The sequence below is a fragment of the Mesorhizobium sp. genome, from assembly GCF_041661565.1.
Lineage (GTDB): Bacteria > Pseudomonadota > Alphaproteobacteria > Rhizobiales > Rhizobiaceae > Mesorhizobium.
In genome coordinates this window covers 1-46,028 of the sequence record NZ_JBAZUD010000019.1, presented here as the reverse complement: position 1 = coordinate 46,028, position 46,028 = coordinate 1, and the positions used below count along the sequence as shown (strand labels likewise).

Genomic DNA, 46,028 nt, shown 5'->3' with positions numbered 1-46,028 from the left:
CGCGGCGATCGAACAAGCAGCCAGGGCGACCGGCACCACGCTTCACAAGGGCGTCTACATGTGGTTCTCCGGCCCCTGCTTCGAGACGCCGGCCGAAATCCGCATGGCACGCGTCATGGGCGCCAACGCCGTCGGCATGTCGACCGTGCCCGAGGTCATCCTCGCCCGCTTCCTCGGCCTGCGCATCGCCGCCTGCTCGGTGGTCACCAATCTGGCCGCCGGCATGACCGGCGCAGAGCTTTCGCACCAGGAAACCAAGGACATGGCGCCGGTCGGCGGCGCGCGTCTGGCGACGATCCTGCAGCGGCTGTTTTGCGACGGGTTGCTGGAGGGCTGATGCTTCCCCAGGAAATCATCCGCCGCAAGCGCGATGGCCTGAGGCTGTCGGCGCCGGAGATCGCCGCCTTCGTCGGCGGCGTGACATCGGGCGCGGTTTCCGATGGCCAAGTCGGGGCCTTTGCCATGGCCGTGTTCTTCAATGGCATGAACCGCGACGAGGCGGTGGCGCTGACGCTTGCGATGCGCGATTCGGGCGACGTACTCGACTGGTCCGACCTGCCCGGCCCGATCACCGACAAGCATTCGACGGGCGGCGTCGGCGACAATGTTTCGCTGATGCTGGCGCCGATCGTTGCCGCCTGCGGCGCCTATGTGCCGATGATTTCCGGCCGTGGCCTCGGCCACACCGGCGGCACGCTGGACAAGATGGACGCCATCCCCGGCTATGTCAGCCAGCCCGATGTCGCGCTGTTTCGCAAGGCGGTGCTCGAGACCGGCTGCGCCATCATCGGCCAGACCGCCGACCTCGCGCCCGCCGATCGCCGGCTCTATGCGATCCGCGACGTCACCGGAACCGTTGAATCCGTGCCTCTGATCACCGCGTCGATCCTGTCGAAGAAACTGGCGGCCGGGCTGCAATCGCTGGTGCTCGACGTCAAGGTCGGCAACGGCGCCTTCATGGAAAAGTCGCGCGACGCCACCGCGCTTGCCAACAGCCTGGTCGAAATCGCCAATGGCGCCGGGCTCAAGGCCTCGGCGCTGATCACCGGCATGAACGAGCCGCTGGCCTCGGCCGCCGGCAACGCCGTCGAGGTGCGCAACGCCGTCGATTTCCTCACCGGCCGCCGTCGCGACCATCGGCTGGAGGACGTGACGCTAGCACTGGCCGCCGAAATGCTGCAGACGGCGGGACTGGCATCGTCCAACCAGGACGGCATGCGGCGCGCTTCGGCGACGCTCGCCAGCGGCAGTGCCGCCGCCACCTTCGGCCGCATGGTGGCGGCGCTTGGAGGTCCGGCCGACATCGTCGAAAGGCCGGAGAAGTACCTGGCGGTCGCGGCAACGGAGTTTGCGGTCAAGGCGAACGCGAACGGCTTCGTCACTGGCATAGCCACGCGCGACATCGGACTGGCGGTTGTCGGCCTCGGAGGCGGGCGCGCGCGGCCGGAAGACAAGGTCGATCCGGCCGTCGGCATCACCAGGCTGCTGCCGATCGGCGCCGAGGTTCGGGCCGGCGAACCGCTGGCGCTTGTCCACGCCCGCTCGCAATCGGACGCGGAGGCTGCCGCTGCCGCCGTGCTTTCGGCCTATGCCATCGGTGCTTCGAAACCGGCCGCCGACAGGTCGGTCATCCGGCGGATTCTGCCGCGCGGATGATCAATGCCAGGGGATGCCTGGAACAGCTTTCCGTGCACTGAGAGCCCCTGCCCTACTGGACGAGCAAAAGCGTGCCGTTCTGGGCCTCGTATTTGCCGAGCCGGTTGAGGAAGCTCATGCCGATCAGGTTGGTCCGCAGCGCCTTGTCGTCGAGCACGATGGCCTGCACATCGTTGACGGTGATGCCACCGACTTGCAACCGGCTGATCATCACCACGGCCGCCTTGATCGTTCCGTTGGCTGTACTGACCTCATGGCTGAAATCGGACGGATTCAATGACAGGCCCACTCTGCGCGCCGTGGAACTGTTGACGGCGACCAGCGTCGCACCCGTGTCGATCATGGCGTCGACCTGGCGGCCGTTGAGCCTGAAAGTCGAGACAAAATGTCCGCGTTCGTCCGCCGCGACGACGACCTTGCGGCCGAGCGGCGGCGTGGCCAACTTGTCGGGGCTCGACGCCAGGTCGACATCCGGCTTGACCTCGACCACCGCCTTGCTTGCCATCGGCGAATTCAGCAGGGTCTCGAGCAGTTGCGGGTTCGACTGATACACGATCGGTATCGATGCCGACGTGCCGGCGATGGTGCCAAGGATGAGAAGTCTGCGCAGCATGGAAGGCCTTCGTGACAGGCCATCCCTAGAGATTCTTGGTGTCCGCCGCTTTAACGCGCGCCGATACCGCGCCTTTGCGTAAACAATTGGTAAATCACGCCGGGCAAACCTGCCTTGGCGCTACTTTGTCCCGTACATGCGGTCGCCGGCATCGCCGAGGCCCGGCATGATGTAGCCCTTCTCATTGAGCTGGCGGTCGATCGAGGCCGTGAAGACGGGAACATCCGGATGCGCCTTGGTGAAACGCTCGATGCCTTCGGGTGCCGCCAGCAGGCAAAGGAAGCGGATGTTGGTGGCGCCGCGCTCCTTCAACTTGTCGATCGCGGCGATCGCCGAATTGGCGGTCGCCAGCATCGGATCGACGACGATGACCAGCCGGTCGGCGAGATCGCTCGGCGCCTTGAAGAAATACTCGACCGCTTCCAGCGTTTCGTGGTCGCGGTAGAGGCCGACATGCGCGACGCGGGCCGCCGGCACCAGGTCGAGCAGGCCTTCGAGCAGCCCATTTCCGGCGCGCAGCACCGAGGCGAAGACCAGCTTCTTGCCCTCCAGCGTCGGCGCTTCCATCGTCTCCATCGGCGTCTCGATCGTCGTCGTGGTCAGTTCGAGATTGCGGGTGACCTCATAGCCGAGCAGCAGCGAGATCTCGCGCAGCAGCCGCCGGAAACCGGCCGTCGACGTCTCCTTCTTGCGCATGATGGTCAGCTTGTGCTGGACAAGCGGATGGTCGACGACGGTGACGCCCTTCATGGTGTTCTCCTGGTGCGTGTCGCCCGGCGCGCGAACGCGCTTCAGGCTGCTGGAACGACCCTAGCGTCTATGCGCCGGCCAAGGAACCGCCTGGCGGCCCCGACCACAGCTTTGTCGGGCGAAATTCAGCGTGCCGCGCCATTCAGCCGGGCGAGAAGCGCCGTCCTCGTCTTGCGGTCGACGAAAGCGGCCTCGATGGCGGTTCTGGTGACGGCGAGAAGCGCCTTTTCGTTCATCGCGAAATGCTCGGCTGCGATGTCGTATTCCCGCTTCAGCGACGTCCAGAAATAGGGCGGATCGTCGGAATTGAGCGTCACCTTGCAGCCGGCCGCACGCAGGGCCGGGAAAGGATGATCGGCGAAACTGTCGAACAGCTTGAGCGCGATGTTGGAGCCGGGACAGCATTCGAGCACGATGCCTTCGTCGGCGATGCGCCGGACAAGGTCCGGATTCTCGATGGCGCGCACGCCATGGCCGATGCGGGACGGACGGATGTGGTCGAGGGCCGCCTCAACGGTCTCCCAGCCGGTCAGTTCGCCGGCATGGACGGTGATGCCGAGCCCAGCCTCGCGGGCGATCTCGAAGGCCCTGACATAATCCTCCATTTCGCCGATCCGCTCGTCGCCGGCGACGCCGAAGCCGGTGACCAGCGGATGCCCGCAGCGCGCTGCGAAGCGCGCCGCCTGCTCGATCGACTCGACGCCGACATGGCGCACGCCGGTGACGATCATGCGCCCCTCAATGCCGGTCTTGGCCTTGGCGCGGAGCATGCCTTCACCCAGCGCGTCGGTATAGGCCTTGGGCGACAGGCCGGCCTTGGCTGCATGGTCCGGCGAGGTGAAGACTTCGGAATAGATTGCCCCGTCACGGGCCAGGCTGGTCAGATAATGGTCGGCCAGCCGCGCATAGTCCTCCTCGGTCCGGAACAGGTCGGAGGAAAAGTCGTAAGCGGCGAGGAAAGACGTGAAATCATGCCAGACAAATGAGCCATTTTGAATGTAAGGCGAGGTGTCCTTACCGTATTTCTGCGCCTGGCGGATGACGAGTTCGGGCGCTGCTGCCCCTTCGATGTGGCAGTGCAGTTCCGCTTTCAAAGGCATTCAAACATCCCGTCGGTCAGTCCAGGTCTTGAAAACCCACCACCTGGAAGCGCGGCTGAACACCGCGCCTTAAACAATAGCGCCCGCACCATCGATCGGCTATGGTCCCGCCGGTTTTATGACGGATCAAAAAAATGTCAGTTGAGAGAACCACGGCCGCTGGCGGCATGGAAACCTCCTATGGTTTCAAGCGTGTCGGGGAAGGCGAGAAGCAGTCCCTGGTCAACGATGTTTTCCACAAGGTCGCCAACCGCTACGACCTGATGAACGATCTGATGTCGGCCGGCCTGCACCGGCTGTGGAAGGATGCCATGGTCACCTGGCTCAATCCTCCCAAGCGTGCGGGCTGGAAGGTCCTCGATGTCGCCGGCGGCACGGGCGACATCGCCTTCCGCATCGTCGATGCGAGCCACGGCCTGGCCCATGCCACGGTGCTCGACATCAATGGCTCGATGCTCGCCGTCGGCCGCGACCGCGCCGAGAAGAAAGGCCTGTCCGGCAACACTGATTTCGTCGAGGCCAATGCGGAGGAACTGCCCTTCCCGGACGCCACATTCGACGCCTACACCATCGCTTTCGGCATCCGCAATGTGCCGCGCATCGATGTTGCACTCAGTGAAGCGTTCCGCGTGCTGAAGCCGGGCGGGCGGTTCCTGTGCCTCGAATTTTCCGAAGTCGAAATGCCATTGCTCGACAAGGCCTACGAGGCCTGGTCCTTCAACGCCATTCCCAGGATCGGCAAGATGGTGACCGGCGACGGCGAGCCTTATTCCTATCTCGTCGAATCGATCGCCAGGTTTCCCAACCAGGCGAATTTTGCCGCAATGATCACGCGCGCGGGCTTCGAGCGCGTCTCCTTCCGCAATTATTCCGGCGGTATCGCAGCACTGCATTCGGGCTGGAAGCTTTGAGGCCGCGCCGCTTTTCTCAGCCTCGATGGTGCGTGGGCGGGTTGATGAAACCGGCGGGACAGGCGCGGCCATGAGCACCATCAGTGCTGGATTTCGGCTCGTACGGGCCGGTTGGGTGCTGGTGCGCGAGGGCGTCGTCGCAGCGCTTCCCGGCGAAGAACTGTCGGGCCTGCCAAAATTCGGCTGGCGGCTGGCGCGGCTGTTCACCCGCCGCCGCGCGCTGGCCTATGAGCGCAGCGACCGGCTGGCCAAGGCGGTGGTCCGGCTCGGACCATCCTATGTCAAGCTCGGCCAGTTCCTGGCGACGCGACCGGACGTTGTCGGCAACGACATGGCGCTCGATCTCGCCATGCTGCAGGACAAGATGCACACCTTCCCGAAGGTGGAAGCGGTCGCTGCCATCGAGGCCTCGCTCGGGCGCAGGATCGGCGACCTCTATATGCAATTCGGCGATCCCGTCGCCGCCGCATCCATCGCCCAGGTCCATGCCGCAGAAACCATGCAGGAGGGCGTGGCAACCAAGGTGGCGGTGAAGGTCATCAGGCCGGGCGTGCGCCGCCGCTTCTTTCAGGATCTTGAAAGCTATTTCCTCGCCGCCCGCCTGCAGGAGAAATACGTCCCTTCGTCGCGCCGGCTGCGGCCGGTAGAGGTCACCGAGACGCTGGCCCAGACCACCAAGATCGAGATGGATTTGCGCCTCGAGGCGGCGGCACTGTCCGAGCTTGGCGAGAACACCAGGGACGACCCGGGCTTTCGCGTCCCCTCCGTCGACTGGGAGCGTACCGGTCGTGACGTGCTGACCATGGAATGGGTCGACGGCGTCAAGATGAACAACATCGCCGGCCTCGAAGCCGCCGGCCATGACCTCAAGGCGATCGCCGCTAATCTCATCCAGTCGTTCCTGCGCCACACGTTGCGCGACGGCTTCTTCCACGCCGACATGCATCCGGGCAATCTGTTCGTCGAGGCGAACGGCACCATCGTCGCCGTCGACCTCGGCATTGCCGGAAGGCTCGGCAAGAAGGAGCGCCGCTTCCTCGCCGAGATTCTCTACGGCTTCATCACGCGCGACTATCTGCGCGTCGCGGAAGTTCATTTCGAGGCAGGCTACGTGCCGCGCCAGCACAATGTCGCGGCTTTCGCGCAGGCGATCCGCGCCATTGGCGAGCCGATCCACGGCCAGCCGGCCGAGACCATTTCGATGGCCAAGCTTCTGACCCTGCTGTTCGAGGTGACCGAACTTTTCGACATGGCGACGCGCCCCGAACTCATCCTGCTGCAGAAGACCATGGTTGTGGTCGAAGGCGTGGCGCGGACGCTCGACCCAGCCTTCAACATGTGGAAGACGGCCGAGCCGGTGGTGGGTGACTGGATCGCCGGCAATCTTGGCCCGCGTGGCATGATGATCGATGCGCGGGACGGCGCCAAGGCGCTGTTCACGCTCGCCCGGCAGGTCCCCGAGCTTGCCGCGCGAGCGGAGCGGCTGTCACGCGAGATAGACCTGATGGCCGAGCACGGTCTGCGCTTCGACGAGACCACCGCGCGGACAATCGGCAAGGCCGAAGCACGCTACAGCCGCTCCGGCCGCGTGGCGCTGTGGGTCATCGCGCTGACGCTGGTCTATATCGCCTGGAAGATCATCTAGCGCCGAGCCGGGACTCCTGTTTCGAAACTTGCAGTGATTTGATTGCATTGCTATCATTGCCATCAGCAATCGCATGTAGAGTGCAATCAAATGGCCAGCATCACCATTCGCAACCTTGACGATGAGGTCAAGGAGCTGCTGCGCCGCCTGGCGGCGGAGAATAACAGGTCCATGGAAGAACAGGCGCGGGTCATGATCCGGGCCGCTGTTGACGGCCAGATCGGTCAGGGCCGTATAGACCAGATCGAGAAAACACTGCGCGAACTGACCAACGTGCACGGCGCGGCGACCCTGGTTGGCGCCCCGGCAGGCAAGATCTTTCCGCGGGGCACGCTTTCCGGCAAGCGTATCCTGCTCATCATCGGCGGCGGCATCGCCGCCTATAAGGCGCTGGACCTGATCCGTCGCCTGCGTGAGCGCGGCGCTGCGGTGCGGGTGGCGATGACTGCAGCCGCGCAGGAATTCGTCACCACGCTGTCGGTCGGCACGCTCTCCGCCGACCATGTCTTCACCGAGCTGTTTGACCGCAATGACGAGCACGATGTCGGCCATATCAGGCTGTCACGCGACGCCGACCTGCTGGTGGTGGCGCCAGCCACCGCCGACCTGATGGCCAAGCTTGCCAATGGCCTAGCCAACGATCTTGCCTCCACCGTGCTCCTTGCCACCGACAAGAAGGTGCTGATGGCGCCGGCGATGAATCCCCGGATGTGGGCGCACCCGGCCACCCGCCGCAATCGCGCGACCCTGCAGAAGGACGGCGTCGCCTTCGTCGGCCCTGCCAGGGGCGAAATGGCCGAGAGCAACGAGGCGGGCGAAGGCCGCATGGCCGAGCCGCTGCAGATCGTCGCCGCGATCGAGGCGCTGCTCGATGCCGGTCCCAAGCCGCTCTCCGGGCGCAGGATCATCGTTACGTCCGGGCCCACGCATGAGCCGATCGATCCCGTGCGCTACATCGCCAACCGGTCATCGGGCAAGCAGGGTCACGCCATCGCGGCGGCTCTCGCCCGGCTCGGTGCCGATGTGCACCTCGTCTCCGGGCCGGTTGGGATCGCCGACCCCGCCGGCGTGCAGACCGTCCATGTCGAAGCAGCGCGGGAGATGCGCGATGCGGTCGAACAGTTACTGCCCGCTGACGCGGCGGTGTTCGTCGCCGCCGTCGCCGACTGGCGTACCGAGAACGCGGCCGGCGAGAAGATCAAGAAAGTGGCGGGCGAAGGCCCTCCCGTGCTGCGCATGGTGGAAAACCCGGACATTCTCGCCGGAGTTGGCCACCACAAGCTGCGGCCCAGCCTTGTCATTGGCTTCGCCGCCGAGACCCAGGACCTTCTGCGCAATGCCGAGGCCAAGTTGGCAAGGAAGGGCGCCGATTTCATCGTCGCCAATGACGTGTCGCGCGAAAGCGGCATCGGTGCGTCGGGCGTGATGGGCGGCGACCGCAACAGGGTGCGGATCGTGTCCAAGGCCGGCGTCGAGGAATGGCCCGAGATGAGCAAGGACGAGGTGGCGGCGCGGCTCGCCACCCTGATTGCCAAACGATTGCAGACCATCGTCGTTTGAGCAGCCGGCCCGGCCCGCTCACCACCGCTGCTGCCAGGCGGCGTGCCGGGTCGCGCCTCGATCGTCAGTCGGCCAGAAGCTCGGCGGTTCGGCCAAGCGCACCGCTGAAACCATTGAGCGGGATGGAAAAACTCACCGCCTGTCCGGTGTCGGCGGCAAAGGCGTCGATCTTCAGCGTGGTGCCCGCCTTGAGCAGCGGCGTGACATTCGCGTCGAACGCCACCGGCACCAGGCAGCCGACGACCTGGCAGGTGTTGAACTGAAGGCTGCCGTCCAGCTTCTGGTCGTCGATCGTCAGGTTGATGCCCTTGGCGAGCGCCAGGCCGAACGGCAAGGCAAGGGTACCGGTGGCATCGTCGCCGGTCTTGCTCGTCAGTTCTATCGCCAGCAGCCGCTGGTTGGTCTGCTTGTTGAATTGCTGATGCGACAGGCTGCAGGTCTTGTTCGTGCCCGATATCTGGCAATTGACTGTCCAGTCGCCATGGGTTTCGGACAGCGCCGAAGCGCCGCCCGGCAGCCGCGGTGCATTGGCGGCGGGCGCCGCCACCGCCTTGTCGCTCTTGCTCTGTGCCGCCATGGCCGGCGAACCGGCAATGCAGGCCAAACCCAGCATTGCGACAACATACGTGTACTTAGACATCAAGACCCCTCCCGCCCAGTCTCGGGCCAGCCTAGAAGCTGACCTTGAGAGAGGCGCTGACCGCGTTCTGTTTCACCGTTTCGCCGAAGGCGCCGTTGTACCGGACCGACATGCCGACGCCATTGACGCCGTTCAGTTCGATACCGGCGCCGACGCGATAGAGCGGCGAATCCACGGCTTCCGTCAAGTGCAATGCGGGGTTGCCCGGCAAATTCTCCGCCGCCGCGAAGCGGCCTTCGATCTCCCATTCCTTGTTGGAGAACTCGACGCCGGCCTTTCCGTAGAGACGCAGGCTGGCAATGTCGCTGAGCGGGATGTCGGTGCCCAGTTCGAGCGCCGGCGTCGCCGAATAGTACGTGTTGGCCGAGCCGTCGAAGTTGAAGGCGGCAACCGATTCCTCCGCCGTGCCCGAGCCCTTTTCCTTGCCGGAGACACGCAACCAGCGTGCATCGAACTGCACGGTCGGCTGCAGGTAGAACGCCCCCATCTGCTGGGTGAAACCAAGCCGCGCCGAGCCGCCGAATTGCGCTGTCCTCTGCGTGTAGGTGACGCTGTCGCCGACGCCCGGCAGCAACTCCTCGTCAAGGTATTTACCGTCCAGCATTTCACCGGGAATGAAGGCGACCGGGTCGATATGGGTGTCGCGTTCGCCCTCGAAGGAACCGGTGCCGCCGCCCAGCGCGAAGTCGATGAAGTAGTTCTTGTTGGCGTATTTTGCCAGCGCATAAGCCTGCCAGGCCTCGCCGGTGGTTTCCGACAGCCGTGCCCCGTTGAAATCGATCTTCGAGTCGAACTCCGTGCGGCCGATGGTGGCGCCCAGCGACCAGTTCTGTCCAATCTCACTGATCCCGCCGAGCGACATCGTCTTCAAGATGTCGTCGCGGCTGGTCGTCCCGGCGCCGGCGTCGCGGCTGTATTCCGCCTGCGGGCTGATCGTTCCCCAGATGCAGCGGCCGTCGGGGTTCTTGTAGGCGGGAACGCCGGTGCACTCGCGGGCCGTCTCCAGCATGATGTCGGCTTCGCGGTTGATCATGTCGAACGTGTGCACGGCGTAATGCGGCGTCAGCCGTGTCAGTGCGGCGCCCAGTTCCTCCTCCGTGGGGGAGAAGCGCAGCATGTTGATCAGCCGCGCCATCGGATTGTCCGGGGTGGACGCGGCCTCGACGTCATCGAGATACTGGGCCATCTGATAGACGCCGGGATCCGTGGTGCCGGAACCAGGGCCCTGGGCAAGTTCCAGGAAGGTCGGGTTGTCGGCATAGAGGACAAGATCGGTTCCGCCGACAACCTTGGTCTGGAAGTTGAAGCCGACCGCCGGATACAGCGTCTGCGGCGTCAGGTAATTATCGACCATCGATGAACCCGTCGCCAACACATACTGGGTGAAGAGCTTGTCGATCGACAGGAAGTTGAGCGGCGCCGTGCCGTCGAAATTGCCAGCTCCGGTCAAGGTCAACGCATCGGTGATCTGGTTGTTGAGGTCGATGTCAGTGACGAAATCACCGGTATCCATCTGCGTGAACCCGCCGGTAATGTCCACGGTGGCAACCACGCCGATACCCTGGTTCGTCATCAGGCCCTGGTTCTTGAACAGGCCGCCGGAGCCGAGATTGATGCTCTTGAGACCCACCATCGAGGAGTTTTCGAAATTGTCGAACTCATTGGTGCCGCCGCCGAGGTCGATGTTGCCAATGACGCGGCCGAGATGGTCGGCATCGATTTTCTGGTTCTTGACCTTGTCGTTGCCAGATGTGCCGGAGATCGACAGCGGGCTGAAATCGTCGAGCAGGGTTTCGAGGATTGCGTCCGTGGGCACGACGGGCCCTGGAGCGAGGAGGGACGCGCTGAATGCCGCCATATTCGACGGGAGTACGCTGAATGTCGGGTTGGCCCCCATAGCGTACAACAGGCTGTTGTTATTCACCGTGTTGTCCTGGCCGCCGACCAGCATGGCTGCGACACCGGTCGCCGCGCCGCCAATCGTGTACTGGCCATTCAGGTTCATGGTGATGTTGCCCTTGTTGCCCTTGGCCGTGCTTTCGCCATAGGCAGCCACAGAATCCGCACCCTGCGCGAACAGATTGGACTTTGCTGTCAGTGTGACTGCGCTGGAATTGCCTTGGCCGGTCGCACTCTGGCCGAACAGCGCATAGCTTTCCGCGCCAAAGACAACGATCTGGCTGTTCGCCGTTGCCGCGGCCGCATTGGCATCGCCAATACCGCCGGCAGAGCCGGCACCCTTGTTGAGGCCGCCCGCTATACCGCCACCGCCACCGACCGCCTGCACGACGATGCCGTGCGAACGCAGACCGGTCGTTTCGATCTCCCCGGTCTGGATGACAGTGACCGTGCCGCCGACGCCTTTTGAGCCGTCCAGCATTTCCAAGGTCAATCCATCGGGGCCGTCGCCGTCGTCACTGGTTGCGAACCGACCGAAGCTGGTCCCACCAATGCCGCCGCCGCCGCCCACCGATTGTGCAACAATGGCGATGGAATCCGTCCCCTCGGTGATGATCGTACCTGTGCGCTCGACATAGACGTTGCCACCGTCGCCACCGTCGCCTCCCAATCCGCCAACGCCCAACGACACCTTGGCCTTGCCGGAAGCATCTGCGCCCATGCCGCCGCCGCCGCCGACGGATTGCGCGACCACGCCATGAGCCAAGGCGCCCGTGGTGTGGATGTCGCCGGCGACCAACACCTCGACATAACCACCCTTGCCGCCGAAGCCACCGTTCACGCCAACCTGAAGCGAGTAAGAGCTGTCGCCTTCGGACGAATTGGTCATCGAACCGCCAAAGCCGCCACCGCCACCGACCGACTGAGCGAAGATGCCGATTGCACCAGCGCCGGATGTGTTGATGGTGCCCGCATTGTGATGAACGTAGACATCGCCGCCATTCGCACCGGCGCCAACCACCTTGTTGGGGCCAATCGTATCGGCGAGCGCCAATTGAATGCCAATGGCTGTGCTGCCGTCCGAAGCCTGAGTTAAGGAACTCGACGCACCGCCGCCGCCGCCGATCGACTGCGCAAAGATGCCGTGCGACATGACGCCTAAGGTGGTGATGTTTCCGTAGTTCGTGACGCGCACGGTGCCGCCGTCGGCACCGCCCGCACCTGTTCCACCGAGTTGCAAGGTCACGGTCGTATCGCCACCCTTGGCTTGGCTGTTGCCTGCGCCCGCCGACCCGCCGCCACCGCCGACGGACTGCGCGAAAATCCCGTCCGCATTGTCACCGGCGGTCACTATGGTGCCCGTCGCATTGTTGGTGACCGTTACATCGCCGCCCTTGCCGCCCTTGCCGCCCTTGCCACTGAGAGAAGCGGCTATCTGATAGTCCGCTTCCTCGCTGGTGGTACCCGCCGCTCCACCACTGCCGCCGCCGCCGCCGATGGACTGGGCCTGGATGCCGTGCGACCCGTGACCGGTGCGCGCATCGGTCAAGAGATTTAGAGTGCCGGTCGTGATGACGCCCGAATTTTCAACGATGACGCTGCCGCCAGTGCCGCCGCCATCAGCAAAGCCGCCCACGACCAGGTTCACAGTTAGCGTGTCGCCCGATCCTCGGCTCTCGCCACCGCCGCCAGCGCCGCCGCTGCCGCCGATCGATTGTGCGAAGATGCCGACCGACCGATTGCCAAGGGTGCGGATTTCACCAGTGATTGTGTTGGTGACGTGAACAAAGCCGCCTAGGCCCGCAGCACCGCCGAAACCACCCACGGAACCGCCGATCGCATATTCGGCTTCTACACCTGACGATGCCGCACCGCCGATACCGCCACCGCCACCGACGGAACTTGCGGTCATGCCGTTCGATTCATCAAGATCCGTGTTGATCTTGGCGGAGTTGGTGACCTGGATCTCGCCTCCATTGCCAGCGTCGCCGCCCGCCAGTCCGATGCCCGCACCGACCGAAACGGTTGCGCTGCCGCCATATTTGCCCTCGCTGCCCGCCGCCGCGGCTCCTGCGACGCCACCGCCGCCGCCTACCGACTGCGCGACGATACCGGCCGATCCATACCCATGCGTATGGATGTTGCCTGAATTGTCGACGATCACCTTCATGCCGCTGCTGCCGCTGTCCGGCCCGAGCGCGTAGGTCCCCCATTCCGCCTGGTTGGTGACCCCGTCGTGATCGCGATCTCCGGTAGCGTCACCGCCGCCGCCGCCGATTGCGAGGTTCGCGTCGACCGTGGTGCCTTCGCTGTCGCCGAGATTGAGCGCCTTGGCATCCGCCGAGCCGCCGGCACCGCCGCCGCCACCGATCGACTGGGCAAGGATGCCATTGGAGAAATCACCAGACGTTTCAAGTATGCCGGAGTTTATGACGGTGACCGCGCCACCATTGTTTCCGTCGCCCCCCTGACCGCCGATAGCCACATTGGCGTTGACGTTGACGTTCGAGCCCGTACTGACCGATGCCGTCGTGCCGCTGGCCGAGCCGCCGGAGCCGCCGCCGCCGCCGATCGACTGGGCAAGGATAGCGTTGCTGGTATTGCCACTCGTGGTGATCTTGCTGCCATTGTTCACGTTGACGGTGCCGCCGGTGTTTCCGGACCCTCCCCAGCCGCCGACCGTTACCGTGGCATTGACGGTGACGGTTCCGCCAAGGCCGCCGGCGCCAGCCATGGAGTCGCCGCCATTGCCGCCGCCGCCGCCGACCGACTGCGCCAGGATGCCATGCGAATTGTTGCCCGTTGTCACGATCGTACTGGACGGATCGTTGAGACCAAAATTCACGGTCACCGTGTTGCCGATGCCGCCGCCGCCGCCCTTGCCGCCGATGGAGGCGCCCAGATTGATGCTGACCGTGGGGCTAAAGCTGCCGGAATAGGTGCGGCTGCGTCCGCCGTCGCCGCCGCGGCCGCCAACCGATTGCGCCAGTATGCCGCCGCCGTTGTCCGGATTGTTACTGCCCGATACCTCAGGATTCGCCACCGATGCGATGTGACCGTTGCCGGTCACCTCCACTGTTCCGCCATTACCACCTGCAGCGCCGGCTCCACCGACAGCCACAGACAACGCGCCTGCCGGATAGGGGTAGATGTTTGCCGCCGCAGACAAAGCGAAAGCATCGCCGCCGCTGCCGCCATTGCCGCCGACCGATTGTGCGAAGATGCCCTTGGAGCCGCCGCCATACACCGAGATATCCCCGGTTTGGCGAACGATGACGTTGCCGCCGACACCACCCCCACCACCACCACCGCCGATCGACACGGAAATGGCCGCAAGGCCAACCGCAACGGAGTTGGAGGCACCGCCATTGCCGCCGCCGCCACCCACCGACTGGGCCAGGATGCCATGCGAAAGGCCACCATAGGTTTTGATGAGGTTGGCGGTGTTGGTGACGTCGACCAACTTGCCGTCACCGCCCTTTCCGCCGCCGCCGCCAACCGATACGGCCGCCGTCGTGCCGACGGCATAGCTGAAGCCACCATCGCCACCGCCGCCGCCCACCGACTGGGCGAAAAGGCCCATCGATCCATATTGGCGCGTCGTAATGTTGTTGGTGTTGGTCGCACGAACCTCGCCGCCGCTACCGCCACCATCGCCGCTGCCCGCGACGGATACAGCTGGCCCGACACCGGCCGCGATCGAGAACCCGCCCGAGCCACCACCACCACCCACGGACTGCACCAGGAAGCCGTGCGAAAAAATACCGTCCGTTTTCAACTCGGCGCCATTCGAAGCGGTCACGTTGAGTCCGATACCGCCGACGCTTCCGTTACCACCAACACCTACATTGACACCCAGCCCGGCCGAGATTGTCGATCCTCCGGCACCACCGCCGCCACCGATGGATTGAGCGACAAAGGCATGGGAATATTCGCCTGAAGTCGATATGCTGCCGCCATGTATCGTGGCGACGACCTCGCCACCGTTGCCGCCGCCGGCGCCTTTACCACCAATGCCGACTGAAACGGCCAGGGATCCCGCAAGTGAGAAGCCGCCGCTTCCGCCGCCGCCGCCGATCGACTGGGCAAGAACGCCAATCGAGCGGTCGCCACCAGTGACGATTGTGGCGCTACTGACGTCGAGATCGACGCGTTCGCCATTGCTGCCCTTGCTTGATCCGCCGCCGACACCGACGGCAACCCCCGCCGAGAGATTTACCGAGAAGCCGCCATTGCCGCCGCCGCCGCCGATTGACTGAACGATAAGGCCAGCGGAATCGTTGCCGCGCGTGGTGATGGTGGTGGTGTTCGACGTATACTTGGCCGTGCTGGTGGTGCCACCCACGTCGCCAGCGCCGCCAATGCCGACCGAAACGGCGAAGCTGCCTGTGAACGCGCCGCCGCCATTGCCGCCGCCGCCCCCTACCGACTGCACGATGATGCCCGCCGACCGATCCTGGAACGTATCGACTGTGCCGTTAAAAGTGGCGTCTGCGGCCATCGACTTGCCGCCGCCCGATCCGCTGCCGCCGACCGAGACCGCCGCGGCAACGCCGACTGCTCCCGAGAAGCCGCCATTGCCGCCGCCGCCACCAATGGACTGCACGATCAACCCGGTCGAATCGACTCCGTGCGTTTCGATCTTCTGGAGGCCGTCGGCCACCGTGCGGAAAAACACCTGACCGCCATCACCGCCCTTGGACCCGCTTCCGCCAACCCCGATCGCAGCGCCGAGGCTGCCCGCGACGTTGAAGCCGCCATTGCCGCCACCGCCGCCGATCGACTGCGCGATGAAGCCCGCGGAGCGGTCGCCAGAGGTCTTGACCGAACCGCCGCTGGTGACATCCACCAGCTTGGCACTACCACCGGCAGCGCCGCCACCGCCCACGCCGACGGCGACGCCGAGGGAAACGCTGACCGAGAAGCCACCATTGCCGCCGCCACCGCCGACCGACTGTGCGACCACACCGGCCGAATCGGCACCACCGGTTGTGACATCGGCATTACCGACGGTGTAGTGCACCTCGCCGCCGTCGCCACCTTTTGAACCCGAGCCGCCTACGGCAACCGAAGCGATGCCGCCGGCAGCGATCGCGCCGCCACCATTGCCGCCGCCGCCGCCAACCGATTGCACGAGCATTCCGATCGCTGACCGGCCGTTTGTGCTCACGATAACGCCGGCTCCAGCCTGGTTGGCGGTCACGCTGAGGCCATTTCCGGCGGTGCCGCCGCCGCCGCCTACCGCGACTGCCGCCACGGAGCTTCCTACCGCAACAGCATAGCCGCCATTGCCACCGCCGCCGCCGACCGATTGCGCCAGGACGCCTATCGAGCCATCGCCGCCATTGTTGTCCCCGCCCGTCCTGATTTCGCCGCCGACGCCGACAATCACGTTTTCCGCATTGCCACCGCCATCTCCCCTGCCGCCAGTGGAAACGAAAACGCTCCCAGCGCCGCCGCCGTTGCCGCCACCACCGCCGATCGATTCAACCAGCATACCGATTGCGTTGGATCCAGAGGTCGTTATCTTGCCGGTATTTGTCGCGGTGACCTGCCCGCCATTATTTCCGTTCTCGCCGGACCCGCCGCCAGCATAGAAGAGGCCGAAAGCGCCTCCACCATCACCGCCGGCACCGCCGATCGACTGGACGACCAGTCCGCTGGCGGAGTCGCCGTTGGTTGTGATGGAGCCGGAATTGTCCCCCGAAGCGCTGCCGCCTTGGGTTGCAGTTCCACCATTGCTGCCGGAGCCCGCGAAAAGTGTCGAAGTTGAATTTCCGTCGCCGCCTTTGCCGCCTGAAGAGCGAACAAGCATGCCGTAGGAAAACGACCCGGAAGTCGTGACTGAACCGGCGTTGCTGCCGGTGGCCGTGCCGGCACTGCCGCCATTGCCACCCTCGCCGGCATTGGCGTATCCGGCCGAAACGGCATTGCCGCCCGTGCCGCCATCGCCGCCGCTTGCGTCGACGAGTATACCGATCGAATTTGTGCCGGTGGTCTCGATTATGCTCGAGATAGTGGCGGTCGCACTGGCGGTACCACCAGCACCGCCACTTCCGCCATCGCCCTCATCCGCGAAAATGAGACCACCGCTGCCGCCGCCATTCCCGCCTCTGCCGCCGGTTGCCGTTGCAACCATGCCGTGATGCAAATCACCGTCCGTGAACAGCGTGGAGGTGGTATTTGTGGCCGTAGCGCTTCCAGCGTTGTTGCCGTTGCCACCCTCGCCGCCATTGCCTACAAGAAGCAGAAAGCCATATCCACCGCTACCGCCATTGCCACCGTCGGCCGTGACATCGAAGGCGCTCGTGAGGGGCGGAGCCGGCGCGGTAACGGTCTGATCGACACTGTTGACTTGCGATACGTTGCCACCCAAACCACCGTGACCGCCGTCACCGTCATAGCCGCTGCCGTTGCCACCGTTGCCGCCGTTGCCATTGATCAAGAGCTGCGCGTTAACATTACCGGACGAAATGGGAGAAAGTCCCACCAGTGCGGTCGCGCCGAGCAGGAGCACCAGCCGTCTTGGCAAGATGGCGACCCGAGGATTCGCCCGCGCCGCGCCATCCTTTTGTGGCGTCGCTCCGTCTTGGCGGGGGGGTTCGATCGAACGGGACCTGCTTGATTCCAGGCCAGCCGATCCAAAAGACCGGCGCCCAGCAATGCGTTCTGACGACGAAGCCATGCCCGTACCCCCTACGGTGGCCGCCCTCAATCGCTCCTTGAGTCAGCCCCACCGCTATTGTCTGCCCCACGCAACAAGACGGCCTGCACTTCCAAAATAAGCTCGATGCATTGATGCCAGCGAATCGGAATCCCCACTTCGGAGAGCTGACTTAGGCAGAGTACATCAACTTATTCGGGATGGAACAGAAAACTTACGCTACGACACGTAGCAAAGCCTGTAATGTTTGATAGTCGTCATATGACGGTAATCCGCCGTGCGACGCCGGACTTGGAGATGGCAAACCAATCTTGGCGCAATCCATGCCCTGACCATGGCATCGCCGCGCCGGCGCCCTATATCAATGAGATATGATTTTCCCTCGCGTGAGCAAACGATGTCAGTCCTTCGACAGGTAATTTCCGCAACGGCACTGCTGGCCCTGACCGCGCTGGCGGGCGTATGCGTGTCCGCTTCCGCGCAGGTCCTCAATTCCCCCACCGGCAACGCGCTGATCCAGCAGAATGACCTGCAGATCCTGCAAAACAGGGTACAGCGGCAGCAATACCAGCAGCAGCAGCAGCAGTATCGTGCGCAGGACCGCCAGATCGTGCCGCCGCCCAGGCCGGAGGTGCCGGCGCTGAAACCAAGTTGCCGGACGCAGATAATCGGTACCACCGCCGTAACCAATTGCCGCTGATATCCAGGCTTTTGCCGCTGACATCCAGGCATATTTCATTTATTTAGCCGACTTATGTAATTGGCGTGCGTTTCGGTACACGCGAAAATTTTGGTTTTGCAACGATGGCGTGGCGCGGTATGCGGCATCCCGTCGACTGGATCATTGAATGGCGGTTACCAAGAAAAAGGCGGTGTGCAAGGCGAAGAAGGGCGAGAGGATCCGCCAGGTGGCGGCCGTTCCCTTCCGGCTGAACGCGCGCGGCGATATCGAGGTGATGCTCGTCACGTCCCGAACGACCAGGCGTTTCATCGTTCCCAAGGGTTGGCCCATGAAGGGCAAGAGCGGACGCAAGGCCGCCGCCATCGAAGCGCGGGAGGAAGCCGGCGTGCTCGGCAAGACGCTGAAGGAGCCGGCGGGCACCTACTCCTACTGGAAACGGCTGGCCAGCCGCTTTGCCCGTGTAGACGTCATCGTCTACCTGCTCGAGGTAAGCGAGGAACTGGAGAACTGGCAGGAGGGCAACCGCCGCCAGCGGGCCTGGCTTGCACCGGCCGACGCGGCCACCCTCATCGACGAACCCGATCTCTCCACGCTGGTGAAGACATTGACGATCGAGCGGCCCGCACCGGCTCCCCCTGCCTGAGATCAGCCCTCACTCGACGACATCATCGGCACCGGGGACTGGCCGTACTGGCACGCCGGTATAGGCCCACAGCCATTCGCGTGGCAGCGGACCCTTGTTACGCCCCGACTGCTGCGACTGTTCCCAGGCATGCGCGAGGATGCCGACGGAGCGCGACAGCACGAATAGCCCGCGCGTCAGCGGCGGTGGAAAGCCGAGTTCGCCGTAGATCACGGCGGTGGCGCCATCGATGTTGAGCGGTATCCTCTTGCCCTTGCGCCTTGCCACGTCAGCCTCGATCGCCTCGGCGATGTCGGCAAAGCGTCCTGCGACGACGCCCCGCGCCGCAAACTCCCGGGTCAGTTCCAACAGGCGCGGCGCGCGCGGGTCGACCGGGTGGAAGCGATGGCCGAGCCCCGGCACATAGCCCTGATCCTCGGCGAAGAAGCGGTCGAGGCGCATCGATACCGCATCGTTCAGCACCGCGCCCTCGTCGAGCATCACGGCAATGTCGCCATAGAAGGAGAGCGCCTGTTCCCCGGCGCCGCCATGAACGTCGCCCAGCACGTTGATGGCCGACGCCATGGCGCTGTTGATGCCCACGCCGCAGGTCGCCGCCATGCGCGCGATGGCGATCGACGGCGCTTGCGGACCGTGGTCGACGGCCGCGCCCAGGGCAATGCCGAGCAGCGCCGCCTGGTCCTCGCTGGGCAGTTCGCCACGCAGCATCAGCCAGATGACGGCCGGAAAGCTGGCGCGGCCGATCAGATCCTGGATCTCGTAGCCGCGCAACCGGATGACGCCGGGACGCATCTCGATGATATCGGTCCGCCACCATTCCTCGCCGCGCTCACGTCCGGTCTTCGGGGTGTCGGTCATGCCCGGGCCTTTGCATTGGCGCGGGGCGGCAAACCGCCGAACACCTCGTCCATGTGTTGGCCCAGCGCCGGCGGCGGCATTGTCGGCAGCGGGGCCTTGCCATCGACCATGAAGCCGCCGCGCAAAACGGTCAGCGGCCCGTCCATGTCGGGCACGCCGCTGAAATCCTGGGTGACCTGGCGTTCAAGCACTTGCGGCTCGGCCAGCACCTGCGGGATCGTAAGCACCCTGCCCGCGGGCACGCCGGCACGAGTGAGCGTTTCCTCCCAGACCGCCGCAGAAGCGCCCGTCAGCGCGGCCTCGATCTCGAGCGTAAGGGCCGCGCGATTGAGCTTGCGCGCCTCGCGCTCGGCAAAACGGCTGTCGGCGGTCAGGTCCGGCCGTCCGATCAGCCGGCACAATGTCACGAACTGCTCCTGCTTGTTGGCGGCGATGTTGAGCAGGCCATCGCCGGTCCGGAACGCGCCGGAGGGTGCCGCGGTCATGTTCTCATTGCCCATCGGCCGTGGTTCGATCCCAGCGGTCAGATAGTTGGAGACCGGCCAGCCGAGCGCCGAGAGCGTGCATTCGAGCATCGAGACATCGAGAAAGGCGCCTTCGCCACTTGTCTTCTGCCGAACCAGTGCCGAGGCAATCGCGAACGCGCCCACCAGTCCGCCAAGCGTATCCGCCACGGGATAGCCGACGCGCAGCGGCGCCGTTTCCGGCGTGCCGGTGATGCTCATGATCCCCGAAAGGCCCTGGATGATCTGGTCGTAGGCTGGATTGTCACGCATCGGCCCGGTCTGGCCGAAACCCGATATCGCGCAATAGACAAGGCCGGGACGGACCGCCTTCAGCGCCTCGAAGCCAAGTCCCAGCCGCTCCATAACGCCGGGGCGGAAATTTTCCACCAGGGCATCGGCGCTGGCGACCAGATCGAGGAAACGTTCGCGATCGGACGGGTTCTTGAGGTCGAGCACGACGGATCGTTTGCCGGCGTTCTGCGCCAGGAACGAGGCGCCCATGCCGGCGCTGTTGAGCCTCTCCGAACCGCCGAGCTGCCGCGCCAAGTCGCCGCCCTTCGGCGCCTCCACCTTGATCACGTCGGCCCCGAGCAGTGCCAACTGATAGGCGCAATAGGGCCCGGCCAGAACATTTGTCAGGTCGAGGACACGGATACCGGAAAGCAGGTCTGTCATTTCACGTCTGATCGGTCAGGCATCGCCGGGCACGTGCTCCGGCCCGCGCCGCCGACGATGCTCGACATAGGCCCAGATATGCGGACCGACCAGGCCGATGAAGGCGAGCGTCAGCAGCGTCAGCGACAGCGGATGCTTGTAGAACACCGACCAGTCGCCGTTGGAGATGGTCATCGCCCGGCGAAACTGGGTTTCGGCGAGAGGGCCCAGGATCATCCCGATGATGACGGGAGCGGTCGGGAAATCGAAACGCCGCATCAGGAAGCCCGCCGCGCCGAGCAGATAAAGGATGACGAGGTCGATCGGCGATTGCGAGATGCCATAGGTGCCGACGGTCGCGAACACCAGGATGCCGGCGTAGAGCTGCGGCGCCGGGATTTTCAGGAGGCGCACCCAGAGGCCGATCAGCGGCAGGTTGAGGATGACCAGGATGACATTGGCGATGAACAGGCTGGCGATCAGGCCCCAGACGAGATCGCCCTGCGTCGTCAGCAGCAGCGGTCCTGGATTGATGCCATAGCTCTGGAATGCCGACAGCATGATCGCGGCCGTCGCCGATGTCGGCAGGCCGAGAGTGAGCATAGGCACCAGCACGCCGGCGGCGGACGCATTGTTGGCGGCTTCCGGGCCGGCAACGCCTTCGATGGCGCCGACCGTGCCGAATTCATGCTTGTGCTTGGAGAGCTTCTTTTCGATGGCATAGGACAGGAAGGTCGGGATTTCGGCGCCGCCGGCCGGCATGGCGCCGATCGGAAAGCCGATCGCGGCGCCGCGCAGCCAGGGCTTCCAGGAGCGCTGCCATTCGGCGGCCGTCATGTAAAGCGAGCCTCTCAGTGGCACGATCTCGTCCCTGCCGGCGTAGCGGCGCGAGGCCATGTACAGCGTCTCGCCGACGGCGAACAGGCCGACGGCGGCGATGATGACGTCGACGCCGTCGAGCAGTTCGGTCGAACCGAAAGTGAAACGCGGCTGGCCGGTCTGCAGATCGACACCGATCAAGCCGATGACGAAGCCGGCGAACAGGCTGGTCAGGCCGCGCACCGAGGATGAACCGAGCACCGCTGAAACCGTGATGAAGGCCAGCACCATCAGCGAGAAATACTCGGCCGGACCGAAGGCCAGCGCGAACTTGACGACGATGGGCGCCAGGAAGGCGACGCCCATCGTGCCGATCGTGCCGGCCACGAAGGAGCCGATCGCCGAGGTTGCAAGTGCTGCACCACCCCGGCCGGACCGGGCCATCTTGTTGCCCTCCAGCGCGGTGACGATGGTGGCGCTCTCGCCCGGCGTGTTGAGCAGGATCGACGTCGTCGAGCCGCCATACATGGCGCCGTAATAGATCCCCGCGAACAGGATGAAGGAGGCCTCCGGCGCCACCTGGTAGGTGATCGGCAGCAGGAGCGCGATGGTCAAGGCCGGCCCCAGGCCGGGCAGCACGCCGATTGCCGTGCCGAGCGTGGTGCCGAGCAGGCACCACATGAGGTTTATGGGCGTGAAGGCGACGGCAAAGCCGTGCGCGAGATGGCCAAGCGTGTCCATGGCGTCAGCCTCCGAACGCGCCGATGATCGCGTCGATCACCGTGTTGAGCTGATTCTCGATGAAACCGGCGCCGATATTGACGCCCAGCGCCCTGGCAAAGCCGAAATAGGCGGCCAAGGCCAGGATCAAGCCAAGCAGCGCGTCGCGCAATGTGCGCTTCGAGCCGAAACCGAAACAGACAAGAACGAACATGACCACCGATGCGGCGGTGAAGCCGAGCGGGCGGATGAGCAGCAGGTTGGCGATCAGGCCGAGGACGACGAACCCCATCGCCTTCCAGTCGGTCGGCGTTTCCTTTTCCTCTTCGGGCTGCCAGCCGCCACGGAACGCCGCGAGGATCAGCAGCAGGGAAAGAACCGCCAGGCCGACCATGGTGATATAGGGAAAAACGGTCGGGCCGACCTTGGAGTAGAGCGGCGACACAGGGATCGCCAGCGTCTGCCAGGCCACGGCGCCGGTGCAGGCGAGAAGCCCGATGCCGACCAGCAATTCCGGCACGGCAAGGCGCGGTGGCGCCGATGGCTGGCTGGTGGTGCTCATGAGTGTCCTCCCCAGGATAGCCGACCCAAGATTACAGGCCGACGATTGTCGAGCAAGGCGGCTGTCACCGGCTTCATGCCAGCCACGGCCGGTCGCATCTTGCGATGCGACCGAGGGACTTCAGGAAAGGGGCGGCTCGGACCGCCCCCGGGGAAATCAGGCGAGCCCAAGATCCTTGAGGATGGCTTCGATGCGCGCCGAATCCTCGGCGACGAATTTCGCATAGTCGTCACCGGTGAGCAGGATTTGCGTCCAGTTGCGATTCTTGCACTCGGCCGCCCAGGAATCGCTCTTGGCCATTGCCTCGACAAGCGCGATCATCGCCGCCTTGTCGGCATCCGAAACACCGGGAGGCGCAAAGACGCCGCGCCAGTTGAAAAGCTCGACATCGATGCCGGCTTCCTTCAGCGTCGGCGCGTCGATGCCCTCCTGGCGCTTGTCGGCCGATATGGCGAGCAGCCGGAGCGCTCCCGCCTTGACCTGCTCGGAGAACTCGCCGTAACCGGAGATGCCCGCGGCCACCTGGTTGCCCAGCAGCGCCGAAAGCGCCTCGCCGCCGCCGGCGAACGGTACGTAGGACAGGCTGGTTGCCGGAACTCCGACCGTCTTGGCGATCAGGCCGAACAGGATATGGTCCGAGCCGCCGGCCGAGCCGCCGGCGACAGGAACCTTTGTCGGGTCCGCCTTGAGTGCCGCGACGAAATCGGCGGCCGTCTTGAACGGCGATTCCGCCGGCACCACCAGGGCCTCGAATTCACCGGTGAGACGAGCGATCGGCGTGACCTGAGTCAGGTTGTTGGCTGCCTTGTTGGCGATGATGGCGCCAACCATGACCATGCCGGCAACCATCAGCGAATTGCCCTTGCCGTTCCACTGGCTGATGAACTGCGGTAGTCCGACCGTGCCGCCGGCGCCGCCGACATTGGTGATCTGCGAGCCCGAGATGAGCTTTTCCGTGCGCATCACCTGGTCCATCGTGCGCCCTGTCTGGTCCCAGCCGCCCCCGGGTGCCGCCGGCACGAATATCTGCAGCTGCGGAGCGCCTTCGGCGAAGGCGGATGACAATCGAAGTCCCGCAAGGCCGGCGGCACCCGCCGCCGCCGTGCCGGTCAAGAACCTGCGTCTGTTCAGCATGGGATTCCTCCAAATCACGACACCTCCTCCGGTGCCTGCCAAAACGTGCCTGCATTCAGACCCGTGACCCGAGTTCAATCAGATGTTACCGAGTTCTGTCAACGGAAACGACATTCTGCTGGACAGAACGATCCGATGGCGCGACACGGGTGGCTGCAACCAGCCATCTCCAATCCGGGACCCGCGATGGACCAACCAGGCAAATCGATGAACGCGGAAATTGGGCGCGCGTCGGCCGAAGGCGTTGCCGCGCTCGATCGGGCGATCGCCATTCTCGACGCCTTCACCACGGCCGACCGGTCGCTCAGCCTTGCCGAGATCGCGATGCGCACCGGCCTCTACAAGAGCACGATCCTGCGGCTGGCGAATTCTCTCTTGCGCGGCAGGCTGCTCGAGCGCCTCGATGATGGACGCTACCGTGTCGGAGCCGGGGCCTTCCGCCTCGGCGCGCTCTATCAGCGCTCGGTCGTGGCGGTCGATATCCTGTTGCCCATCATGCGGGACCTTTCCGAGCGAAGCCTGGAGAGCGTTGCCTTCTATGTCCGCTCCGGCGACGTTCGCACCTGCCTCTACCGCGTCGAATCCAAGCATCCGATACGCTACACGGTCCGCGAGGGCGACGTCTTGCCTCTGCTGGCCGGTTCGGGCGGGCGCGTGCTCGCGGCATTTTCCGGCCAGCCGGGCGAACCCTACGAGACCATCCGCCAGACCTGCAATTTTCTCGCGGTGGGTGATCGCGACCCCGAGACAGCGGGGCTCTCGGCGCCGGTCTTCGGGCCGGGACATGCCCTCATCGGCGCCCTGACGCTGGCCGGCCCCAGCACACGCGTCGATACGGCGTTCCTTGGCCGGATGAAGCGTCCGCTGCTCGAAGCCGCTGCCCGCGCAACCCGCGCCTTCGGCGAAGACGCGTCGATGCTCGAGCAGGCAGGGCTCGAGGCGCAGGCGGTGCCCTAGCAAAGTCGGCCGCGAGGCCGGCTAGGTTCCGGCTAAGGGCTCTGCAGCGCTCTTGGCCGTCGCTCGAGCAGGATGGTTGGAGCATTGTGATAGAGCGTCCGCACCACCTCGCTGTAGCCGCATTTCATGGCAACGCGCAGTGAAGCGGTGTTGCTGGGATCGATGATGCAGACCGTGCGCGCATGTCCGAATTGCGCGTCGCCCCACTCATGCACGCACCGCACGATCTCGGTGGCCAGGCCTACCCCGTGCACGGCCGGGACCAGCGCCCAGCCGGCCTCGGGAACGCCTTCGATCGACGGCGCCATGTCGCGCTTCAGGTCGTGGAAACCGGCCTCTCCGACGAAGCGGCCGGTCGCCTTCTCCTCGATGGCCCAGAACCCGTAGCCGAGCAGCGACCACAGGCCGGCATGGCGCAGGAAGCGCATCCAGCTTTCTTCCCGCGTGCGCGGCTTGCCGCCGATGAAGCGGGTGACGACCGGGTCGGTCCACATGGCGGCATAGGCGTCGAAATCCTCGATCCGGTGCGGTCGCAGGAGGGTTCGCGCTGTCTCGATGACCGGAACGTTGTATGAATTGTCCATGAGAGCTGCCTTGATGATGCGTCAGCGTTGAGCAAGTGACCGGTGCGGTGCGGCCGCGATGGTGCGTCATTACGGTTGTTGATTCTCGGCCACGGCCGTTTCGCCCGGAGCGATAGGCACCAGGGGTGCGGGAATACTGGTCGTTTTCACATCGGCCTTGCAGATGTCGGCGATCACGCAGGCCGGGCAATCGGGCTTGCGCGCCTTGCAGACATAGCGTCCGTGCAGGATCAGCCAGTGATGCGCGTGGCGCATGTATTCGTCCGGGATGATCTTCAACAGCCCCTGCTCGACCTGTTCCGGCGTCTTGCCGGGCGCCAGCCCGAGGCGATTGCCGATGCGGAAGATGTGCGTATCGACCGCCATCGTATGCTGGCCGAAGGCCATGTTGAGCACGACATTGGCGGTCTTGCGCCCGACGCCGGGCAGCTTGATGAGCTCGTCGCGGTCGTCAGGAACCTGCCCGCCATGATCACGGATCAGCGCCTGCGACAACGCGATGACGTTCTTGGCCTTGTTGCGCCAAAGCCCGATTGTGCGGATGTAGTCGCCGACCCTGGGCTCGCCCAGGTCCAGCATCGCCCGCGGCGTATCGGCCGCCTTGAACAAGGCCCGTGTTGCCTTGTTGACGCCGGAATCCGTGGCCTGCGCCGACAACACCACCGCCACCAGCAGCGTGAAGGCGTTGACATGTTCGAGCTCGCCCTTCGGCTCCGGGCGCTGGACCGAAAAGCGCCGGAAAATCTCATGCACCTCGGCCGGGCTGTAGCGCGACGAGCGACGCACCGGCCGCGGGCGCGACTTGGCGTTGGAACCGTCGCGCCGGCCGGGCGGCGGCTCATTTTCGGGATCGAGGGACTCTTTGGACTTGGGGCGCGCCATTTCCTTCCTATAATATCCCCCCATGAGCGACACAAACGCCTCCTTCCAGGCCGACGAACCTTTCTTCCAGGCGCTGCTGACGCCGCACCGGTCGCTGGGCAAGACCGGCTTTGCCATGTTGATGGGCGCGCTGCTCTTCGGCTGGCTGGTGACTGGCGCGATTTTCCTGTCACGCGGCGCCTGGCCGGTGTTCGGTTTCTTCGGCCTGGACGTGATCGCCGTCTACATCGCCTTCCGCGCCAACTATCGCGCCGCCCGTGCCCGCGAGGAGGTGTCGGTCTCGCGAACCAGCCTCGATATCCGCAAGACGGCCCCGTCGGGGAAATCGGAAGCGCATCGCTTCAATCCGTTCTGGGCGAAATTCTCGGTGGCCCGCCACGCCGAGATCGGCATCACGCGGATGACGGTGGAAGGGCAAGGCCGCAACGTGCCGATCGGGACGTTCCTCGACCCTGATTCTCGCGAGAGCTTTGCCACCGCCTTCTCGCGGGCGCTGGCGACAGCGAGAGCGCGCTGAACCGTCGCCGCGAAGCGGCACCCTTGCCGGACCCGCGACGGCCAGCCGGCAGATGCCAAGCTTGAGCGCTCGATTGAAGTCGATCGATCCTGACCAGACGTCGCGGGGTTGACCGTTTTCGCGTGAGCGCCAGTTAAGCCTTGGCCTGTTACAGCGAGGTTTGCAATGTCCGTAACCATCAATGGCTCGACCGTATCGCTTCCCGATGATCCGCGTGTTTCGCTCCTCGACCTGCTGCGTGAGCATCTTCACCTGACCGGCACCAAGATGGGCTGCAACCAGGGAGCATGTGGCGCCTGCACGGTGCTGATCGACGGGGAGCGGATACTCTCGTGCCTGACGCTCGCGGTGCAAGCCGATGGACGCGCGGTGACGACCATCGAGGGCCTCGCGGAGGGGGACCGGCTCCACCCGCTGCAGCAGGCTTTCGTCGACCGTGACGGTTTTCAGTGCGGCTATTGCACGCCGGGGCAAATTTGCTCCGCCATCGGCATGGCGGCGGAGCTGGAGCGCGGACTGCCAAGCCATGTGACCGCCGATCTCGCGGCAACGTCCATCACCGCCAGCCGCGAGGAGCTTGCGGAACGGATGAGTGGCAATCTGTGCCGGTGCGGGGCCCATAACGGCATCATCGACGCGATTGACGCCACCTTCTTCAGCAAGGATACCGCGCAGCCCTATCGTCCAGACATTCCGGAGGTGGCCGCATGACCCCGTTCAGCTATTCCCGGGCAGCAGACGCTTCGGACGCCGTGCGGCGCGCCGGCGTCGAATCCGCCAAATATCTCGGCGGCGGCACCAATCTCGTCGACCTGATGCGCGAGACCATCGAGCGTCCGGCGGTTCTTGTCGATGTCACCGGATTGTCGGCCTCGATCGAGGAGCGCGATGGCGGCTTGCTCATCGGCGCAGCGGTCCGCAACACCGCTCTGGCCGAACACCTCGCCGTGCGGGAGCGATATCCGGTGCTGGCCCGCGCGATCCTGGCGGGCGCTTCAGCCCAGATCCGCAACATGGCCACCGTCGGCGGCAACATCCTGCAGCGCACCCGCTGCGCGTATTTTTATGATGACGAGGGATCGAACTGCAACAAACGAAGCCCTGGACAGGGCTGCGACGCCGTCGACGGTTTCAACCGCATGCATGCAATCCTCGGTTCTTCGCCGAGTTGCGTCGCGACCCACCCCTCCGACATGTGCGTGGCGCTCGCCGCGCTGGACGGCACGGTTCATCTGCAAAGCGCGAAGGGCACGCGAACGCTGCCATTGGCGGGCCTGCATCGGCTGCCCGGCGGCCAGCCTGAGATCGACACTGTCCTGGAATCCGGCGAGCTGATCACGGCAGTCGAATTGCCACCAATTGGGGCGAGCACGCTGTCGACCTACCGCAAGGTGCGCGACAGGGCGAGCTATGCCTTCGCGCTTGTTTCCGTGGCTGCCGTGCTCGAGCTGGAAGACGGCCTTGTCAAGGATGTGCGGCTTGCTCTCGGTGGCGTTGCGCACAAACCGTGGCGGGCTCTAAGGGCGGAGAATGCGCTCAAGGGCGGCCCGGCTACCCTGCGGGCCTTCCGCGAAGCAGCCGAAGTTGAACTCGCAGAAGCCGTGCCCTTGCGCGACAACGGCTTCAAGATCGAACTCGCCAGACGAACGATCGTCGCCGTTCTGGGTGAACTGTCGGGAGAAGTCGCATGAGCATTTTAGGCGAAGCCGCCAAGGCCGCACAGGGCGCCGCCCAGGGCCTGATGAAGAAAGCGATCGAACTCGCGCCCGATAGCTGGATGCCTGGTGGCAAACCCGATCCGCTCATCCGCCACCAGCATGGGCACATCGGAAAGTCGGTATCGCGCATTGACGGACCGCTCAAGGTCAAGGGAGCCGCACGCTTTGCCGCCGAGTTCTCACCCCCAAAGATGTCTTATGCCGCTGTGGCGTTCAGCACGATACCCAAGGGCCGGATCGCTTCTCTCGACACGGCGGCGGCCGTGGCGGCCGAGGGCGTGATCCTGGTGATGACGCACCGGAACGCGCCACGCATGAAGCCCATGCCGCTGTTCATGACAAACGCCAAGGCGGCGGGCGGCGACAATCTCCCGGTGATGCAGGACGACCTCATCCACTGGAATGGCCAGCCGATCGCCCTGGTACTCGCCGAGACCCAGGAACAGGCCGACCATGCCAAGTCGCTCATTCATGTCTACTACGAGGCGGAAAGCGCCGTCACGTCGCTCGCGGCGGCCAAGGCGCGCGGCACCGAGCCCGCCATGTTCATGGGCGAGAAGTTGAAAGTGGAAATCGGCGATGCCGACGCCGCATTGGCGGAGGCCCCGCACAAGGTCGACGTGACCTACCGGACGCCGCGGCACAACCACAACGCCATCGAACTGCATGCCGCCACAGTTGCCTGGGATGGTGACGAATTGAAGGTCCACGACGCCTCGCAAGCGGTGGCGCACACGGCCTGGTCCCTGGCGCAGATTTTCGAGATCGACGAGAAGCAGGTGCACGTCACCTCCCCCTATGTGGGCGGTGGTTTCGGCGCCAAGTGCCTGTGGCAGCATCAGGTGCTGGGAGCCGCTGCCTCCAGGCTCGCCGGTCGCCCGGTCAGGATCGCACTGACGCGCGAGGGCGTATATCGGGCCGTCGGCGGCCGCAGCCTGACCGAACAGCACGTGGCGATCGGCGCGCGAAAGGACGGGCACTTCACGTCCATCATCCATACCGGCGTGACCGTCATGAGCCCCCAGAATGCCTTGCCGGAGCCCTTCATCGTCGCGACGCGCAGCGGCTATGCCGCCGACACGTTCAAGCTCGACGTCGAAGTGGCGTATATGGACATGCTCGCCAATACATTCATGCGCGCTCCAGGCGAGGCGGTCGGCACCTTCGCGCTCGAATGCGCGATCGACGAATTGGCTGTCGAACTCGGCATGGACCCGATCGAACTGCGGCTTCGAAATGAACCAGAAAAGGATCCGACCCAGGGAACGCCTTTCTCCTCGCGCCATATTGTCGAGGCCTATCGAGCAGGCGCCGAGCGGTTTGGCTGGAGCCAGCGAAAGGCGCCGGGCGCCCGGCGCGAGGGCGAGTGGCTGGTCGGCATGGGTTGCGCAACGGGAACCTATCCATACTACCGCCTGCCTGGCGGGGCGGCGCGGATGACCCTGACCAGGGACGGCCGGGCCAAATTGGCGGTCGCCGCCCACGAGATGGGAATGGGCACGTCGACCGTGAACACCCAGATCGCCGCGGAGCGGCTCGGCCTGAGCCTCGATCAGGTATCGGTCGAGTATGGCGATTCCACACTGCCGGGCGTGATCCTGGCAGGCGGTTCGCAGCAGACCGCCGCTATTGGCGCGGCCGTCATCGCCGCCCAGCGCCTGCTTGTCACCGAGTTGCTGAAGCTCGCGGGCAATGACTCGCCGCTGGCCGGATTGAGCGTCGACGAGGTGGGCGGGTACAACGGCGGTCTCGCCAAGCTCGACGAGCAGGATCGCCACGAAAGCTATGCGTCCATCTTGTCACGTGCGGGACGCAACGAGGTGACCGTCGAGGCGGAGGCTCCCCAGCCCATGGAAACACAGCACTGGTCGATGCATTCCTACAGCGCGATCTTTTCCGAGGTGCGCGTCAACGCCGTCACCGGCGAGACGCGCGTAAGCCGCGTTCTGGGCTCTTTCGATTGCGGCCGCATCCTCAACCACAAGACGGCGGCCAGCCAGTTCCGGGGCGGCATCATCATGGGTCTTGGCCTGGCGCTGATGGAAGAAACGCAGTTCGATGAGCGCAATGGCCGGATCATGAATGCAAACCTGTCTGACTATCACGTGCCGGCGCATCTGGACGTGCCGCCGATCGAGATCATCTGGACCGACATCGCCGATCCGCACACGCCGATGGGCGCCCACGGCGTGGGCGAGATCGGCATCACGGGCACCGGTGCCTCCGTTGCCAACGCCGTCTTCAACGCAACGGGAAAGCGTATTCGCGACCTGCCGCTGACGCTCGACAAGTTGATGTGATCGTGGTCCGCGGCCCCATCGCTGCATAAGCGACGGGGCCGCCGGTCGCGCAAGGGACCTTGGCGCCCGCGTCCTGAGCTGAAACGCGACTCTCTCCGGGAATACGCCGCATGAAGGCAAGTTTCGGGTGGCGACGGCCGCTCGAAGGGACGATATTCCGGCCAAGGAGACAGTCCCATGAGCCCACAGACAGCGATCCTCAAGAAGGACATCACGCCGCAAGGCAGCGACTACGAGATCGTGCGCCGAGCCATCGAAAAGATCAGCCTCGACTATCGCGATCAGCCGTCGCTGGAAGACCTGGCCGAGGAGGTCGGCGAGACGCCAACCGGCCTGCAGAAGCTGTTCACCCGCTGGGCCGGCCTTTCTCCCAAGGCGTTCCTGCAGGCGGTGACGCTCGACCATGCCCGCAGGCTGCTCGATTCCGGCTTGCCGCTGCTCGAAACATCTTTTGAACTGGGCATGTCCGGCCCCGGCCGGTTGCATGACCTGTTCGTCACCCACGAGGCGATGTCGCCGGGCGACTACAAGACGCGCGGCGCGGGCCTTACCATCCGCTACGGGTACCATCCCTCGCCCTTCGGCACCGCCCTGATCATGGCCACCGACCGCGGACTGGCCGGCCTGGCCTTCAGCGACCCCGGCGAGGAGCGCGACGCCTTCGCCGATATGTCGAGCCGCTGGCCGAATGCCAGCTATGTCGAGGACATGGCCGCGACAGGCCCTCATGCCGCGCGCATTTTCAATCCGACACTGTGGCGCCCCGACCAGCCGCTGCATGTCGTCATGATCGGCACCGACTTCCAGGTTCGCGTCTGGGAGGCGTTGCTCGAAATCCCGATGGGCAGGGCGCGCACCTATTCCTCGATCGCCGCCGGCATTGGCGCGCCCAGTGCCAGCCGCGCCGTCGGGGCCGCCAATGGCGCCAACCCGCTGTCCTTCGTCGTCCCCTGCCATCGCGCCATCGGCAAATCCGGCGACCTGACCGGCTATCACTGGGGCCTGACCCGCAAGCGCGCCATACTGGGCTGGGAAGCCGGACAAGTCGCATCCTGATGCACCGGCGCGGCGGAACTCTTCGCCGGCGCTTCCATATGGGCAAGAAATGATGTCGCCTTGCCCCAAGACGCGCCACTGGCTCAACCAGACTGCTCTGGAACCCGACGACCTTACAGGATAGCTTCCCGTCTGTTCCACAGGAGGCACTCCTTGATCATCGTCATCGGCTCGATCAACCTCGACCTCATCGCCAATGTCGATCGCTTGCCGAGGCCCGGCGAGACGGTGGGCGGCTCGAGCTTCGCCACGGCGCCCGGCGGCAAGGGCGCCAATCAGGCGCTGGCGGCGGCGCGCGCCGGCGTCCCGGTGCGCATGGTCGGTGCGGTCGGCCGCGATAGTTTCGCCAACGAGGCGCTGGCATTGCTGCGCGAGGCCAAGGTCGACCTGTCGGGCGTCGGAGAGACCTTCGCCTCGACCGGTACGGCACTGATCATGGTCGGCCCCGACGGCGAGAACATCATCGCCGTCGTCCCCGGCGCCAACGCTTCCGTTCTGCCTGGCGACCTTTCCAAGACGTTCCTGAAAAAGGGCGACGTCGTGCTGCTGCAGCACGAAATTCCGCTGGCCACCGTCGAGGCGGCGCTGGACCAGGCAGGGGCGGCCGGCGCCGTCACCGTGCTCAACACCGCGCCTTTCCAGGGCGACGCGGCCCCCTTCCTCGGCAAGGCCGACTACGCGGTCGCCAATGAAACCGAGTTCGATCTCTATGGCGAGGCGCTGTCTCTGAAGGGCCGCGACCGCGCGGCGCGCATGCGCGACTACGCCGTGCGGACGGGACGCACCATCGTCGTCACGCTTGGCGGCGATGGCGTGATGGCGGCGACGCCGGACGATTTCCTGACCATTGCGGCGATGCAGATCACCCCTGTCGACACGGTTGGCGCCGGCGATACGTTCTGCGGCTATTTCGCCGCCGGCCTGTCGTCGGGGCTCGCGCTCGAGGACGCGCTGGCGCGCGCCGCCACCGCCGGCTCGCTGGCCTGCCTCAAGCCCGGCGCCCAGCCGGCGATTCCGTTGGCCAAGGATGTCGACCAGGCCCTGTCGCAAGCCCATTGAGATAGCATCATGCGCCCCCTGTCGAAGCATGCCATACCGCCGGCGGGCGACATTTGCCGCCTGTCCGCGATCGAGCTTGCCGGCGCGATCCGGCTCAAGGAGCTGTCCGTTCGCGAGGTCGTGGCGGCCTTTCTCGACCGCATCGAGGCCGTCAATCCGCTGGTCAACGCCATCGTCTCGCTGCGCGACCGTGCCGACATCCTGCGCGAGGCCGACGCCGCCGAGAGCAGGCGCGCCGATGGCGGCGCCGGGCCGCTCTTCGGCCTGCCGGTCGCCATCAAGGATCTCGCCTCGACCACAGGGCTCAGGACGACCTTCGGCTCGCCGATTTTCGCCGATTTCGTGCCGCAGGAAGACGATTTCTTCGTCGAGCGCATCCGTGGCGCCGGCGCCATCATCATCGGCAAGACCAACGTCCCGGAATTCGGCCTTGGCTCCAACACATACAACAGCGTTTTCGGGCAGACGCTGAACGCCTTCGATCCGGCGCTCACCGCCGGCGGCTCCAGTGGCGGCGCTGCGGTGGCGCTGGCGCTCGACATGGTGCCTGTCGCCGATGGCAGCGACTTTGGCGGCTCGCTGCGCAATCCGGCGGCCTGGAACAATGTCTACGGCTTTCGTCCTTCGCAGGGGCTTGTCCCGGGCGGTCCCGATCAAGAGGTCTTCCATGCGCAAATGGGAGTCGACGGGCCGATGGGCCGCAACGTCGCGGACATGGCGCTGCTGCTCGATGTCCAGGCCGGCTATCATCCACGCGCGCCATTGTCCTACGAAAAGCCGGGCTCGTTCCTCGAAGGGCTTGCAACGGCGGCAACCGGCGGCCGCGTCGCCTGGCTCGGTGATCTCGGCGGACATCTCCCGATCGAAGCCGGCATCCTCGACCTGTGCGAGGCCGCCCTCGGCCGGTTCACAGCCGCATCCTTCCTGACCGAGCCCTTGCTGCCCGACTTCGATTTCGAAACGCTGTGGCAGGCCTTCGTGACGCTGCGCCAGGCCAGCAGTGGCTGCGCCCTCAAGGTGCACTATGACGATCTCGCGAAGCGTAACCTCTTGAAGCCGGAAGTCATCTGGGAGGTCGAGAATGCGATGCGGCTGACGGCGCCGCAGGTCCGCTCGGCCTCGGTCATCCGCACCTCCTGGCATCACACGCTGCTGTCGATCTTCGACCGTTACGACCTCATCGCGCTGCCGACCGCGCAGGTCTTCCCCTTCGACGTCGGCACGCACTGGCCCGGGGAAGTCGCTGGACGGGCGATGGACAGCTATCACCGTTGGATGGAGGTCTCGGCTTTCGCCACGCTGGGCGGCTGCCCGGCGGTCAACGTGCCGGTCGGTTTCGACCACAGGGGACGGCCGATGGGCATGCAACTGATCGGCCGGCCGCGCGGCGACCTCGCTGTCCTGAAGGCCGCCGCCGCTTATGAAGCCACGTTGCCCTGGCCGGCCGGCGCCTGAAAACTTCGGTGTTCCTGCGGCCGCGGCGGTTGGGCTGACCCGGCTGAGACCGCGACGAGGCATGGATTGAAGAACGCGAAGTGGTTCCGGTGCTGCGCCCGGATCGGAGCCTTGTAACCGGCGCTCCAACTTCGTAACTGGAAGCTGGAGAGTTCAAGGGAGTTTTCGATGCCGCAAGACATTCCGCTGCAAGCAGCGGCCGTACTGATTTGGTTGCCCAGCGATGTCCACCCCTCGGCCCTGGAGAGTTTTGACGCGCCCGAGCTGCACGCACAGCCTTGGTGGAAACTCGAGGATGCCGTGGTGTTCGCTGTCGACAACATGGATGTCCATCAAGGCAAACAGCCATGGATAAAGGCGGGTGAGGCAGTGTTCGGCCCGCTGGACATTGGCCCCGTGTACAAGAAGATCATGGAGCACCGGGCGTCCCTCTATCAACCGAGAGAACGGTAGGAGCTATTCCGCCTGCAGCTCGCGGTACCGCGGAGGTGGGCAGCTCGTCTAAAGGTGGTAGCAGGGCTCAGACATCGGTTTCCGTGTCCCGACAGGCGACTCCTGCTTTCTTGAAACCGGGTTTTTCCACCACCACATGAATCTGAGTTGGGGGATTCATGTCTGTCTGGACGTGGGATGGCTGGAAGAGGAACGCGCCCGCTGTGATCCTCTTCATCGGTGCGTTTGTGATCGTGGCCATGTTGGCGTCAAGCAGATGGGCCAACGACGCCACCCCTATCCGGTCCGTCAATGCCATCGACGGAACCGTAAAAAGTGCCCAATGGAGTCGCGGAAACTCCATCGACTATGTGGTTGATCTCCACGATGGTTCGTCGGTGCTTATAGAGGACACGCGACTGCATGTGATCGGCTCAGACGTTGCTATCGAACGCGTCACACGCGACAACGGCTTCGTCTTCCACAGGTTTCCAGAATGAAAACGCCATGCGACCTGGAGAGGGCGGGGACGAGGTCCAAACCTACCGGTTGCGACCGACTGAGCGGCCTATAGCCGCCCCAGCCTCTCCACCAGCAGGGCGAAAAACCCGTCATGGTCGATGTCGCGCATCACCATCGCGTTCTTCGGCCGCTTCGTCACGCTCCACCAGTCGATCACCGTCATCCCCATGGTCAATTCCGAGGCGGTTTCCACGCTCACATTGCAGTGACGGCCCTTGAACAATTCGGGCTTCAGCAGATAGGCGATGACGCAAGGGTCGTGCAACGGCCCGCCATCGGTGCCGTATTTTTCCTCGTCGAAACGCTCGAAGAACTCCAGCATCTCGGCGGTGGCGATGCCCACCCTGGTGCCGAGCGCCCGAAACGCCTGCGTGCGCTTGGCGGTGGTCAACGCCTTGTGGGTGACATCGAGCGGCATCATGACGATCGGAATGCCGGATTTGAGCACGATATCGGCGGCGTGCGGGTCGACATAGATGTTGAATTCGGCTGCCGGCGTGACATTGCCGCCTTCGAAGAAACCACCGCCCATCAGCACGATTTCCTTGATGCGCGATGCGACCCGCGGTTCGCGGATCAGCGCCAGCGCGATGTTGGTCAGCGGGCCGAGCGCGCATAGCGTGATGGTGCCACGCTCTTCCTTCATCAGCGTCTCGACGATGAAATCGACCGCGTACTGCTCCTGCAGCTTCATCGCCGGGTCGGGCAATTGCGGGCCGTTGAGCCCCGTCTTGCCGTGCACTTCCTCGGCGGTGACCAGTTCGCGCATCAGCGGCCGTATGGCCCCCGCATAGACATTGATCTCCGGCCGGCCGGCCAGTTCGCAGATCTTGCGTGCATTCTTCTCGGTCAGTTTCAACGGCACGTTGCCGGCGACAACCGATATGCCGACGATGTCGAGTTCGGCGCTGCCAAGCGCCAGCAGAATGGCGACAGCATCATCCTGTCCGGGGTCCGTGTCGATGATGATCTTGCGTGGTTGGGGCATTTCAATTCCTTGTTGGGGGAGTCTTTTTGGGCGGGTCTTCTGACGGCTTGAACTTGGTCGCGGGGCGGACCATATCAAGGCCACCGGGAAAAATGCCATTTGGGTTTTTCCACTTTATGTCGCTCTTGAGAGGACAGTGTAACATGAGCCGAATGACGCCCTTTTCCAGTCCGCTTCTCCTTGGTTTCGACGCCATGGAAAAGACTCTGGAACGCCTGGCGAAATCCGGCGACAGCTATCCTCCCTATAACATCGAACGTCTCAGCGGCGCCGACGGTAACACTGAACGGCTGCGCATCACGCTCGCCGTCGCCGGTTTCGCCGAAAGCGATCTCGATGTCACCACGGAGGAAAACCAGTTGGTCGTGCGAGGTCGTCAGACCGACGACACCGAGCGCGAATTTCTTCATCGCGGCATCGCCGCGCGCCAGTTCCAGCGCTGTTTCGTGCTGGCCGACGGCATGCGGGTGATCGCGGCGGAGCTGAAGAACGGCCTTTTGTCGATCGATCTCGATCGGCCGGAGTCCGAGCGGCTGGTACGGAAAATAAACATATCGGTGAAAGACTGAGCTTTGCCGATGGCTCTCATTGCGGGACGGCCCTGTGCGGCGTCCTCGCGCCAAGGAGGCTTGAAATGACCAGAACTGAAAACATCACCATGACCAATGGCGAATTCGCCCATCTCGGCGAGGGCTCGGTCGCTTATCTGCGCAAGGTTTCGAGCGACGAACTACTCGGCCGTTTCCCCAATCTCGGCGAAATCGCTCCCGGCATGCAGTTGTGGGCATTGTTCGCCGCCAACGGCCAGCCGATCCTGCTCTCCGACGCGCGCGACCGCGCATTGGCCGGCGCCATGGAAAACGACTTGGTCACGGTCGCTATTCACTAAGCCCACGCCCCCAGTTGGGGCGCAACAAGCGCTCCAGGCAGAAAGGCGCGGCTGACCGCCGCCAAATGAACAGGGCCGCCCATGGCGGCCCTTGACTGCCAACCATCCATGAAGATGTCAGGCCGCGTGCGAGGCCTGTGTATCCGACAAGAGCGCGTGGATGGCCACGGCGTCACGCGTACCCCTGATCTTGGCCACCGTGTCGGCATCGCGCAGCACGCGCGCGATGCGCGACAGCGCCTTGAGATGATCCGCGCCGGCCCCTTCCGGCGCCAGCAGCAGAAACACCAGGTCGACGGGCTGGTCGTCCAGCGCCTCGAAATCGACCGGCGTTTCAAGCCGGGCGAAGACCCCCGCGATGCGCTTCACCCCAGCCAGCTTGCCATGCGGTATGGCGATGCCGTTGCCGACGCCGGTAGAACCCAGCCGCTCACGCTGCAGGATGGTGTCGAACACCTCGCGCTCCGGAATGCCGGAAATCGCCGCCGCCCGTTCCGACAGCAATTGCAGGAGCTGCTTCTTGGAGTTCGCCTTCAACGCCGGCATGATCGCCGGAACGTTGATAAGATCGCTCAGATCCATGCTTGAAAATTCCTTGTTCGCCTGCCGACACCAGTCCTCACCCTTGTGTGCGGCCGGGTTTTATCCTTGCGCGACCTTGGTCGTCGACGGGTCGATCCAGCCGATGTTTCCATCGGGCCGGCGATAGACGATGTTGAGATGGTCGTTTCCGGCATTGCGGAAGACCAGGACAGGGCTGTCCTTCGTGTCGAGTTCGATGACCGCGGACGCCACCGACATGGTCCTCAGGACCATGGTTGATTCGGCGACGATGGCCGGTGCGAAATCCTCCGCAATCTCCTCGTCGTCGTCCGCCAGCGGCGCCATCACCGTGTAGGCGATGTCGGTCGGCTCGGAATTGGCGGCGCCCGAATTGTGCGACTTCAGCCGGCGCTTGTAGCGGCGAAGCCGGGTCTCCAGGCGATCGGCCGCCGCCTCGAAGGCAAGCGTCGGTTCCTGGGCATCGCCGGTGGCCTGCAGCGAAGCGCCGGAATCAAGCCGGATCATGCAATCGGCCGAATAGCGCGAACCCGATTTGACGACAGTGACGTGCCCGGCAAAGCCACGATCGAAATATTTGCCGATCGCCTCGCCGACACGATCGTTGATGCGTGTCCGGAACGCATCGCCGATATCCATGTGTTTTCCCGATATGCGCAGATTCATCTGAAAACTGACCTTCCTTGCTCAGGCTTCAAACTGGCCGGAGTTTATACTCGTGGTCCGTGCGCACAAGCTTCGCAGCGTCAATCACGCCGATTTAAATCCGAACTTTCCGGTTGATTAAAAGCCGCTTTTGTGACGGACCATCCGCACGCAGGTATCTGGCCGGTCTCATGCGGGCGGGCTTCTAGCCACTTCACCATGGCTTGTCAATGAAGCGCCCGGGCCGGTAGAAAATCCAGCGACCTCAGCGCCCGGCGCTGGCCAGCGCCCGTTTCTCGCGCCGGCGCTGCACCGACGAGGGAATATTCATGCCTTCCCGGTACTTGGCGACCGTGCGCCTGGCGATGTCGACCCCACTCTCCCGCAACATGTCTACGATCGCATCGTCGGACAGCACGTCGGCGGATTTCTCCTCGTCGATCATCTGCTTGATGCGGTCACGCACGGCTTCCGAGGAATGCGCATCGCCGCCGCCCGACGAGGCGATCGAAGCGGTGAAGAAATAGCGCAGTTCGAACACGCCGCGCGGCGTCAGCATGTATTTGTTGGCGGTGACCCGGCTGACCGTCGATTCGTGCATGCCGATGGCGTCGGCCACCGTGCGCAGGTTGAGCGGCTTCAACTGGCGCACGCCATGGACGAGGAAGGCATCCTGCTGGCGCACGATCTCCGAGGCGACCTTGAGGATGGTCTTTGCCCGCTGGTCGAGGCTGCGCGTCAACCAATTGGCATTCTGCAGGCACTCGGCCAGGAAATCCTTTTCAGCCTGATTCTTCGCCTGGGGCGTGACCTGGGCGAAATAGATATGGTCGACCAGCACGCGCGGCAGCGTTTCGGCGTTGAGCTCCACCGTCCAGCTGCCGTCATTGGCCGCGCGCACCTCGACATCGGCGACGATCGCATCGCTGGCGCCACCCGAGAACGCCATGCCCGGCCGGGGATCGAGTGCGCGGATCTCTGCCAGCATGTCCAGGAGATCTTCCTCGTCGACAGCGCAAATCCGCTTCAACGTGTGGAAATCGCGTCGCGCCAGCAGTTCGAGATTGGCGACAAGGGCCTTCATGGCCGGATCGAGCCGGTCACGCGCGGCAAGCTGGAGAGACAGGCATTCGGCGAGGTCGCGAGCGAACAGGCCGGCCGGCTCGAAGGTCTGGCACACCGCCAACACCTTGCCCACCATGGCGGCATCGGTGCCGAGGCGGATGGCGATCTCGGCCAGGTCGGCGCGCAGATAGCCGGTTTCATCGAGGCTGTCGGCCAGGTCGGCGCCTATAAGCCGCTCCGCCGGATCGGCGAAGGCCAGGGCTACCTGCTCTCCGACATGGTCGCGCAACGTGATCGCCGCCGCCGCCATGTCGCCGGCGTCGAAGCCCTCCGACGAGGAAGCCGCGCCATTGCCGGAAGCCGATTTCCATTGCGCCGTCAGGTCGGGTCCGAGCCGCTCGCTTGTCCCGGGATCGTCGGGAAACAGGTTCTCCAGCGACGTATCGAGCTTGTCGGAGATGGCCTCGGAGCTCCATTGCGTGTCGTTTTCGAACCAGTCGCCATCCTCGCTGGCCCGCGGCTCCGCCTCTGTCTTCTGCGCCTGGTCGCTGGCGGCATCGTCCTGCGGTTCGGCGCGCTCCAGCAACGGGTTGCGCTCGATTTCCTCGTCGATGAAATGCTCGAGTTCGACATGGGTGAACTGCAGCAGCCGGATCGACTGCATCAGTTGCGGCGTCATCACCAGGGACTGTGATTGTCGTAGCTGTAGTTTCGCCGCCAACGCCATGGTTCGGTTTCAAACGCCTTGTCTACGCATCCGCACGCGGAAAGAATTCTTCCAACCCGCCATACAAACTGGCCCGGCTTTTGCTTGTCAAGGCAAAGGCTAGCAAAACGCGCTTACCGGGCCGTTATCTCGGAGTAAAACTGCCGGAAAGATGCCGTCCAGGCGGCAGAATCGTCTTGGTCGAGTCGAGTTTCACGCCTAGAGCGTGAAACCTTCTCCAAGATAGAGGCGCCGCACGTCGGGGTTCGCCACCACTTCGTCGGCGCGGCCATGCGTCAGCACCTGGCCGGCATGGATGATATAGGCGCGGTCGATCAGGCCGAGCGTCTCGCGCACATTGTGGTCGGTGATGAGGACGCCGATGCCGCGCGCCGTCAGATGGCGCACCAATTGCTGGATGTCGGCGACGGCGATCGGGTCGATGCCGGCAAAGGGCTCGTCGAGCAGCATATAGGCCGGGCGCGTCGCCAGCGCGCGCGCGATCTCCAGGCGCCGCCGCTCGCCGCCGGAAAGCGACATGGATGGCGCCTTGCGCAGATGGCTGATGTGGAATTCCTCGAGCAGTTCGTCGAGGTTGCGCTCGCGCACCTTGCGGTCCTTTTCGACCACTTCGAGCACGGCGCGGATATTCTGCTCGACATTGAGGCCGCGGAAGATCGATGCCTCCTGCGGCAGATAGCCGATGCCGAGCCGCGCGCGGCGGTACATCGGCATCGAGGTGACATCGAAGCCGTCGATCTCGATCGTGCCTTCATCCACCGGCACCAGGCCGGTGACCATGTAAAAACAGGTGGTCTTTCCCGCGCCATTGGGGCCGAGCAAGCCGACCGCCTCGCCGGCGCGCACGCCGATGGTGACGCCGCTGACGACCTTGCGTCCCTTGTAGCTTTTGGTCAGGCCCTTGGCGATCAGGGTCCCTTTGAACTTTCCCGCGTCGACGGTCACCGTGGCCGGCGCCGCGAGCGTGCTCGCGGCGCGCCCCGACAGACGCGCCATCAGCGACGTTGCACCAGCCATTACTGCTTTGCCGGGCCCGATTTCGCCGGCGGGGTGATCGACATGACGACCCGACCGCCGCTGCAGGGATCGACCTGCGCCACCCCGCTCTTCATCTGGACGGTCATCTTGCAGCCCTTGAGAATGTTGGTTCCCTGCGTCAGGACGACTTCCTTGCCCGACAGAACCAGCACTTCCGTCTTCATGTCGAACGTGCCGTCGTCGCCGGTGGCGATCTGGTCGTTGGACTTGATGTAGACCTTGTTGGTGACCTCGAGATGATCGATGTTCGCCGAGCCGGTCATCGCCGCCGCGCCGCTGGCCTCCGCGCCACTGGCTGCGGCCTTGGGATCCTTGACGTAGTAGACCGTCATCTTGCCGGCCTTGAGCATTGTCGGCCCCTGGACGACAGTAACGTTGCCGGTGAAAACGGCGGCGCTGTCGGCCTGCCGGACCTCCAGCTTGTCGCTCTCGATCTGGATCGGCTGGTCGCCGGACAGTTTGAGACCCGACACCTCCTTGCCGCCGGACTGTGCCAATGCCGACACCAGTCCCAGCAGCAGCACCGCCGAAGCCGCGGTCACGAGCCGCGTCGAACTACTGAGCCGCATTGGTTTCTCCGCTGTTTCCCTCTGCCGCCTTCAAGGCGGCGGAATCGATGTTGACGCGCACTTTGTTTTCGAAAATCAGAACCTTGCCATTGTCCTGAACCGACATCGAATCCGCCGTGATGCGTGCACCGCCACGGCTGACGTCGACAGGGTCGTCCGTCTTCATAGTGCCTTTGCCCATGTCGAGGAAGACCGATTTGAACTTTGCCTGCAAGCCGTCGGTCGCGGTGATCGTGACCTCGGAGTTCAGGTTCATCGTATTGCCGTTGCGATCATAGGTACCGCGCGAGGCCTTGACCGCGACCACATTGTCGGGCGCGATCGGCACCTTGGCGTCTATACCCTCGAGCTCGATGATGCCTTGCGTGCTGACATCCTGGATGGCGCGCAGCGCCGTCATGGAATAGGGTTGCTTCTGCTTGGTGAAGCCATTCAGCCTGGGGTTGGACATCACCAGCTTGCCGTTGGAAAACCCGGTGCTGTCAGCTTGAATCGAGACGGAAACCGGGGCGGCGAGATAGGAATAGACCGGGAAGGCGATGGCGATCAGCGCCGCCGCCAGCGGCACCGCCCATTTGAGAACACGCACGCGGCGCGAATGGCGCCGCGCACGGTCGAACGCGTCGCCGCGCGTCGGGCCGTCCGCCGGGGCAGCCAACCCCGTCTCGGCGTTGGTCGGTTCAATCGCTCGCGCTAACATGACTGCTTTCTTCAAACCCTGCCCGCCGGGGCACCGCCTAACCGTCTATAGGTGGGACGCCGGCGCCCTCAAGCAAGCACAAGCCGACGAAAACCGCAAAAATGTGACAGCCGCCTTTGTACAGATGAAAATGAGATCAGCACAACTGCCCGAAATTCATAGCAGAAACCAGTCCACCGCGCCAAATTTATCGACGATCGGGACGCCGCTGCCTCGTATCGATTGCACAAACCCGTGATCGTCTGGCTGCCACGAGTGGCCGGACGCCCATATGGCTGTCGGGCCGATCGTGCTTCCGCTGGCATCTCGATCGTCGACCTGGATCGTGGCGTCGCACCGGCAAGAGAATTGCTTCCCGATCCGCGGATCATGGTCTAAAAGCGTTTCCTCCCGCCGACTGAAAGGCTGACCATGGCACTGAGAGCCGACGACCTGATCGACCGCCGCCGCTTGCGGCGCAAGCTGACATTCTGGCGTGCCGCCGCCATTGCCATTGTCGCGCTGGGTGTGATTGCGCTTTCAGTCTGGTTCAAGGGCGACGGTTTCAGCGGCTCGGCCGTCAACCATATCGCCAAGGTCAGGATCGAAGGCACGATCACCGAGGACGACGAACTGATCGAGCGGCTGGAAAGCATTCGCCTGTCGTCGAAGGTAAAGGGCGTGATCCTGTCGATCGATTCGCCCGGCGGCACCACCGTCGGCGGTGAATCGATCTTCGAAGAGGTGCGCAAGCTGGCCGCCGACAAGCCCGTAGTGGCGGAAGTCGGCACGCTCGCCGCATCGGCGGGATACATGATCGCCAGCGCAGCCGACCACATCGTGGCCCGCAAGACATCGATCGTCGGATCCATCGGTGTGCTGATCCAGTATCCCGACGTCAGCGGCCTGATGGACAAGCTCGGCGTCAAGCTGGAGGAAGTGAAATCCTCACCGCTGAAAGCCGCGCCTTCGCCGTTCAAGCCGACCAATGACGATGAACGCGCCATGGTCCGCAAGCTTATCCTCGACAGCTACGACTGGTTCGTCGGCATCGTTGCCGAGCGCCGCAAGATGACCCACGAGCAAGCGCTGGCGTTGGCCGACGGCTCGATCTTCACCGGCCGACAGGGTGTCGCCAATGGCCTGATCGACGCCGTCGGCGGCGAAAAGGAGGCGGTCGACTGGCTGGCGACCAAGGGCGTCGACGCCAAGCTCGATGTGATCGAATGGAAGAACAAGGAAGGGAGCGGCAGCTTCCTGTTCTCGAAGGCGATGGTGCGAACGATCGGCAGCGCGCTCGGCCTGCCGGTCTCCAACAGCGACATCATCCACGAATTGGGCGCCGACCGCTTGTTTCTTGACGGTCTCGTTTCCGTCTGGCACCCTTGAGATGCTGTTTGGGACAAGTGAAAAAAGCAAATAAAATCATCCTCATATTTTGACCGCACTGCTTTCACGGGGACACGTCTGATGATCAAGTCCGAACTTGTTCAGATTATTGCCACGCGCAATCCGCATCTTTTCCTGCGCGACGTCGAGAACATCGTCGGCGCGATCTTCGACGAGATCACCGACGCGCTTGCGGAGGGCAACCGGGTGGAGCTTCGCGGTTTCGGCGCTTTTTCGGTGAAGAACCGCCCTGCCCGGACCGGCCGCAACCCACGCACCGGTGAATCCGTCGAGGTCGAAGAGAAATGGGTGCCGTTCTTCAAGACCGGCAAGGAGCTGCGTGAAAGGCTGAACGGCGGCAAGTAAGTGGCGCTGGCGCCAGCTTCCGACGGAAAACATCATGGTCAATCGCTTCATCCTCATCGTCGTCTTCGTGCCCCTTGCGATCATCCTGGTCGCGCTCGCCGTCGCCAATCGCGAACTGGTCGCCTTCACGCTGGACCCGTTCAATCCCGGCAATCCGAAGCTGACGCTGAGCCTGCCGCTGTTCATCTTCCTGTTCCTGGCCCTCGCCATCGGCATGATCGTCGGCAGCCTGGCAACATGGGTCAAGCAGGGCCGCTATCGCAAACTCGCGCGCCAGCGCGGCGTCGAGGCCGAAAACCTGCGCCAGGTGGTCAGCCGGGCGCCGGCAGCACCGCGCGGCCAGGCCCAGGGATCGACCCCGGGTTCGGCCCCCGGGTCGGCCCCTGGCTCGGCATTGCCAAAGCCAACCGCGTGATCCGCCAGCCGGCGTCTTTCCGTCCACGGAGCTTTTCATGCTGACGATTTCGGCCGCCGAGGTCGATCATGCGCTGACCTTTCCCGGACTGGTCGAGACGCTGCGCACGGCGTTTCGTGACGGTGCGGTGCAGCCGGTCCGGCACCATCACGCGGTCGAGCGGCCGGACGGCGCGGCGTCCACCTTGCTGCTGATGCCGGCCTGGACCGATTTCCACGGCGCCGGCGGTTCGACGGGTGGCCACATCGGCGTCAAGATCGTCACCGTCTCGCCCGACAACAACGCGCTCGGCAAGCCCGCCGTCATGGGCCTCTACCTCCTGCTCAATGGCGCCACCGGCGAACCCGAAGCCCTGATCGACGGCCAGCGTCTGACGCAGTGGCGGACCGCCTGCGCTTCGGCGCTCGCGGCGTCTTATCTCGCACGTGAAGACGCCTCGCGGCTGCTGGTGGTCGGAGCCGGTGCGCTGTCGCCGTTTCTCGCCAAGGCGCACTGCGCCGTGCGGCCAATCAAAAGCATCCGCGTCTGGAACCGTACGCTGGCCAATGCCGAAAAAGTTGCCGCGGAGCTGCGCGTGGAAGGCTTCGAGGCAAGCGCGGCAAGCGATCTCGATGCCGAGATCGGCGAGGCCGACATCATCTCGTCGGCAACCATCACGACAACGCCGCTCATCAAGGGCGCGTTGCTGCGCCCCGGCACCCATGTCGACCTGGTCGGCGGCTTTACGCCAGCGATGCGCGAAAGCGATGATGACGCCATTGCGCGCTCCCGCGTCTATGTCGACACCCGCGCCGGCGCCACCAAGGAAGCCGGCGACATCGTCCAGCCCTTGGCCTCCGGCGTGTTGAAGCCGGACGCCATCGTCGCCGACCTGCATGAGCTGGCGCGCGGCCAGAAGAAAGGTCGCGAGAGCGCCGCTGAGATCACGCTGTTCAAGTCGGTCGGCGCGGCTCTCGAGGACCTGGCCGCCGGCATTGCCGTCTACAGGGCGCTCAAGCAGCGGCGCCTTTAAGCCCGGCGGCGGCGCCCATCGCCTTGGCGACCAGGCGAAAATCGTGATCGCTGATCTCGAACAGCCCGAAGCGAAGCTGATAGCCCCAGTTCGACTTGCCGGCGGTGAACTCCAGCCTGTCGAGCAAAGGCTTGATCGGCGCTTCCTCCGCGCGCGCCCACTCGCCGTCGCGGCGGAACGGCGTGAA

42 protein-coding genes and 2 pseudogenes are annotated in these 46,028 nt (G+C 64.5%); 23 read left to right on the top strand and 21 right to left on the bottom strand.

From position 1 onward, the window contains the following. Together WC739_RS05770 and deoA are read left to right on the top strand one after the other, a co-directional pair. Nucleotides 1-337, top strand: a pseudogene (locus tag WC739_RS05770) (purine-nucleoside phosphorylase); the annotation flags it as partial. Further along, nucleotides 337-1,656 carry a thymidine phosphorylase gene (gene deoA / locus WC739_RS05765; RefSeq protein ID WP_372952053.1) on the top strand — a complete coding sequence of 440 codons (1,320 nt, stop codon included), beginning with the start codon at nucleotides 337-339 and terminating at the stop codon, nucleotides 1,654-1,656. The pseudogene WC739_RS05770 and the gene deoA, both read left to right, overlap by 1 nt. Before the next feature lie 52 nt (nucleotides 1,657-1,708). Here the strand turns inward: deoA and WC739_RS05760 are convergent, their stop codons facing one another. The 3 genes from WC739_RS05760 to WC739_RS05750 form a co-directional block, all read right to left on the bottom strand. Further along, nucleotides 1,709-2,269 carry a TIGR02281 family clan AA aspartic protease gene (locus WC739_RS05760; RefSeq protein ID WP_372952052.1) on the bottom strand — a complete coding sequence of 187 codons (561 nt, stop codon included), beginning with the start codon at nucleotides 2,267-2,269 and terminating at the stop codon, nucleotides 1,709-1,711. Nucleotides 2,270-2,389: 120 nt separating this feature from the next. Beyond that, entirely contained in the window at nucleotides 2,390-3,019 is a 630-nt protein-coding gene (gene upp, locus WC739_RS05755; RefSeq protein ID WP_015315749.1) for a uracil phosphoribosyltransferase, read from the bottom strand. A 125-nt stretch (nucleotides 3,020-3,144) separates the two neighbouring features. Beyond that, nucleotides 3,145-4,119 carry an adenosine deaminase gene (locus WC739_RS05750; RefSeq protein WP_372952051.1) on the bottom strand — a complete coding sequence of 325 codons (975 nt, stop codon included), beginning with the start codon at nucleotides 4,117-4,119 and terminating at the stop codon, nucleotides 3,145-3,147. A gap of 134 nt (nucleotides 4,120-4,253) precedes the next feature. On the opposite strand from WC739_RS05750, the gene ubiE reads away from it, so the two are divergent. The 3 genes from ubiE to coaBC all read left to right on the top strand — a co-directional run bounded on the left by ubiE (nucleotide 4,254) and on the right by coaBC (nucleotide 8,235). After that, nucleotides 4,254-5,030 carry a bifunctional demethylmenaquinone methyltransferase/2-methoxy-6-polyprenyl-1,4-benzoquinol methylase UbiE gene (gene ubiE, locus WC739_RS05745; protein WP_372952050.1) on the top strand — a complete coding sequence of 259 codons (777 nt, stop codon included), beginning with the start codon at nucleotides 4,254-4,256 and terminating at the stop codon, nucleotides 5,028-5,030. A 70-nt stretch (nucleotides 5,031-5,100) separates the two neighbouring features. Continuing rightward, nucleotides 5,101-6,675, top strand: coding sequence for a 2-polyprenylphenol 6-hydroxylase (gene ubiB, locus WC739_RS05740; protein WP_372952049.1), 1,575 nt, complete (start codon nucleotides 5,101-5,103; stop codon nucleotides 6,673-6,675). A 90-nt stretch (nucleotides 6,676-6,765) separates the two neighbouring features. Beyond that, nucleotides 6,766-8,235: a bifunctional phosphopantothenoylcysteine decarboxylase/phosphopantothenate--cysteine ligase CoaBC gene (gene coaBC, locus WC739_RS05735; RefSeq protein WP_372952048.1), complete on the top strand. Its 1,470-nt coding sequence runs from the start codon at nucleotides 6,766-6,768 to the stop codon at nucleotides 8,233-8,235. 64 nt (nucleotides 8,236-8,299) lie between these two features. On the opposite strand, the gene WC739_RS05730 is transcribed toward coaBC, so the two are convergent. Both WC739_RS05730 and WC739_RS05725 read right to left on the bottom strand, forming a co-directional pair. Further along, the gene (locus WC739_RS05730; protein ID WP_372952047.1) at nucleotides 8,300-8,875 is read right to left on the bottom strand and encodes an invasion associated locus B family protein; all 576 of its coding nucleotides are present in this window, start codon (nucleotides 8,873-8,875) and stop codon (nucleotides 8,300-8,302) included. Nucleotides 8,876-8,906: 31 nt separating this feature from the next. Next, on the bottom strand, nucleotides 8,907-16,913 hold the full coding sequence (locus WC739_RS05725) for an autotransporter outer membrane beta-barrel domain-containing protein (protein ID WP_372952046.1): 8,007 nt from the start codon (nucleotides 16,911-16,913) through the stop codon (nucleotides 8,907-8,909). A gap of 6 nt (nucleotides 16,914-16,919) precedes the next feature. On the opposite strand from WC739_RS05725, the gene WC739_RS05720 reads away from it, so the two are divergent. Beyond that, complete coding sequence (locus WC739_RS05720; RefSeq protein ID WP_372952045.1) at nucleotides 16,920-17,399, top strand: hypothetical protein; 480 nt, start codon at nucleotides 16,920-16,922, stop codon at nucleotides 17,397-17,399. Between the two features lie 439 nt (nucleotides 17,400-17,838). On the opposite strand, the gene WC739_RS05715 is transcribed toward WC739_RS05720, so the two are convergent. After that, entirely contained in the window at nucleotides 17,839-18,177 is a 339-nt protein-coding gene (locus WC739_RS05715) for a hypothetical protein (protein ID WP_372952044.1), read from the bottom strand. 109 nt (nucleotides 18,178-18,286) lie between these two features. Here WC739_RS05715 and WC739_RS05710 point away from each other — a divergent pair, with 109 nt between their 5' ends. Then, on the top strand, nucleotides 18,287-18,763 hold the full coding sequence (locus tag WC739_RS05710; RefSeq protein ID WP_372952043.1) for an NUDIX hydrolase: 477 nt from the start codon (nucleotides 18,287-18,289) through the stop codon (nucleotides 18,761-18,763). A 9-nt stretch (nucleotides 18,764-18,772) separates the two neighbouring features. Here WC739_RS05710 and WC739_RS05705 read toward each other — a convergent pair whose 3' ends face one another. The 5 genes from WC739_RS05705 to WC739_RS05685 all read right to left on the bottom strand — a co-directional run bounded on the left by WC739_RS05705 (nucleotide 18,773) and on the right by WC739_RS05685 (nucleotide 24,016). After that, complete coding sequence (locus WC739_RS05705) at nucleotides 18,773-19,621, bottom strand: citryl-CoA lyase (RefSeq protein WP_372952042.1); 849 nt, start codon at nucleotides 19,619-19,621, stop codon at nucleotides 18,773-18,775. Beyond that, entirely contained in the window at nucleotides 19,618-20,802 is a 1,185-nt protein-coding gene (locus WC739_RS05700) for a CaiB/BaiF CoA transferase family protein (protein ID WP_372952041.1), read from the bottom strand. Before WC739_RS05700 ends, WC739_RS05705 begins: the two co-directional genes overlap by 4 nt. Nucleotides 20,803-20,817: 15 nt before the next feature. Further along, nucleotides 20,818-22,341 (bottom strand): tripartite tricarboxylate transporter permease, encoded by a 1,524-nt coding sequence (locus WC739_RS05695; RefSeq protein WP_372952040.1) that lies wholly within the window; start codon nucleotides 22,339-22,341, stop codon nucleotides 20,818-20,820. Between the two features lie 4 nt (nucleotides 22,342-22,345). Beyond that, the gene (locus WC739_RS05690) at nucleotides 22,346-22,882 is read right to left on the bottom strand and encodes a tripartite tricarboxylate transporter TctB family protein (RefSeq protein WP_372952039.1); all 537 of its coding nucleotides are present in this window, start codon (nucleotides 22,880-22,882) and stop codon (nucleotides 22,346-22,348) included. 156 nt (nucleotides 22,883-23,038) lie between these two features. Next, nucleotides 23,039-24,016, bottom strand: a complete 978-nt coding sequence (locus WC739_RS05685) for a Bug family tripartite tricarboxylate transporter substrate binding protein (protein ID WP_372952038.1) — start codon at nucleotides 24,014-24,016, stop codon at nucleotides 23,039-23,041. Nucleotides 24,017-24,202: 186 nt separating this feature from the next. Here WC739_RS05685 and WC739_RS05680 point away from each other — a divergent pair, with 186 nt between their 5' ends. Beyond that, entirely contained in the window at nucleotides 24,203-24,973 is a 771-nt protein-coding gene (locus WC739_RS05680) for an IclR family transcriptional regulator (RefSeq protein WP_372952037.1), read from the top strand. A 32-nt stretch (nucleotides 24,974-25,005) separates the two neighbouring features. Here WC739_RS05680 and WC739_RS05675 read toward each other — a convergent pair whose 3' ends face one another. Further along, a complete protein-coding gene (locus WC739_RS05675; RefSeq protein WP_372952036.1) occupies nucleotides 25,006-25,557 on the bottom strand; it encodes a GNAT family N-acetyltransferase in 552 nt (183 codons plus the stop codon). Nucleotides 25,558-25,626: 69 nt separating this feature from the next. After that, complete coding sequence (gene nth, locus WC739_RS05670) at nucleotides 25,627-26,439, bottom strand: endonuclease III (RefSeq protein ID WP_372952035.1); 813 nt, start codon at nucleotides 26,437-26,439, stop codon at nucleotides 25,627-25,629. 22 nt (nucleotides 26,440-26,461) lie between these two features. Between nth and WC739_RS05665 the strand changes: the two genes are divergently transcribed. The 9 genes from WC739_RS05665 to WC739_RS05625 all read left to right on the top strand — a co-directional run bounded on the left by WC739_RS05665 (nucleotide 26,462) and on the right by WC739_RS05625 (nucleotide 35,476). Beyond that, nucleotides 26,462-26,956: a DUF2244 domain-containing protein gene (locus tag WC739_RS05665; protein ID WP_372952034.1), complete on the top strand. Its 495-nt coding sequence runs from the start codon at nucleotides 26,462-26,464 to the stop codon at nucleotides 26,954-26,956. Between the two features lie 165 nt (nucleotides 26,957-27,121). After that, nucleotides 27,122-27,667, top strand: a complete 546-nt coding sequence (locus WC739_RS05660; RefSeq protein ID WP_372952033.1) for a (2Fe-2S)-binding protein — start codon at nucleotides 27,122-27,124, stop codon at nucleotides 27,665-27,667. Further along, on the top strand, nucleotides 27,664-28,647 hold the full coding sequence (locus WC739_RS05655; RefSeq protein WP_372952032.1) for a xanthine dehydrogenase family protein subunit M: 984 nt from the start codon (nucleotides 27,664-27,666) through the stop codon (nucleotides 28,645-28,647). Before WC739_RS05660 ends, WC739_RS05655 begins: the two co-directional genes overlap by 4 nt. A 50-nt stretch (nucleotides 28,648-28,697) precedes the next feature. After that, entirely contained in the window at nucleotides 28,698-30,974 is a 2,277-nt protein-coding gene (locus tag WC739_RS05650) for a xanthine dehydrogenase family protein molybdopterin-binding subunit (protein ID WP_372952055.1), read from the top strand. A 177-nt stretch (nucleotides 30,975-31,151) separates the two neighbouring features. Further along, nucleotides 31,152-32,030 carry a methylated-DNA--[protein]-cysteine S-methyltransferase gene (locus WC739_RS05645; RefSeq protein WP_372952031.1) on the top strand — a complete coding sequence of 293 codons (879 nt, stop codon included), beginning with the start codon at nucleotides 31,152-31,154 and terminating at the stop codon, nucleotides 32,028-32,030. Nucleotides 32,031-32,183: 153 nt separating this feature from the next. Then, a complete protein-coding gene (locus tag WC739_RS05640) occupies nucleotides 32,184-33,089 on the top strand; it encodes a ribokinase (protein WP_372952030.1) in 906 nt (301 codons plus the stop codon). A gap of 6 nt (nucleotides 33,090-33,095) precedes the next feature. Next, a complete protein-coding gene (locus WC739_RS05635) occupies nucleotides 33,096-34,544 on the top strand; it encodes an amidase (RefSeq protein WP_372952054.1) in 1,449 nt (482 codons plus the stop codon). Between the two features lie 168 nt (nucleotides 34,545-34,712). After that, on the top strand, nucleotides 34,713-34,997 hold the full coding sequence (locus WC739_RS05630; RefSeq protein WP_372952029.1) for a hypothetical protein: 285 nt from the start codon (nucleotides 34,713-34,715) through the stop codon (nucleotides 34,995-34,997). 158 nt (nucleotides 34,998-35,155) lie between these two features. Next, nucleotides 35,156-35,476, top strand: coding sequence for a hypothetical protein (locus tag WC739_RS05625; protein ID WP_372952028.1), 321 nt, complete (start codon nucleotides 35,156-35,158; stop codon nucleotides 35,474-35,476). A 68-nt stretch (nucleotides 35,477-35,544) separates the two neighbouring features. Here the strand turns inward: WC739_RS05625 and WC739_RS05620 are convergent, their stop codons facing one another. Further along, complete coding sequence (locus WC739_RS05620; RefSeq protein WP_372952027.1) at nucleotides 35,545-36,486, bottom strand: nucleoside hydrolase; 942 nt, start codon at nucleotides 36,484-36,486, stop codon at nucleotides 35,545-35,547. A 143-nt stretch (nucleotides 36,487-36,629) separates the two neighbouring features. Between WC739_RS05620 and WC739_RS05615 the strand changes: the two genes are divergently transcribed. Then, complete coding sequence (locus WC739_RS05615) at nucleotides 36,630-37,055, top strand: Hsp20 family protein (protein ID WP_352869900.1); 426 nt, start codon at nucleotides 36,630-36,632, stop codon at nucleotides 37,053-37,055. A 65-nt stretch (nucleotides 37,056-37,120) separates the two neighbouring features. After that, nucleotides 37,121-37,375 (top strand): DUF1150 family protein, encoded by a 255-nt coding sequence (locus tag WC739_RS05610; RefSeq protein ID WP_372952026.1) that lies wholly within the window; start codon nucleotides 37,121-37,123, stop codon nucleotides 37,373-37,375. Nucleotides 37,376-37,492: 117 nt separating this feature from the next. Here the strand turns inward: WC739_RS05610 and ptsN are convergent, their stop codons facing one another. The 6 genes from ptsN to lptC form a co-directional block, all read right to left on the bottom strand. Next, nucleotides 37,493-37,957 (bottom strand): PTS IIA-like nitrogen regulatory protein PtsN, encoded by a 465-nt coding sequence (gene ptsN, locus WC739_RS05605; protein ID WP_006200387.1) that lies wholly within the window; start codon nucleotides 37,955-37,957, stop codon nucleotides 37,493-37,495. A 60-nt stretch (nucleotides 37,958-38,017) separates the two neighbouring features. Further along, on the bottom strand, nucleotides 38,018-38,602 hold the full coding sequence (gene hpf, locus WC739_RS05600; RefSeq protein ID WP_372952025.1) for a ribosome hibernation-promoting factor, HPF/YfiA family: 585 nt from the start codon (nucleotides 38,600-38,602) through the stop codon (nucleotides 38,018-38,020). A 244-nt stretch (nucleotides 38,603-38,846) separates the two neighbouring features. Then, on the bottom strand, nucleotides 38,847-40,373 hold the full coding sequence (gene rpoN / locus WC739_RS05595; protein ID WP_372952024.1) for an RNA polymerase factor sigma-54: 1,527 nt from the start codon (nucleotides 40,371-40,373) through the stop codon (nucleotides 38,847-38,849). A gap of 198 nt (nucleotides 40,374-40,571) precedes the next feature. Continuing rightward, on the bottom strand, nucleotides 40,572-41,390 hold the full coding sequence (gene lptB, locus WC739_RS05590; RefSeq protein ID WP_372952023.1) for an LPS export ABC transporter ATP-binding protein: 819 nt from the start codon (nucleotides 41,388-41,390) through the stop codon (nucleotides 40,572-40,574). Then, complete coding sequence (locus tag WC739_RS05585) at nucleotides 41,390-41,980, bottom strand: LptA/OstA family protein (protein WP_372952022.1); 591 nt, start codon at nucleotides 41,978-41,980, stop codon at nucleotides 41,390-41,392. The genes lptB and WC739_RS05585 overlap by 1 nt, the downstream gene beginning before the upstream one ends. Beyond that, entirely contained in the window at nucleotides 41,967-42,680 is a 714-nt protein-coding gene (gene lptC / locus WC739_RS05580) for an LPS export ABC transporter periplasmic protein LptC (protein ID WP_372952021.1), read from the bottom strand. The genes WC739_RS05585 and lptC overlap by 14 nt, the downstream gene beginning before the upstream one ends. Before the next feature lie 411 nt (nucleotides 42,681-43,091). On the opposite strand from lptC, the gene sppA reads away from it, so the two are divergent. The 4 genes from sppA to WC739_RS05560 all read left to right on the top strand — a co-directional run bounded on the left by sppA (nucleotide 43,092) and on the right by WC739_RS05560 (nucleotide 45,841). After that, on the top strand, nucleotides 43,092-44,048 hold the full coding sequence (gene sppA / locus WC739_RS05575; RefSeq protein WP_372952020.1) for a signal peptide peptidase SppA: 957 nt from the start codon (nucleotides 43,092-43,094) through the stop codon (nucleotides 44,046-44,048). A gap of 81 nt (nucleotides 44,049-44,129) precedes the next feature. Further along, nucleotides 44,130-44,414 (top strand): integration host factor subunit beta, encoded by a 285-nt coding sequence (locus tag WC739_RS05570; RefSeq protein ID WP_006200394.1) that lies wholly within the window; start codon nucleotides 44,130-44,132, stop codon nucleotides 44,412-44,414. 34 nt (nucleotides 44,415-44,448) lie between these two features. Beyond that, complete coding sequence (locus WC739_RS05565) at nucleotides 44,449-44,829, top strand: LapA family protein (RefSeq protein ID WP_372952019.1); 381 nt, start codon at nucleotides 44,449-44,451, stop codon at nucleotides 44,827-44,829. Between the two features lie 37 nt (nucleotides 44,830-44,866). Continuing rightward, complete coding sequence (locus WC739_RS05560; RefSeq protein WP_372952018.1) at nucleotides 44,867-45,841, top strand: ornithine cyclodeaminase family protein; 975 nt, start codon at nucleotides 44,867-44,869, stop codon at nucleotides 45,839-45,841. Here the strand turns inward: WC739_RS05560 and WC739_RS05555 are convergent. Beyond that, nucleotides 45,822-46,028 (bottom strand): annotated as a pseudogene (locus WC739_RS05555) (EVE domain-containing protein); the annotation flags it as partial. The gene WC739_RS05560 and the pseudogene WC739_RS05555 overlap by 20 nt on opposite strands.

Excerpts from the sequence above, each read along its gene's own strand:
- WC739_RS05570 (WP_006200394.1), top strand. The coding sequence starts at position 44,130 with ATGATCAAGTCCGAACTTGTTCAGATTATTGCCACGCGCAATCCGCAT.
- WC739_RS05585 (WP_372952022.1), bottom strand. The coding sequence starts at position 41,980 with ATGCGGCTCAGTAGTTCGACGCGGCTCGTGACCGCGGCTTCGGCGGTG.
- WC739_RS05700 (WP_372952041.1), bottom strand. The coding sequence starts at position 20,802 with ATGACAGACCTGCTTTCCGGTATCCGTGTCCTCGACCTGACAAATGTT.
- WC739_RS05685 (WP_372952038.1), bottom strand. The coding sequence starts at position 24,016 with ATGCTGAACAGACGCAGGTTCTTGACCGGCACGGCGGCGGCGGGTGCC.
- lptC (WP_372952021.1), bottom strand. The coding sequence starts at position 42,680 with ATGTTAGCGCGAGCGATTGAACCGACCAACGCCGAGACGGGGTTGGCT.
- WC739_RS05680 (WP_372952037.1), top strand. The coding sequence starts at position 24,203 with ATGGACCAACCAGGCAAATCGATGAACGCGGAAATTGGGCGCGCGTCG.
- WC739_RS05730 (WP_372952047.1), bottom strand. The coding sequence starts at position 8,875 with ATGTCTAAGTACACGTATGTTGTCGCAATGCTGGGTTTGGCCTGCATT.
- WC739_RS05660 (WP_372952033.1), top strand. The coding sequence starts at position 27,122 with ATGTCCGTAACCATCAATGGCTCGACCGTATCGCTTCCCGATGATCCG.
- WC739_RS05705 (WP_372952042.1), bottom strand. The coding sequence starts at position 19,621 with ATGACCGACACCCCGAAGACCGGACGTGAGCGCGGCGAGGAATGGTGG.
- coaBC (WP_372952048.1), top strand. The coding sequence starts at position 6,766 with ATGGCCAGCATCACCATTCGCAACCTTGACGATGAGGTCAAGGAGCTG.
- WC739_RS05710 (WP_372952043.1), top strand. The coding sequence starts at position 18,287 with ATGGCGGTTACCAAGAAAAAGGCGGTGTGCAAGGCGAAGAAGGGCGAG.
- WC739_RS05560 (WP_372952018.1), top strand. The coding sequence starts at position 44,867 with ATGCTGACGATTTCGGCCGCCGAGGTCGATCATGCGCTGACCTTTCCC.
- WC739_RS05650 (WP_372952055.1), top strand. The coding sequence starts at position 28,698 with ATGAAGAAAGCGATCGAACTCGCGCCCGATAGCTGGATGCCTGGTGGC.
- WC739_RS05695 (WP_372952040.1), bottom strand. The coding sequence starts at position 22,341 with ATGGACACGCTTGGCCATCTCGCGCACGGCTTTGCCGTCGCCTTCACG.
- WC739_RS05715 (WP_372952044.1), bottom strand. The coding sequence starts at position 18,177 with ATGAAATATGCCTGGATGTCAGCGGCAAAAGCCTGGATATCAGCGGCA.
- WC739_RS05690 (WP_372952039.1), bottom strand. The coding sequence starts at position 22,882 with ATGAGCACCACCAGCCAGCCATCGGCGCCACCGCGCCTTGCCGTGCCG.
- WC739_RS05565 (WP_372952019.1), top strand. The coding sequence starts at position 44,449 with ATGGTCAATCGCTTCATCCTCATCGTCGTCTTCGTGCCCCTTGCGATC.
- hpf (WP_372952025.1), bottom strand. The coding sequence starts at position 38,602 with ATGAATCTGCGCATATCGGGAAAACACATGGATATCGGCGATGCGTTC.
- WC739_RS05620 (WP_372952027.1), bottom strand. The coding sequence starts at position 36,486 with ATGCCCCAACCACGCAAGATCATCATCGACACGGACCCCGGACAGGAT.
- rpoN (WP_372952024.1), bottom strand. The coding sequence starts at position 40,373 with ATGGCGTTGGCGGCGAAACTACAGCTACGACAATCACAGTCCCTGGTG.
- sppA (WP_372952020.1), top strand. The coding sequence starts at position 43,092 with ATGGCACTGAGAGCCGACGACCTGATCGACCGCCGCCGCTTGCGGCGC.
- WC739_RS05675 (WP_372952036.1), bottom strand. The coding sequence starts at position 25,557 with ATGGACAATTCATACAACGTTCCGGTCATCGAGACAGCGCGAACCCTC.
- ubiE (WP_372952050.1), top strand. The coding sequence starts at position 4,254 with ATGTCAGTTGAGAGAACCACGGCCGCTGGCGGCATGGAAACCTCCTAT.
- WC739_RS05750 (WP_372952051.1), bottom strand. The coding sequence starts at position 4,119 with ATGCCTTTGAAAGCGGAACTGCACTGCCACATCGAAGGGGCAGCAGCG.
- WC739_RS05720 (WP_372952045.1), top strand. The coding sequence starts at position 16,920 with ATGCAAATCACCGTCCGTGAACAGCGTGGAGGTGGTATTTGTGGCCGT.
- WC739_RS05645 (WP_372952031.1), top strand. The coding sequence starts at position 31,152 with ATGAGCCCACAGACAGCGATCCTCAAGAAGGACATCACGCCGCAAGGC.
- WC739_RS05625 (WP_372952028.1), top strand. The coding sequence starts at position 35,156 with ATGTCTGTCTGGACGTGGGATGGCTGGAAGAGGAACGCGCCCGCTGTG.
- WC739_RS05610 (WP_372952026.1), top strand. The coding sequence starts at position 37,121 with ATGACCAGAACTGAAAACATCACCATGACCAATGGCGAATTCGCCCAT.
- deoA (WP_372952053.1), top strand. The coding sequence starts at position 337 with ATGCTTCCCCAGGAAATCATCCGCCGCAAGCGCGATGGCCTGAGGCTG.
- ptsN (WP_006200387.1), bottom strand. The coding sequence starts at position 37,957 with ATGGATCTGAGCGATCTTATCAACGTTCCGGCGATCATGCCGGCGTTG.
- WC739_RS05665 (WP_372952034.1), top strand. The coding sequence starts at position 26,462 with ATGAGCGACACAAACGCCTCCTTCCAGGCCGACGAACCTTTCTTCCAG.
- ubiB (WP_372952049.1), top strand. The coding sequence starts at position 5,101 with ATGAGCACCATCAGTGCTGGATTTCGGCTCGTACGGGCCGGTTGGGTG.
- WC739_RS05655 (WP_372952032.1), top strand. The coding sequence starts at position 27,664 with ATGACCCCGTTCAGCTATTCCCGGGCAGCAGACGCTTCGGACGCCGTG.
- WC739_RS05615 (WP_352869900.1), top strand. The coding sequence starts at position 36,630 with ATGAGCCGAATGACGCCCTTTTCCAGTCCGCTTCTCCTTGGTTTCGAC.
- WC739_RS05725 (WP_372952046.1), bottom strand. The coding sequence starts at position 16,913 with ATGGTTGCAACGGCAACCGGCGGCAGAGGCGGGAATGGCGGCGGCAGC.
- WC739_RS05760 (WP_372952052.1), bottom strand. The coding sequence starts at position 2,269 with ATGCTGCGCAGACTTCTCATCCTTGGCACCATCGCCGGCACGTCGGCA.
- WC739_RS05630 (WP_372952029.1), top strand. The coding sequence starts at position 34,713 with ATGCCGCAAGACATTCCGCTGCAAGCAGCGGCCGTACTGATTTGGTTG.
- nth (WP_372952035.1), bottom strand. The coding sequence starts at position 26,439 with ATGGCGCGCCCCAAGTCCAAAGAGTCCCTCGATCCCGAAAATGAGCCG.
- lptB (WP_372952023.1), bottom strand. The coding sequence starts at position 41,390 with ATGGCTGGTGCAACGTCGCTGATGGCGCGTCTGTCGGGGCGCGCCGCG.
- upp (WP_015315749.1), bottom strand. The coding sequence starts at position 3,019 with ATGAAGGGCGTCACCGTCGTCGACCATCCGCTTGTCCAGCACAAGCTG.